This is a genomic window from Nocardiopsis mangrovi (assembly GCF_042653925.1).
Classification (GTDB): domain Bacteria; phylum Actinomycetota; class Actinomycetes; order Streptosporangiales; family Streptosporangiaceae; genus Nocardiopsis_B; species Nocardiopsis_B mangrovi.
The window spans coordinates 1-55,520 of sequence record NZ_JBHSFQ010000031.1; the positions used below are offsets into that span (position 1 = coordinate 1).

Annotated in this window: 52 protein-coding genes and 4 tRNA genes (1 of these 56 running past the window's edge); 19 read left to right on the forward strand and 37 right to left on the reverse strand. The window is 73.3% G+C overall.

The window, feature by feature from the left end:
• Positions 1-172: 172 nt before the first annotated feature.
• The 3 genes from ACFO4E_RS24165 (at position 173) to ACFO4E_RS24175 (ending at position 1,591) form a co-directional block, all read left to right on the forward strand.
• Entirely contained in the window at positions 173-448 is a 276-nt protein-coding gene (locus ACFO4E_RS24165) for an ATP-binding protein (RefSeq protein ID WP_378578553.1), read from the forward strand.
• A gap of 12 nt (positions 449-460) precedes the next feature.
• Positions 461-997 (forward strand): hypothetical protein, encoded by a 537-nt coding sequence (locus ACFO4E_RS24170; protein ID WP_378578554.1) that lies wholly within the window; start codon positions 461-463, stop codon positions 995-997.
• 228 nt (positions 998-1,225) lie between these two features.
• The gene (locus ACFO4E_RS24175) at positions 1,226-1,591 is read left to right on the forward strand and encodes a hypothetical protein (RefSeq protein WP_378578556.1); all 366 of its coding nucleotides are present in this window, start codon (positions 1,226-1,228) and stop codon (positions 1,589-1,591) included.
• A 114-nt stretch (positions 1,592-1,705) separates the two neighbouring features.
• On the opposite strand, the gene ACFO4E_RS24180 is transcribed toward ACFO4E_RS24175, so the two are convergent.
• On the reverse strand, positions 1,706-2,179 hold the full coding sequence (locus ACFO4E_RS24180) for an NUDIX hydrolase (RefSeq protein ID WP_378578557.1): 474 nt from the start codon (positions 2,177-2,179) through the stop codon (positions 1,706-1,708).
• Between the two features lie 312 nt (positions 2,180-2,491).
• Between ACFO4E_RS24180 and ACFO4E_RS24185 the strand changes: the two genes are divergently transcribed.
• Genes ACFO4E_RS24185 through ACFO4E_RS24195 form a run of 3 tightly spaced genes read left to right on the forward strand, consistent with a single transcriptional unit; the run spans position 2,492 to position 4,589 of the window.
• A complete protein-coding gene (locus ACFO4E_RS24185) occupies positions 2,492-4,024 on the forward strand; it encodes a polymorphic toxin-type HINT domain-containing protein (protein ID WP_378578560.1) in 1,533 nt (510 codons plus the stop codon).
• On the forward strand, positions 4,024-4,317 hold the full coding sequence (locus ACFO4E_RS24190; protein WP_378578562.1) for a hypothetical protein: 294 nt from the start codon (positions 4,024-4,026) through the stop codon (positions 4,315-4,317). Before ACFO4E_RS24185 ends, ACFO4E_RS24190 begins: the two co-directional genes overlap by 1 nt.
• The gene (locus ACFO4E_RS24195; RefSeq protein WP_378578563.1) at positions 4,314-4,589 is read left to right on the forward strand and encodes a hypothetical protein; all 276 of its coding nucleotides are present in this window, start codon (positions 4,314-4,316) and stop codon (positions 4,587-4,589) included. Before ACFO4E_RS24190 ends, ACFO4E_RS24195 begins: the two co-directional genes overlap by 4 nt.
• Positions 4,590-4,650: 61 nt before the next feature.
• Here the strand turns inward: ACFO4E_RS24195 and ACFO4E_RS24200 are convergent, their stop codons facing one another.
• Both ACFO4E_RS24200 and ACFO4E_RS24205 read right to left on the reverse strand, forming a co-directional pair.
• Complete coding sequence (locus ACFO4E_RS24200) at positions 4,651-5,913, reverse strand: YeiH family protein (protein WP_378578565.1); 1,263 nt, start codon at positions 5,911-5,913, stop codon at positions 4,651-4,653.
• A complete protein-coding gene (locus ACFO4E_RS24205; RefSeq protein ID WP_378578566.1) occupies positions 5,913-6,065 on the reverse strand; it encodes a hypothetical protein in 153 nt (50 codons plus the stop codon). Before ACFO4E_RS24205 ends, ACFO4E_RS24200 begins: the two co-directional genes overlap by 1 nt.
• 685 nt (positions 6,066-6,750) lie before the next feature.
• Here ACFO4E_RS24205 and ACFO4E_RS24210 point away from each other — a divergent pair.
• Entirely contained in the window at positions 6,751-8,361 is a 1,611-nt protein-coding gene (locus tag ACFO4E_RS24210; RefSeq protein WP_378578568.1) for an amino acid permease, read from the forward strand.
• A gap of 88 nt (positions 8,362-8,449) precedes the next feature.
• On the opposite strand, the gene ACFO4E_RS24215 is transcribed toward ACFO4E_RS24210, so the two are convergent.
• Positions 8,450-9,301 (reverse strand): metallophosphoesterase family protein, encoded by an 852-nt coding sequence (locus ACFO4E_RS24215; protein ID WP_378578569.1) that lies wholly within the window; start codon positions 9,299-9,301, stop codon positions 8,450-8,452.
• Between the two features lie 140 nt (positions 9,302-9,441).
• Between ACFO4E_RS24215 and ACFO4E_RS24220 the strand changes: the two genes are divergently transcribed.
• Complete coding sequence (locus ACFO4E_RS24220) at positions 9,442-10,164, forward strand: helix-turn-helix domain-containing protein (RefSeq protein WP_378578571.1); 723 nt, start codon at positions 9,442-9,444, stop codon at positions 10,162-10,164.
• Positions 10,165-10,261: 97 nt separating this feature from the next.
• Entirely contained in the window at positions 10,262-10,810 is a 549-nt protein-coding gene (locus tag ACFO4E_RS24225; RefSeq protein WP_378578572.1) for a TIGR03086 family metal-binding protein, read from the forward strand.
• A gap of 30 nt (positions 10,811-10,840) precedes the next feature.
• Here the strand turns inward: ACFO4E_RS24225 and ACFO4E_RS24230 are convergent, their stop codons facing one another.
• The 4 genes from ACFO4E_RS24230 to pgi all read right to left on the reverse strand — a co-directional run bounded on the left by ACFO4E_RS24230 (position 10,841) and on the right by pgi (position 14,900).
• Positions 10,841-11,314 carry a MarR family winged helix-turn-helix transcriptional regulator gene (locus ACFO4E_RS24230; RefSeq protein WP_378578573.1) on the reverse strand — a complete coding sequence of 158 codons (474 nt, stop codon included), beginning with the start codon at positions 11,312-11,314 and terminating at the stop codon, positions 10,841-10,843.
• 89 nt (positions 11,315-11,403) lie between these two features.
• The gene (locus ACFO4E_RS24235) at positions 11,404-12,078 is read right to left on the reverse strand and encodes an alpha/beta hydrolase (RefSeq protein ID WP_378578575.1); all 675 of its coding nucleotides are present in this window, start codon (positions 12,076-12,078) and stop codon (positions 11,404-11,406) included.
• The gene (locus ACFO4E_RS24240; RefSeq protein ID WP_378578576.1) at positions 12,075-13,043 is read right to left on the reverse strand and encodes a ring-cleaving dioxygenase; all 969 of its coding nucleotides are present in this window, start codon (positions 13,041-13,043) and stop codon (positions 12,075-12,077) included. The genes ACFO4E_RS24235 and ACFO4E_RS24240 overlap by 4 nt, the downstream gene beginning before the upstream one ends.
• Positions 13,044-13,238: 195 nt before the next feature.
• Complete coding sequence (gene pgi / locus ACFO4E_RS24245) at positions 13,239-14,900, reverse strand: glucose-6-phosphate isomerase (protein ID WP_378578578.1); 1,662 nt, start codon at positions 14,898-14,900, stop codon at positions 13,239-13,241.
• A 362-nt stretch (positions 14,901-15,262) separates the two neighbouring features.
• Here pgi and ACFO4E_RS24250 point away from each other — a divergent pair, with 362 nt between their 5' ends.
• On the forward strand, positions 15,263-16,252 hold the full coding sequence (locus tag ACFO4E_RS24250; protein WP_378578580.1) for a zinc-binding dehydrogenase: 990 nt from the start codon (positions 15,263-15,265) through the stop codon (positions 16,250-16,252).
• A gap of 217 nt (positions 16,253-16,469) precedes the next feature.
• On the forward strand, positions 16,470-17,822 hold the full coding sequence (locus tag ACFO4E_RS24255) for a dihydrolipoyl dehydrogenase family protein (RefSeq protein ID WP_378578581.1): 1,353 nt from the start codon (positions 16,470-16,472) through the stop codon (positions 17,820-17,822).
• A 112-nt stretch (positions 17,823-17,934) separates the two neighbouring features.
• Here ACFO4E_RS24255 and ACFO4E_RS24260 read toward each other — a convergent pair whose 3' ends face one another.
• The 12 genes from ACFO4E_RS24260 to ACFO4E_RS24315 form a co-directional block, all read right to left on the reverse strand.
• Entirely contained in the window at positions 17,935-18,237 is a 303-nt protein-coding gene (locus tag ACFO4E_RS24260; protein ID WP_378578583.1) for a DUF6221 family protein, read from the reverse strand.
• A 149-nt stretch (positions 18,238-18,386) separates the two neighbouring features.
• Complete coding sequence (locus ACFO4E_RS24265) at positions 18,387-19,208, reverse strand: glutamate ABC transporter substrate-binding protein (protein WP_378578584.1); 822 nt, start codon at positions 19,206-19,208, stop codon at positions 18,387-18,389.
• 150 nt (positions 19,209-19,358) lie between these two features.
• Positions 19,359-20,864, reverse strand: coding sequence for a hypothetical protein (locus ACFO4E_RS24270; protein ID WP_378578586.1), 1,506 nt, complete (start codon positions 20,862-20,864; stop codon positions 19,359-19,361).
• A gap of 6 nt (positions 20,865-20,870) precedes the next feature.
• A complete protein-coding gene (locus ACFO4E_RS24275; protein WP_378578588.1) occupies positions 20,871-21,656 on the reverse strand; it encodes an FHA domain-containing protein in 786 nt (261 codons plus the stop codon).
• Positions 21,657-21,678: 22 nt separating this feature from the next.
• Positions 21,679-23,013 carry a vWA domain-containing protein gene (locus ACFO4E_RS24280; RefSeq protein ID WP_378578590.1) on the reverse strand — a complete coding sequence of 445 codons (1,335 nt, stop codon included), beginning with the start codon at positions 23,011-23,013 and terminating at the stop codon, positions 21,679-21,681.
• A 435-nt stretch (positions 23,014-23,448) separates the two neighbouring features.
• Entirely contained in the window at positions 23,449-24,609 is a 1,161-nt protein-coding gene (locus tag ACFO4E_RS24285) for a PP2C family protein-serine/threonine phosphatase (RefSeq protein ID WP_378578591.1), read from the reverse strand.
• A 578-nt stretch (positions 24,610-25,187) separates the two neighbouring features.
• Complete coding sequence (locus ACFO4E_RS24290; RefSeq protein WP_378578592.1) at positions 25,188-27,695, reverse strand: serine/threonine-protein kinase; 2,508 nt, start codon at positions 27,693-27,695, stop codon at positions 25,188-25,190.
• 361 nt (positions 27,696-28,056) lie between these two features.
• Entirely contained in the window at positions 28,057-29,226 is a 1,170-nt protein-coding gene (locus ACFO4E_RS24295) for a sensor histidine kinase (RefSeq protein WP_378578594.1), read from the reverse strand.
• 71 nt (positions 29,227-29,297) lie between these two features.
• On the reverse strand, positions 29,298-29,846 hold the full coding sequence (locus tag ACFO4E_RS24300) for an HdeD family acid-resistance protein (protein ID WP_378578595.1): 549 nt from the start codon (positions 29,844-29,846) through the stop codon (positions 29,298-29,300).
• Between the two features lie 274 nt (positions 29,847-30,120).
• Positions 30,121-31,416 (reverse strand): citrate synthase, encoded by a 1,296-nt coding sequence (locus ACFO4E_RS24305; protein WP_378578597.1) that lies wholly within the window; start codon positions 31,414-31,416, stop codon positions 30,121-30,123.
• Between the two features lie 453 nt (positions 31,417-31,869).
• On the reverse strand, positions 31,870-33,498 hold the full coding sequence (locus ACFO4E_RS24310; protein WP_378578598.1) for a peptide chain release factor 3: 1,629 nt from the start codon (positions 33,496-33,498) through the stop codon (positions 31,870-31,872).
• Between the two features lie 232 nt (positions 33,499-33,730).
• Entirely contained in the window at positions 33,731-34,447 is a 717-nt protein-coding gene (locus ACFO4E_RS24315) for a TetR/AcrR family transcriptional regulator (RefSeq protein ID WP_378578599.1), read from the reverse strand.
• Positions 34,448-34,601: 154 nt separating this feature from the next.
• Between ACFO4E_RS24315 and ACFO4E_RS24320 the strand changes: the two genes are divergently transcribed.
• Complete coding sequence (locus tag ACFO4E_RS24320; RefSeq protein WP_378578601.1) at positions 34,602-35,756, forward strand: acyl-CoA dehydrogenase family protein; 1,155 nt, start codon at positions 34,602-34,604, stop codon at positions 35,754-35,756.
• A 154-nt stretch (positions 35,757-35,910) separates the two neighbouring features.
• On the opposite strand, the gene ACFO4E_RS24325 is transcribed toward ACFO4E_RS24320, so the two are convergent.
• Positions 35,911-36,597, reverse strand: a complete 687-nt coding sequence (locus tag ACFO4E_RS24325; protein WP_378578602.1) for a hypothetical protein — start codon at positions 36,595-36,597, stop codon at positions 35,911-35,913.
• Positions 36,598-37,031: 434 nt separating this feature from the next.
• Here ACFO4E_RS24325 and ACFO4E_RS24330 point away from each other — a divergent pair, with 434 nt between their 5' ends.
• Positions 37,032-37,667, forward strand: a complete 636-nt coding sequence (locus tag ACFO4E_RS24330) for a DUF1707 SHOCT-like domain-containing protein (RefSeq protein WP_378578603.1) — start codon at positions 37,032-37,034, stop codon at positions 37,665-37,667.
• Between the two features lie 194 nt (positions 37,668-37,861).
• Here the strand turns inward: ACFO4E_RS24330 and ACFO4E_RS24335 are convergent, their stop codons facing one another.
• Positions 37,862-39,535, reverse strand: a complete 1,674-nt coding sequence (locus ACFO4E_RS24335; protein ID WP_378578605.1) for a serine/threonine-protein kinase — start codon at positions 39,533-39,535, stop codon at positions 37,862-37,864.
• Between the two features lie 394 nt (positions 39,536-39,929).
• On the opposite strand from ACFO4E_RS24335, the gene ACFO4E_RS24340 reads away from it, so the two are divergent.
• Positions 39,930-40,256, forward strand: a complete 327-nt coding sequence (locus ACFO4E_RS24340) for a TFIIB-type zinc ribbon-containing protein (protein ID WP_378578606.1) — start codon at positions 39,930-39,932, stop codon at positions 40,254-40,256.
• A 15-nt stretch (positions 40,257-40,271) separates the two neighbouring features.
• Positions 40,272-40,940 carry an AAA family ATPase gene (locus tag ACFO4E_RS24345; protein WP_378578608.1) on the forward strand — a complete coding sequence of 223 codons (669 nt, stop codon included), beginning with the start codon at positions 40,272-40,274 and terminating at the stop codon, positions 40,938-40,940.
• Positions 40,941-41,113: 173 nt separating this feature from the next.
• Here the strand turns inward: ACFO4E_RS24345 and ACFO4E_RS24350 are convergent, their stop codons facing one another.
• The 3 genes from ACFO4E_RS24350 to ACFO4E_RS24360 form a co-directional block, all read right to left on the reverse strand.
• Complete coding sequence (locus tag ACFO4E_RS24350; RefSeq protein ID WP_378578609.1) at positions 41,114-42,211, reverse strand: cytochrome P450 family protein; 1,098 nt, start codon at positions 42,209-42,211, stop codon at positions 41,114-41,116.
• Entirely contained in the window at positions 42,208-43,548 is a 1,341-nt protein-coding gene (locus ACFO4E_RS24355) for a cytochrome P450 family protein (protein ID WP_378578610.1), read from the reverse strand. Before ACFO4E_RS24355 ends, ACFO4E_RS24350 begins: the two co-directional genes overlap by 4 nt.
• Before the next feature lie 474 nt (positions 43,549-44,022).
• Positions 44,023-44,238, reverse strand: a complete 216-nt coding sequence (locus ACFO4E_RS24360) for a heavy-metal-associated domain-containing protein (RefSeq protein ID WP_378578612.1) — start codon at positions 44,236-44,238, stop codon at positions 44,023-44,025.
• A gap of 500 nt (positions 44,239-44,738) precedes the next feature.
• Here ACFO4E_RS24360 and ACFO4E_RS24365 point away from each other — a divergent pair, with 500 nt between their 5' ends.
• A complete protein-coding gene (locus ACFO4E_RS24365) occupies positions 44,739-44,972 on the forward strand; it encodes a hypothetical protein (protein ID WP_378578613.1) in 234 nt (77 codons plus the stop codon).
• 168 nt (positions 44,973-45,140) lie between these two features.
• On the opposite strand, the gene ACFO4E_RS24370 is transcribed toward ACFO4E_RS24365, so the two are convergent.
• From ACFO4E_RS24370 to ACFO4E_RS24400, 7 genes are all read right to left on the reverse strand, one after another.
• A complete protein-coding gene (locus ACFO4E_RS24370; RefSeq protein ID WP_378578615.1) occupies positions 45,141-45,740 on the reverse strand; it encodes a GNAT family N-acetyltransferase in 600 nt (199 codons plus the stop codon).
• A gap of 133 nt (positions 45,741-45,873) precedes the next feature.
• The gene (locus ACFO4E_RS24375; protein ID WP_378578617.1) at positions 45,874-46,668 is read right to left on the reverse strand and encodes an ion transporter; all 795 of its coding nucleotides are present in this window, start codon (positions 46,666-46,668) and stop codon (positions 45,874-45,876) included.
• Positions 46,669-46,850: 182 nt separating this feature from the next.
• A complete protein-coding gene (locus tag ACFO4E_RS24380; RefSeq protein WP_378578620.1) occupies positions 46,851-47,156 on the reverse strand; it encodes a GNAT family N-acetyltransferase in 306 nt (101 codons plus the stop codon).
• A complete protein-coding gene (locus ACFO4E_RS24385; protein WP_378578621.1) occupies positions 47,147-48,094 on the reverse strand; it encodes a DUF5996 family protein in 948 nt (315 codons plus the stop codon). The genes ACFO4E_RS24380 and ACFO4E_RS24385 overlap by 10 nt, the downstream gene beginning before the upstream one ends.
• A 237-nt stretch (positions 48,095-48,331) precedes the next feature.
• Entirely contained in the window at positions 48,332-49,072 is a 741-nt protein-coding gene (locus ACFO4E_RS24390; protein WP_378578682.1) for an rRNA methyltransferase, read from the reverse strand.
• Between the two features lie 85 nt (positions 49,073-49,157).
• Positions 49,158-49,232: transfer RNA gene (locus tag ACFO4E_RS24395), tRNA-Asp, on the reverse strand.
• A 117-nt stretch (positions 49,233-49,349) separates the two neighbouring features.
• Complete coding sequence (locus ACFO4E_RS24400; protein WP_378578622.1) at positions 49,350-51,026, reverse strand: ABC-F family ATP-binding cassette domain-containing protein; 1,677 nt, start codon at positions 51,024-51,026, stop codon at positions 49,350-49,352.
• A gap of 155 nt (positions 51,027-51,181) precedes the next feature.
• On the opposite strand from ACFO4E_RS24400, the gene ACFO4E_RS24405 reads away from it, so the two are divergent.
• Positions 51,182-51,619: a DNA-binding protein gene (locus ACFO4E_RS24405; protein ID WP_378578624.1), complete on the forward strand. Its 438-nt coding sequence runs from the start codon at positions 51,182-51,184 to the stop codon at positions 51,617-51,619.
• Positions 51,620-51,667: 48 nt separating this feature from the next.
• On the opposite strand, the gene ACFO4E_RS24410 is transcribed toward ACFO4E_RS24405, so the two are convergent.
• Positions 51,668-52,504: an SDR family NAD(P)-dependent oxidoreductase gene (locus tag ACFO4E_RS24410; RefSeq protein WP_378578625.1), complete on the reverse strand. Its 837-nt coding sequence runs from the start codon at positions 52,502-52,504 to the stop codon at positions 51,668-51,670.
• Between the two features lie 77 nt (positions 52,505-52,581).
• Between ACFO4E_RS24410 and ACFO4E_RS24415 the strand changes: the two genes are divergently transcribed.
• Positions 52,582-52,989 carry a winged helix-turn-helix transcriptional regulator gene (locus tag ACFO4E_RS24415; protein ID WP_378578626.1) on the forward strand — a complete coding sequence of 136 codons (408 nt, stop codon included), beginning with the start codon at positions 52,582-52,584 and terminating at the stop codon, positions 52,987-52,989.
• Between the two features lie 122 nt (positions 52,990-53,111).
• On the opposite strand, the gene ACFO4E_RS24420 is transcribed toward ACFO4E_RS24415, so the two are convergent.
• The 4 genes from ACFO4E_RS24420 to ACFO4E_RS24435 all read right to left on the reverse strand — a co-directional run bounded on the left by ACFO4E_RS24420 (position 53,112) and on the right by ACFO4E_RS24435 (position 55,137).
• Positions 53,112-53,185, reverse strand: a tRNA-Phe gene (locus tag ACFO4E_RS24420).
• Between the two features lie 29 nt (positions 53,186-53,214).
• Positions 53,215-53,289 (reverse strand) — tRNA-Asp (locus ACFO4E_RS24425).
• A 110-nt stretch (positions 53,290-53,399) separates the two neighbouring features.
• Positions 53,400-53,472: transfer RNA gene (locus ACFO4E_RS24430), tRNA-Glu, on the reverse strand.
• A 120-nt stretch (positions 53,473-53,592) separates the two neighbouring features.
• Positions 53,593-55,137 carry a metallophosphoesterase family protein gene (locus ACFO4E_RS24435; protein ID WP_378578628.1) on the reverse strand — a complete coding sequence of 515 codons (1,545 nt, stop codon included), beginning with the start codon at positions 55,135-55,137 and terminating at the stop codon, positions 53,593-53,595.
• 169 nt (positions 55,138-55,306) lie between these two features.
• Between ACFO4E_RS24435 and ACFO4E_RS24440 the strand changes: the two genes are divergently transcribed.
• Positions 55,307-55,520 carry the 5' portion of a metallopeptidase family protein gene (locus ACFO4E_RS24440; RefSeq protein WP_378578630.1) on the forward strand. 131 nt of this gene lie beyond the right edge of the window, so only the first 214 of its 345 coding nucleotides appear in the window; the start codon lies at positions 55,307-55,309; the stop codon falls past the right edge of the window.

A 55,520-nucleotide genomic window follows, 5' to 3' on the forward strand; every position in this document is an offset into this window, starting at 1 on the left:
TGGATAGGTCATGCATTGATCACTAGAGAGCCCGTTGCATTGAAAGGTGCACGGCGGGTTCGGGTCGGGGGCCACTGGAAAAGGAGCGGCATATTGTTGCAACCTCGCCAGTGGCCTACCGACACTCGAGTACACCGCGTCGGGGCGCCCCGAGGGCGAAGTGGTCCGGGCGTTGCTGCTGCTCGCTCCCGACCGGCTCCGGCTGGAGGTCACCGACAGCGGGCTCACCGAGCGGCGGCCCGCCATGGCGTCGTCGGCCGCGCCCGACTGGTTCGAGAACGAACGCCACCGGGGCCTCTTCCTCGTATCCGCCTTGGCGCTGGCCTGGGGCCACCGGCCCGTACTCGACCATCCGGCGCTGAACCTGGGCCTGACCGTATGGGCCGACTTCACCCTCGATCCGGCGGCGATCCCCTCCGGCCTTCCACCCTTCGTCCATGCCGGCTAAGGAGCCCCAGCCATGACACGCACCGAGACCGCCGTCCCGGAAGGGCGGCACCGACGACCGCACCGCGAGGGGGCGGCATCGGAACGGGCCTCCTCCGGCGACATGGGCGAGCTCGCGACGCTCGTCCGGAGGCTGGCCGCCGTCCGGCCCGACATCCTCACGCCGGTGCCCGTCTCGCCGGTGTCCCCCACCGTGGCGCGCTCGCCCTCTTCTCCTTCTCCGCCTTCCCCTTCGTCCTCCCCGTCTCCCACCCGCGAGGTCGCCCCGCTCGCACGGGAGCGGCCCGCCCGCGACGACAGGGACACCCTCAACCGGATCGCCGAGTTGCGCGCCATCGCCGCCGGGCGGCATCGACCCGGGACGTACTGGCCCCTTCACGCCGACGATCGCTTCCGTGCCCGCATGCGCCGGCCGTCGCGACTCCGCCGCGCCGTACGAAGGCTTCCGCGCTTCGCGCATCACGCCTGTGCGGTGGCCGGGGCCTACGTGCTCGGGGACGGTGCCCTGACCGCGCTGATGCTGCTGTCGTCCGTCCCGCTTGGCCGATGACGGCCACCCGCGCCACCGGCAGGTGACCGTTTCCTCCCCTTACCTCCCTCGGACTGCCGCTTTCACGGAGGCGCGAGAATTCGGACACCGTGCGGCGGGAGTTAAGGATGTTGCGATATCCGTGGTCACGTGTATCTTGCCGCTCGTCACGTGCCTACAGGGGCGAGTGGCAGCGCGTCCAGCCGCGCCCCATCCGTGAGACCCACCCCACTGGGAGCAGAGAAGATCATGGCCGAATTCGCGAAGTTCCATCTCTCCGGCGACATCGAGGACGCCCGGACCGTGCTGCTGGACGTGCTCGGACAGCACGGCTACCGGTTCTCCTGGGAGACCCCCACCGCCGGCCTGGCCGAGAAGGGCAGCAAGGCCAAGGCCATGCTCCTCGGCGCCCTGTCCATGCACTACAAGTACAGCCTCGGCCTCCAGGCCAACCCGGACCAGAGCGTCACCGTGTCCATCGCGCTGGGCAACACCGGCGTCGCGGGCGGGGCCATCGGGTTCTCGAAGGTCCGCAGCGAGCTGGACACCCTGTTCACCGCCGTCCGGCAGGCGTACGAGATGAAGGGGCTCCTCCGCCACGTCGAAGCGGGCTGAGTCGCGCATCCGGGCCGGGCGGGTGGCGGGCGCTGATCCGGCGTCCGCCGCTCGGCGTGGCCTCGCCCCCCGCCCGCGATGGTGGACGGCCCGGGCAGGATGTCGGCCCCGGCCTCAGTGGCGGATCAGGCCGCCGACCGGGACGGGGGCGACGTGGCCGGTCGCCGGAAGGGTCTGCGCCAGGGCGAGGCCGATGTCGACCAGCGATGATCGGCGCAGGCCGGTGACGTCGGGGATCGGCGTCCAGACCGACCCTGCGGTGTCGCCGTTCGGCTCGGGCCGGAGCCGGCCGCCGGTGATGCGGGCCCGGTAGAAGACGCCCACGTTCTGGTGCTCCGGACCGCCCGGGACGGTGCGCTCGGCCGCGGGGATCACCCTTGAGTCCACGCCCAAGAGGCGTTCGACCACCGCGTCGCAGCCGGTCTCCTCGGCGACCTCCCGGATCACCGCGTCGAACGGGTCCTCCCCGTGCTCGACCCTGCCGCCCGGAAGAGTCCAGGTGCATCCACCCTCGGGGGAGACGCAACGGGTGAGCAGCACCCGCCCGTCCCCGATGCACACGGCGTAGGCCGCCAGCCGGAAACTCATGCCCGCACCTCCTCACCGGACGCTATCCCGACGTCCGGGATCCGCGCACCGCCACGGCTCTCCGGCCGATGCCGGGACGGGTTCGCGGTCCAGGACGGCCGCGGCCGCGCGGGCGCGCCAGCGGAGGGCCGCCCCGGCTCGGCCCGCCGGGCGGTCAAGGACAGCGGCCCCCACCGGCTCTACCGCCCGAGCCCGTGACACCCGATTGGGCCCGTGGGCCCTGTTCACCCGAGGGCGCCCCTCTCTACAGTCGAGAATTGCGACGGGCCTGTCCGGATGGCCCTCGCGCAGAGGGAGTCCAGGGAGTCGACGTTGCGGTGGGTATGGCGGGCGCAGTCCGACTCCGGCGCGTTCAAGGCCGAGTACGCGGCGCTGATCATGCTCATCGCGGTCGTCACGGCGGCCGTCGTCGCGATGGGGCTGCCCACCGAGGTCCGGTCGCTCTACGACACCGCGCTGTGCCGCGTCGAAGGTGACGACGACTGCGAGACGCTCGCCGACGGCGGCCAGGACACCGGCGACAGCGACGGCACCGGCGACAGCGGTGGCGACGGTTCCGGCGACGACCCCACCGCCGAGCCGTCCCCCGGAACGGACGGCGAAGGCGACGGCGAAGAGGGCGGTGAGGGCGAAACCGCGGACGACCCCGACGAGATCGAGCCCGTCTTCAACGACCCCCTCATCGATCCCGAGGTCGCGGACGCACAGGACGCCCTGGACGAGGCCGAGGCCGAGCACGCCGCCGCCCAGGAGGAGTACGACGGCATCGACGGCGAGCTGATGACCCTCCTCGGCGAGATCCTGGGCATCGAGGACGCCCGCAAGTGCATCACCGAGGGCGACATCATCGCCTGCATCTGGACCGTCATCGGATTCGCACCGTGGGGCAAGGGCGCCAAGCTCATCGCGAAGTCCCCCAAGATCCTGCGCCTGTGGAACCGCTGGCGCCGGGTCAGCGGGCGCCTCGACACCGCCGCCGACAACCTCGACACCGCGTCGTCCACGCGCAACCGGCTGCTGCGGGCCTGCGAGGCCAACAGCTTCTCCGCGGGGACCCTGGTCCTCATGGCCGACGGCACCCGCCTCGCGATCGAGGACGTCACCGAGGGCGATGCCGTCCTGGCGACCGACCCCGCCACCGGCACCACCGGCCCGCGCGCCGTGACCGGCCTCATCACCGGTTCCGGGAGCAAGGACCTCGTGGAGATCCGGGTCAACGCCGACGGCCGGGCCGCCGGAGCCGTCACCGCGACCGCCGAGCACCCCTTCTGGGAGGAATCGGACGGGACCTGGGTCACGGCCGCCGAACTGCGGACGGGCGACACCCTGCGCACCGCCGAGGGCGACGCCGTCTCGGTGGCCTCCACGTCGGCGTCGACCATACGCACGAGCGTCTACAACCTGACCGTGGACGACCTGCGCACCTACTACATCTCCCTTCCCGGTACCGCCGCCTCCGGCGCGGGCGCCGCGGGTCCCGCCGGCGGCTTCACCGACGTCCTCACGCACAACGCCGGGCCGGGCTGCGGCGACATCTGGATGGACCCCAACCGCATCGAGCACCACTTCAAGCACGCCGCGGACTTCGGAGTGACGGGCAAGTGGAACAAGCAGACACGGGTGCAGTACCTGGAGGCCCTGGGGCACTTCATGCGCAGCCCCAACAACCGGAAGATCACCGGGACCTACCGGGGGCAGCCGGCCCACCACTACGTCGACCCCGACACCGGGCAGCACGTCAGTGTCGCCGCCGACGGGCCGGAGGTTGGCAAGGTCATCGCCGCCTGGAAGACTGACCCGGGCGACCCCCAGCTCGAATACCTGCTGCGTGATGGAGTGCTCTGATGTCCGCCGCCGTCCGTGAGGCACTCGTACCGTTCCGGGTGTGCATATCCGCGTTCCTCGGCGATCGGCTGAAGGCGGCGGAGTTCAGCGCGGTCTTCTTCGACCTCGCGCGGACCTCCAACACCGGTCTCTCGCGCGATGCGTACATGCTGGTCAACGAGGCGATGCACGTCGCCGACAGCTACACCGACAAGCCGCACCTGCTCGGCGGCGACCTCATCGACGCGCCGACCATGCGGGAGCGCATCACCGACATCGACGCCCGTCTCGACGATCTGGTGGGGCCCGCATGATGCCGTCTCTGGGCGCGCTCGCGACCGCCTATGCCGAGGGCCGACTGCGTCGCGGCGAGTTCGCCGTGCTCTTCGGCACGCTCTACGAGGTCACCCTCCGCAGCTCCGCCACCTGGATCGACGACCCGGCGCAGGCGGAGGCGTTCGCCGAGGTCTACGCCCACCTCGGACGGCCCGCGGACCCCACCCGGGACGACACCGCCCCGGACGCCACCGCAGGGGACGACCCCCTGCGAGCGGCGGCCCGCCGCGCCGCACACGCCGCCGAATAGCCCTGCGCGCCCCCGGCCCCCAGGGGGTAGGGGCCGGGGCGGCGCAGGGCCGGGGCCGGGCTCACACGGTGAAATCGGCGAAGAGCAGGACCGCGAGGAGCAGCCCGAGCGTCAGGTTGATGACCGTCGCGATCGCGAAGACGCCGATGGGACGCCAGCCCGCCTCCTTCAGGGACCCCGCCCGGAACTCCAGGCCGATGCTGGTGAACGCGGCGATGAGGAACCAGTCGCGCAGCGCGCGGGCCGTCTCCAGGCCCGGTTCCCCCGCGGTGCCCGTCGTCGTCGCCCAGACGGTGGCGATGACCGACGCCGCGAGGAACCCGAGGACGAACTTCGGGAAGCGGTCCCACAGCGTGCGCAGGCCGGGGCGCTCGACCGCGGGGGACGGGCCCTCCGCACCCGCGGCGGCGGTGCCGGCCGATGCCGCGGCGGCCTGTTCGGCCGGGGCGACCCGGAAGGTGAAGTAGGCGGTGAGGGCAACGGCGACCACCCCCATCAGCACGTTCTGGGTGGACTTCACGATGGTGGCGATCTGGAGTGCGTCCTCGCCGACGATCGCGCCCGCCGCGGCGACCGCCGCCGTTGTGTCGATGTTGCCGCCGATCCAGGCCCCCGCCTGCGGGCCGGTGAGGCCCAGGACGCCGACCAGCCAGGGCAGCAGGAAGATCGACGGGACCGCGAAGAGGATCACCAGGCTGGCGGTGTAGGCCAGCTGCTCCTTCTTCGCCTGGACCGACCCCGCCGCCGCGATCGCCGCGCTCACGCCGCAGATGGACACGGCGGAGGCGATGAGGGCGCGCAGCCGGTCGTCGAGCCCGAACCGGCCGCCGATCCACCAGGTCGCCAGGAAGACGAGCGTCACCAGCGCGAGCGACTGGACGATGGAGGGGAGGGCCGCGCGGACGATGACGTCGAACAGCACGGTGGAGCCGAGGAGCACCAGGCCGGTCTTGATGAAGAACTCGGTGCGGAAGCCCCCGGCGAGCCGTTCCCGCAGGCCGCCGAAGGACAGCGCGAGGTTGCCGAGCAGGCCGAGGATGATCGCGTAGACGGGGTACTCGACGGCTTCGGCGAACCCGCCCACGGCGGTACCCGCCGTGGCCTCGGGGACCGCGGTCTCCAGGTAGCGGGTGACCGCGGCCAGGACGAGGACCACCAGAACGCCGGCCGCCGCCCACGGCCAGGCGGCCGCGGTTCCGGTGCCGGGCGACGGCGTTGCGCCGGGGGTGTCGGGAGCGGTCGCCCGGCCGGGCCCAGCGGCACCGGATGCGGAGGCGGAGCCGGGAGAGGGGGCGGGGTCCGGCGCGGTGGTGTCGTCGGGCATCAGGGCACCAGCCCTTCGGGGATGACGCCGACAAGTGAGACCAGGAGGAGGACGAGGCCGACAATGGTCGCCGCCCAGTCCTCGCCGATGCCGTAGGGCGCCGTCCTGCGCTTCTTCGGGGCGGCCTCGGGGCCGCTGCCGTCCGTGCTCATCGTGACCTCGCGTTCGGCGACGCCGTCGCCGCGGGTGGGGGAAGGGTCTGGAGGGTCCCGCCGGTACTCGTCGTCCGGGAATCCAGGACGAATAATATACTAAACCTACTTTTTTAGTATAGTTACGCACGGCATCGTCCCGGACACACGACACCGATACGGATGACGAGCCGTTCACGCCCCGGCCCCTGCATCCGCTCGGGACGCACGGCTCCTTCGCCCCGTCGAAACCGCCCGTTCAAGGGCTCAGGCGACGATAGGAACACACGGGCCCGCCGGAGCGCCGGCGAACACCCCCGAGTGGCAGGCGGGGCGTCGGCCCGAACCGCGCTCGACCCGGACCCGAGCCGTCGGCGCAAGGGTGATGGGACCCGGTCCCGGCGGCCATCCGATCCCACTCAAGGGCACGCGACGGTGCGGAGTCACCCCGCTGCGGGGCGTCGTCATTCGTCCGATCGGACAATGGCGTTCCCGAACTGTAGTGGAATGGAACAGCTCATCTCGACCTTCGCAGGCGTACGGTGCGGGAAAACAGTGACGGTCGGCACTTTTCGGTGAATCGGGCGCCGCGGGCGGTTCGTCCCCACGAGCAAGGCGAGCCACACGACCCCCGTGAGCATGCGGATCGTCCGTCCCCCGGGGAGCCGCCGCGCGCACCCTCGCAGATGTGACAGGTGGAATCCATATGGCATCCGGTCAGCAGAGTCTCAGCCCTGGAAGGGGTGTCTTCCGGCGCAAGCCGATCGACAGCGTCGAAGACCCGGCCGAGGGCGGCGGCCTCGCCAAAGCCCTCGGCCTGTGGCAGCTCACGGCGATCGGTGTCGGCGCCATCATCGGCGCCGGGGTGTTCTCCCTGGCCGGGGCGATCGCCAACGAGACCGCCGGCCCCGCGGTCCTGTTCTCCTTCCTGATCGCGGGCGTCGCCAGCGCCGCCGCCGCGTTCTCCTACGCCGAGTTCGCCGGGCTCATCCCGCGCGCCGGGTCCGCCTACACCTACGGCTACATCGTGCTGGGCGAGATCGTCGGCTGGTTCATCGGATGGGACCTGCTGCTGGAGTACATCGCGATCGTCTCCGTGGTGGCCATCGGGATCTCCGGCTACTTCGACTTCTTCCTGAACGGGATCGGCCTGTCACTCCCCCTGTGGATGTCGGGCGCCCCGGGCACCGAGCCCGCCGGGGTCCCCGACGGCAGCTACAAGGTGAACCTCTTCGCCGTGCTGCTGTGCCTGGGCATCGCGTTCCTGCTCACCCGCGGCGTGAAGAACGCCGCGCGGTTCGAGACCGCGTTCGTGATCCTCAAGGTCGCGATCGTCGGCGTGATCATCGTGGTCGGCGTGTTCTTCGTGGACACCGCGAACTACGACCCGTTCTTCCCCTTCGGCGTGGCCGGGACCCTCTCCGGCGCGGCACTCGTGTTCTTCGCGGTGTTCGGCTACGACGCCATGAGCACGGCGGCCGAGGAGTCCAAGGACGCGCAGCGGCACATGCCCAAGGCGATCATCTACTCGCTGGTGATCTCCATGGTCCTGTACGTCATGGCGTCGCTGGTGCTCACCGGCATGCAGAACTACACCGAGATCGACCCCACCGCCGGGTTCTCGGCGGCGTTCGCGTCCGTGGGCCTGGGCTGGCTGGCCAACCTCATCGCCATCGGCGCCGTGCTGAGCATCCTCACGGTGATGTTCACCTTCATGCTCGGCGCCACCCGCGTGTGGTTCGCGATGAGCCGCGACGGCCTGCTGCCGAAGTGGTTCGCCAAGACCGACCGCAAGTACCACGTGCCGGTCCGCGTCACCTGGATCGCCGGCGTCCTGTCGGCCCTCCTGGCCGGCTTCTTCCCCATCCTGGAGGTCGCGGAGCTGACCAACATCGGGATCCTGTCGGCGTTCGTCGTCGTCTGCATCGCGGTGATCGTGCTCCGCTACAAGCGCCCGGACCTGCCCCGCACGTTCCGCACCCCGGGCATGCCCGTGGTCCCGCTGATCGGCGTGGTGTTCTCGCTGTGGCTGATCAGCTTCCTGGGCTGGCACACCTGGTGGCGGTTCGGAATCTGGCTGCTGATCGGCCTGGTCGTGTACTTCGCCTACTCCTACCGCAACTCCAACATGAACCGGGTCGAGGCGACGTCGGGCGGCGGCGCGCCGCCCGCGGGAACGCCGGCCGGGCCGCCCTCGGGCGACGGCGGCAGCGGTGACGGCCGTGACGGCGCTGCCGACGGCACGGCTCCGGGAGGCGGCGACTCCGGGGGATCCGGCGGCGGCGCCGACTCCGGAGGGTCGGCGTCAGGATCCTGACCAGCCGTGTTCCGGCTCCGCGGCCGGCCGGGCGCAGTCGCGCCCGGCCGGCCGCGGCCGTTCTTGGCCGTTCGTGGCCCCTCCGGCGTCAGGACGCCGGCAGGACGGTGTGGATGCGGTGCTGCGGGATCGGCCGGCGGCGCCACTCGCGCGGATAGCCGAGCGACACCTCCTGGAACCGCACCCCGTCCTGGTAGGTGGTCCTCGGGATGTGCAGGTGGCCGTAGACGACGGCCACGGCGTCGTACTTGGTGTGCCAGTCGGCCGTGCGCACGGTCCCGCACCACTGGGCGAACTCGGGATAGCGCAGGATGTCGGTCGGGTGGCGCACGAGCGGGTAGTGGTCGACCAGCACCGTCGGCCCGCCCACCTCCGACAGCCGGCGCTCGCTGTAGTCGATCCGGGCCGCGCACCACGCCTCACGGGTCGGGTAGGGGTCGGGGTGCAGCAGGAACTCGTCGGTGCACACCACCCCCGTGCCGTGCGCGTAGGCGAGCCCGTCCTCCTTGTTGTCGGTCCCGGGCGGGTGGAACGAGTAGTCGTAGAGGGTGAAGAGCGGGGCGATGGTCACGGGCCCGCCGGCGCCCTCCCAGACCGGGAACGGGTCCTCCGGCGTGTGCACCCCGATCTCCCGGCACAGGGCCACGAGGTGGTCGTAGCGCTCGGCCCCGCGCAGCTGGACGTCGTCGTGGCGGACGGTCCACAGGTCGTGGTTGCCGGGGACCCACACCACCTCGGCGAAGCGCTCGCGCAGCAGGCGCAGCGCCCAGCCGATGTCGGCGACGGTCTCGGCGACGTCGCCGGCCACGATCAGCCAGTCCCCCGGTGTCCCCGGCTGTAGCGCCTCCACGATCTCCCGGTTCTCGGCGTGCGACACGTGCAGGTCGCTCAGTGCCAGCAGGCGCGGTCCTGCGGGGCCGGCGGTGTGCGGTTGGGCCATGTACGCTCCCGGTGCCTCTCAGGCGGTGACTGTGCGCATGGTCCAGTCTGGGCCACCGGCCCGTGCGTGACGACGCCGCACCCCCCGCACGGATTGCGGACGGCCTGCCCGCGCCCGGAGCAACGACCTAAAGTGGGCCCATGACCTGGTATTCGCCGTCGCCGGTCGCCCGCGACCTGGCGCCGGACCTGGTGACCGGCTGGACCGCGCGCATCGAGGGCACCCACCGCCTGGTCCCCGACGGCTGCGTCGACGTTCTGTGGATCGACAACGGCAGGATCGTGGTGTGCGGCCCCGAGACCGCCGCGTGGTCCTTCCGGCTGCCGCGCGGCACCGAGGCCGTCGGCGTCCGGTTCCGGCCCGGCCGGGCGGGGGCCGTCCTGGGGTTCGACACCGCCGACGTCCGCGATCGCCGGATCCCCTTGGAGGACGCGCTCGGCGGACGCGCGCAGCGCCTGCTGTCGGAACGCCTTGGCGACGCCGCGCCCGCGGCGCGCGCCGGGATCCTGGAGGAGCACGTGCGCCGGTGGCTGGCCGACGCCCCCGCCCAGGACGACGCCACCGCGGCGGTGGCGAGCATGCTGGCGCGCGACCCCGCCACGACGGTCGCCGGCCTGGCCGCCGCCACCGGGCTGAGCGAACGCCAGCTGCACCGCCGCTGCACGGCGGCCTTCGGGTACGGCCCGGCGACCCTGCGGCGGATCCTGCGCCTCCAGCGGTTCCTCGGGATCGCCCGCCATCCGGCCGCACCGGTGGACCTCGCGCGACTCGCCGCCGCCGCGGGCTACACCGACCAGCCGTACCTGTCGCGCGACTGCCGCGCCATCGCCGGATCGAGCCCGCGCGAGCTCATCGGCCGCTGAGCACGGATCCGAGGGCGGACATCCGCGGTCCACAGGCTGTGGAGAAGATGTCCGATCCGTACACGACTCCCGCCGCGGCATCGGTGACCATGAAGCCATGAGCGAGATCTCCGCGCGCTACCGCGCCCTTTCCGCAGAGTTCACCCGGCGCGTCCAAGCCGTGCCCGACGAGCGGTGGGAGGACCCGTCGCCGTGCGAGGGCTGGACCGCGCGCGACGTCCTGCGCCACATGCTGGACAACCACCTGAACATGCCCGGCCACGCCGGGGTGAAGCTGGAGCTGACCCGGTCGGCCGACGACGACCCCGAGGGCGCGTGGGCCGAGGCCCGCGACGCCATGCAGGCCGTCCTGGACGACCCCGCCCGCGCCGGCGCGGAATACGAGGGGTATTTCGGCCGGACGAACGTGGCCGACACCGTCGACCGATTCCTCGGCTTCGACCTGCTCGTACACGCCTGGGACATCGCCCGCGCCACCGGTCAGGACGAGACCCTGCCGGCCGACCAGGTGCACCGGTACTTCACCGAGATCCGGGGGCTGGGCGACGCGATGCGCTCGCCCAATGTCTGCGGACCGGAGGTGCCGGTGCCCGACGACGCCCCTGAACAGGACCGGTTCCTCGGCTTCATCGGCCGCACGCCCTGACGCTCCCGGCCGCGGCCACCGCGGGAGCGGTCAGGGGCGGGGTTCGAGCGCACCGGCCTCCAGGGCGCTCATGATCTCCCCGAGCACCGCGGCCTGCTCCGGGGTGAGGCGGTCGAAGAGCCGCGCGCGCACCTTGCTGACGTGCCCGGTGGCCGCCTCGTCGAGCAGGCGGGCGCCCTTGTCGGTGAGCACGGCCCAGGATCCGCGGCGGTCCTCCGCGCAGGTCTCGCGGCGGACGTGCCCGGCCTGCTCCAGCCGGGCGATCTGGTGCGACAGGCGGCTCTTGGAGACGATCACGCTGTCGGCGAGGCCGCGCATGCGCATCCGCCGCCCCTCGGCCTCGGACAGGCTGACCAGGATGCCGTATTCGACGAGGGTCAAGCCGTTGCGTTCCTGGAGGTCGCGGTCGAGCTCCTGCTCGATCTGCGAGTTCGCGCGGAGAAAGCTCCGCCAGGTCCGCTGTTCATCCGCATCGAGCCACCTGACCCCGTCCATGGTGGTCATCGTACTTCGTGGCGCCCGCCCGCTCCGCCGTGCGGCGGGCCGGTCCGGCGGCTCCGCGGCGGTGCGCGGAGCCGCTCCGGAGCCGCCGCTCACCGGGGGCCCGTGCCGCTCGGGCGGGCGGCGCCGTCGGCCGCGGCCAACGCGTCGAGCCAGGTCCGGGCGTCGGCGAGCACCGCGGGCGGCAGCGCGTGCCCTCCCGGGTGCTCGTGCAGCCGGACGTCGGCGCCGCGGTCCGACAACTGCCCGGCGAGCAGGCGCGCCTGGTCGATCGTCGTGATGGGGTCGGCGGTTCCGGCCCCCATGAAGACCCCGGTTCCGGACAGATCGACCCGGTCCGGATCCCGACCCTGGAGGGGCGCCGCAGCGGCGAACAGCGCTGCGCCGCGCAGCAGGCCGGGCCGGAGCAGCAGGGTCGCCGCCGCGATGTTGGCGCCGTTGGAGAAGCCGACCGCGACCAGCCGGCGCGGTTCCAGGCCGCGGTCGGCGACGGTGGCCGCGATGAACTCCGCGAGTTCGTGCGTGCGCGCGATGACGTCGTCGACGTCGAAGACGCCTTCGCGCAGCCGGCGGAACCAACGGTTGGCCCCGTTCTCGTCGACCCGGCCCCGGGGCGACAGCAGCGCCGCCCCGGGATCGAGCGCGCGGCCGAGCCCGATGAGGTCGTGCTCGTCGGCGCCGGTCCCGTGCAGCAGGACGAGGGTGGGCGCGCCCGGCCGCTCGGCGGGCCGGAAGACGTGGGGGAAGTCGGTGGCCACCGGGGTCACGCCCCGTCCTGGACGGCGCCGGAGACGGCGAGGCCCGGCAGGTGGGCCTCGATGCGCTCGCGGTCGGGCTCCAGCCACGGCGGGAGGCGCAGGCTGCGGCCGAGCTGGAGCAGCGGTTCGTCGTAGTCGAACCCGGGGCCGTCGGTGGCGATCTCCAGCAGCACGCCGCCGGGCTCGCGGAAGTAGATGGAGGTGAAGTAGGACCGGTCGCGGATCTCGGTCACGTCCACGCCGTCGGCGGCCAGGGAGCGGCGCCAGCCGTCCTGGGTGGTGCGGTCGGGGGCGCGGTAGGCGACGTGGTGGACGGTGCCGGCCGCCACCAGCCCGCGGGCGGCGCCGGGCGCGGCGACGACGTCGACGACGGTGCCCACGCCGGCCGCCGCGTCGCCGGTGTGGAAACGGAGGCGGTCGCCCTCCTCCGCGGCGAGCCGGAAGCCGAGGCGCCCGTTGAGCATGTCGGCGGTGCCGTCGGGGTCGTGCTCGGTGAGGGTCACGGCGCGGATGCCGCGGATGGCGTGCTCGACGGGCACCCGGCCGCCGTCCCACGGGTCGGTGTCATGGGTGTCGGCGGCGGCGACGAGTTCGAGGACGAGGCCGTCGGGGTCGCGCAGGGTGAGGACGTCCTCTTGGAGGCGTTCTGCGGGGCGGGTGGCCGCCACTCCGAGGGCGGCCAGGTGCCGCTGCCACCAGCCCAGCGAGCCCTCGGGCACGGAGAAGGACGTGGTGGTGGCCTGGCCGGCGCCGAGCCGGCCCTTGGGCGACCCGGGCCACGGGAAGAACGTCATGATGGTGCCGGGGTTGCCCGCCCGGTCGCCGTAGTAGAGGTGGTAGGTCTCGGGGGAGTCGAAGTTGACGGTCTTCTTGACCAGCCGCATCCCCAGGGCGTTCAGGTAGAAGTCGGCGTTGGCCTGGGGATCGCCCGCGATCGCCGTCACGTGGTGGATGCCTGAGGGACGCACGTCCATGTCGGTCTCCTGTTCATCCGGGTCCGTGCCTGCACCCTAGTGAACAGTTGAAATTTAAACAATATTTCCGGTCCGCCCGGCGACGAGGACTGTTTCCCCGGACCGGCACCGCCTTGAGGGCGCCCCGCAGGCTGAGCGGGGAGCACAGCGACCGCCGCCGTCCGGCGGCGGTCGCTCTGGTGTCGTCGGGCGCGGTCAGCGGTCCCGGAGGCTGCGGTAGAGGCGGACCAGTTCGGTGGTCGAGGCGTCCAGCCCCGGAACGGGGGCACCCGAACTGAGGGCCGGCTCGATCCGGGTGGCCAGCGCCTTGCCCAGTTCCACCCCCCACTGGTCGAAGGAGTCGATGTCCCACACCGCGCCCTGCACGAACACCTTGTGCTCGTAGAGCGCGATGAGCTGCCCCAGGACCGAGGGGGTCAGCTCCGGGGCGATGATGGTCGTCGTCGGCCGGTCGCCGCGGAACGTGCGGTGCGGCACCTGGTCCAGGGGCACCCCTTCGGCCTCGACCTCGGCGGCGGTCTTGCCGAACGCCAGCGCCTGCCCCTGGGCGAACAGGTTGGCCATGAGCAGGTCGTGCTGGGCGGCCAGGCCCGGTGCCAGCTCGGCACCGGGGCGGGCGAACCCGATGAGGTCGGCGGGCACCAGCTTGGTCCCCTGGTGGAGCAGCTGGAAGTAGGCGTGCTGCCCGTTGGTCCCCGGCGTGCCCCAGACGACCGGTCCGGTCTCCCAGGCCACCGGGCGTCCGTCGCGGTCGACCGACTTGCCGTTCGACTCCATGTCGAGTTGCTGGAGGTAGGCGGTGAAGCGCGAGAGGTAGTGGCTGTAGGGCAGGACCGCGTGCGACTGCGCGTCGTGGAACTCGCCGTACCAGATCCCCAGCAGGGCCAGCAGGACGGGCGCGTTGGCCTCCAGCGGGGCCGTGCGGAAGTGCTCGTCCACGAGACGGAAGCCGTCGAGCATCTCGCGGAACCGGGCCGGGCCGATGGCGATCATCAGGGACAGCCCGATGGCGGAGTCGTAGGAGTAGCGGCCGCCCACCCAGTCCCAGAACTCGAACATGTTCGCGGTGTCGATGCCGAACCGCGCGACCTTGTCCGCGTTGGTGGACACGGCGACGAAGTGTGCCGCCACCGCCGCGGGGTCCCCGCCGAGCCCGGACAGCAGCCACTCCCGTGCCGAGGTCGCGTTGGAGATGGTCTCGATCGTGCCGAAGGTCTTGGACGCGACGACGAACAGCGTCGTGGCGGGGTCGAGGTCGCGCAGGGCCTCGTGCAGGTCGGAGCCGTCGACGTTGGACACGAACCGCGTGGCGGGCCCGTCGCGGGTGAAGGAGCGCAGCGCCTCATAGGCCATCGCCGGGCCCAGGTCGGAGCCGCCGATGCCGATGTTGACCACGGTGGAGATCGGCTCGCCGGTGTACCCGCGCCACTCCCCCGACCGCACGCGGTCGGCGAATCCGGCCATCCGCTCCAGCACCGCGTGCACGTCGGGGACGACGTCGTGCCCGTCGACCTTCACGACCGCGTCCGCCGGGGCGCGCAGAGCGGTGTGCAGGACCGCGCGGCCCTCGGTGGTGTTGATCCGCTCGCCGCGGAACATGGCGTCGCGCAGGCCCGCGACATCGGTGGCGGCGGCCAGGTCGCGCAGCAGCCGCAGCGTCTCGTCGGTGACGAGGTGCTTGGAGTAGTCCAGGTGCAGGTCGCCGACCTGGACGGTGTAGCGGCGGGCCCGGTCGGGATCGGCCGAGAACAGGTCGCGCAGGTGGATGTCGCCGAGCCGGTCCCGATGTTCGGCGAGCGCCGACCACTCGGGGCGCCCGTCCAGGCGCTGGTGGTCCTCGGCGGTCGTGTCGGGCATGGGTTCGCTCCTCGTCGTCGCGGGCGCTTCTCAGGGTCGCCGTCCCCGCGGCCGCCGGGCGGGCGCGGGCGCCCGGCGCCGCGGGCCGGACGCCGGGGCTCCGGGCCGGGTGCGCCGGTGGCCGGGCCGGCGGCCGCATCCGCTGCCGCGCAAGGGACGACAGCGGCAGCGTAGCCGCCTCCGGCCCTCCGCGCCGGGCTCGGCGGCGCGGCGCGCGGGCCCGGTGTCGCGATTCCGCGGCTCTCGGAGACCGGCACCTTGACCTCAACATTGATCGAGGTTCTAGTGTCGGCGGCGACGGGCGACACCCGCGGACCGCCGCACACGGTGCGGAGGCCCGATCGACGACCAGGAGGCCAGCCGTGCACGCGATCCGGCTGTACGAATTCGGACCCGCGGAGAACCTGCTGTACGAGGAGGTCCCCGACCCCGTTCCCGGCGAGGGCCAGGTGCGGGTCGACGTCGCGGCGAGCGGCGTGCACGTCGTCGACACCCGGTTGCGCGAAGGACCCGTCGGCGGCCCCTTCCCCGCGCCCCGCCTGCCCACGGTCCCCGGACGGGAGGCCGCCGGAGTGGTCGGCGCGGTGGGGCCCGGGACCGACCCGGAGTGGGTGGGCCGCAGGGTCGTCGTGCACTTGGGGGCCGCGGGGACGGGCGGTTACGCCGAGCGGGTCGTGGCGGACGCCGCGTCGCTGCACGTGCTGCCCGACCACGTGGCGGCCGACACCGCCGTCGCGATGATCGGCACCGGGCGCACGACGATCGGCATGCTCGACCGGGCGGCCCTGAATCCCGACGACGTGGTGCTGGTGACCTCGGCGGCGGGCGGCATGGGCAGCCTTTCGGTACAGGCCGCCCATGCCATCGGGGCGACCGTGGTGGCGCTGGCGGGCGGGGCGGCCAAGACGGCGCTCGCGCGGCGGCTCGGCGCGGACATCGCGGTCGACTACCTCGACGGCGACTGGCCCGCGCGGGTGCGCGCCGAGCTCGGCGACCGCGAGGTGACGGTCGCGCTCGACGGGGTGGGCGGCGACACCGGTGCGGCCGTTCTGGGGCTGCTCGGGGGCGGCGGGCGGATCGTGCTGCACGGATACTCCGCCTCGGCCGGGGAGCCCACCCGGCTCACGACCGCCGACCTCGCCGAGCGCGGGCTCAGCGCCGTCTGGGCGGTCGGCCCGCACATCGTGCGCCTGGCGGGCGGCATGCGCGCGCTGGAGACCCGGGCGCTGGCCGAACTGGCGGCGGGCCGGCTCGTCCCGCCCGTCACCGCGTTCCCCTTGAAGGACGCGGCGCGGGCCCACACCGCCCTGGAGAACCGCGAGACGACCGGCAAGGTCGTCCTGACCTCCTGACGGAGCCGTCCGACCGCGGACCGACCGGGACGGAGGCGGTCGGGGGGCACCGCGACGGGCCGGCGGGCGGGACCCGCGGGCGGGCGTTCGGCGCGTCGGCGGTGTCCCCGGGGACGGTGTGGCGTAGCAAGGATCTGGCGCCTTGCCGGAGCCGCCCGTGCCGACGCCCGGGTGGCCCTCCGCCGGTGCCGCGCACCGTCGAGGAAAGGGGAGCCGCGTGGACGGGCACTACGACGCGATCGTGATCGGCATGGGGCCGGGGGGCGAGGTCGCGGCGTCGCGGCTGGCCGCGCAGGGCAAGCGGGTCGCCGTGGTCGAACGGGAACTGGTCGGCGGGGAATGCGCCTACTGGGCCTGCATCCCCTCCAAGACGCTGCTGCGCCCGCCCGAGGCCCGCGCCGGGGCGGCGGGGGTCGCGGGGCTCTCGGCACCGCAGCCCGACTGGCAGGCGATGCGCGCCTACCGCGACACCATGATCCGCCACCTCGACGATTCGGGGCAGGTCGACGGCTACCGGAACCAGGGCGTCGCGGTCGTCAAGGGCAGCGGCCGGATCACCGGGCGCGACCCGTGGCGGGTCGAGGCCGAGGACGCGGTGCTCACCGCCGACCACGTCATCGTGGCCACCGGCTCCGCCCCGATCCGGCCGCCGGTCCCGGGCCTGGACGAGGTCACCGTGTGGACCAACCGCGAGGCCACCACCCTGAACGAGATCCCCGGCCGGGCGGTGGTGATCGGCGGCAGCGCGGTCGGCGTGGAGCTGGGGCAGTTCCTCGCCCGCATGGGCACCCGGGTGACGCTGCTCCAACGGGGCCCCTTCCTGATGAACCGCGAGGACCCGCGCATCGGCGCGCTGACCACCGACCTGCTGGCCCGCGACGGTGTCGACGTCCGCACGGGCAGCGAGCCGCGCCGGTTCTACCGCGACGGCACCGACAGCGTGGTCGAGCTGGACGACGGCGCCCGGATCGCCGCCGACGTGGTGCTGCTGGCCACCGGCCGCCGGCCGCGCACCGAGGGCCTGGGGCTGGAGGAGGCGGGCATCGAGGTGGGCGCCCGCGGTCTGGCCGTCGACGAGCGGTGCCGGGTGGCCGAAGGGCTGTGGGCGGTCGGCGATGTCACGGGCGTCGCCCTGTTCACCCACGTCGCGAAGTACCAGGGGCGCGTGGCCGCGGACAACATCCTGGGCCGCGACCGGGTGGCCGACTACGCGGGCGTCCCGCGGGTGGTGTTCAGCGACCCTGAGATCGCCGTCGTGGGGCTCACCGAGGGCCAGGCGCGCGACCAGGGGCTCGACTTCGTCACCGCGGAGGTCGACCTGGCCGCGATGCTGGCCCGGCCCTGGACCTATGCCACCGAGCCCGAGGGCCGCATGGGCGTGCTCGCCGACCGCGAGCGGGGCGTGCTCATCGGCGCCTGGGCGGTCGCCCCCCTGGCCGGGGAGGTCATCCACACGGCCGCCCTGGCCGTACGCGAGGCCATCCCGGTCGGCCGCCTCGCCGACGGCATCGCCCAGTTCCCGACCTACAACGAGGGCTACCTCCTCGCGGTGGAGGCCCTCAACCTGTGACGGCGCGCGCCCGTTGCGGACCCGCCGCGGCGGGGCGGTCGGTGTGCCGTCACCGGCACCGGCGGCCCTTCGGCCCCGGCTGCGCGGCGGACCGGGCCCGCCCGCGAGGGGCTCAACCGCGCCAGGAGTCCTCGTAATCGGGGTGGGACTCGTAGACCACCGCCAGGTGCTCCAGGGCCCGGCGCCAGGCGTGGAGGGCCGCCCAGGAGTCGGCCGCGGGGAGGGCGGCGGCCGGGCCGTGCTCGCCCAGCCCGTTCATGCAGGTGTCATGGGCCGTCACGTAGCCGCGCACGATCCGCCGCTTGGCGTCGACGTCGGCGCGGGCCCGCGCGGGACCGCCGCTCGCAGATGACGCCGCGTGCGCCGCCCGCTCGTCCTCGTCCAAGCGCGCAAACAGGAACTCCACGATCGTCACCCGTGCGGTCTCCCTTCATCGGGGTGTCCCCCATCCGACGTTCGTATACCACCCTCGCGTTCCATGCGGCGACGCCGACCCGCCCGGACCGGCGCCGAAAGGGGCCGCGAGCCGAACGCACCGGCGTCCGGAGGGGGCGGCGGGGCGGCTCAGGAGCAGCCCTCGAACTGCGGGACGCTGGTGACGATGTCGAGCCCGGTGTCGCCGAACCAGGTGCGCAGCAGCCGCTCGGCCGTACCGTCCTGGTACATGTCGGTGATGGCGCGGTTGACGGCCTCGCAGCCCGACACGTCCTGCTCGGCGACGCCGATCCCGTACCTCTCATCGGTGAACGGCGCGTTGACCAGCTTGAAGGCGGACCGGTCCTGGAGCAGGAACCCGGCCAGGATGAGGTCGTCGGTGGACACCGCGTCGGCCTCCCCCTCGGCGAGCATGGACACGCACGCGCTGTAGCTCGGCGCCTCCACCAGGCGGGCGCCGATCCCCCGCTCCTCGATGATCCGGTCGGCGGAGTTGGACCCCTCACCCTGGCACAGCCGCCGCCCCTCCAGATCGCGCACGTCGCGGATCGACGTCTCCTCGGCGCGGACCAGGGTGTCCTGGTGGGCGACGTAGTAGGGGCCGGCGAAGGTGACCTCGGTCTTGCGGGCGGGGGTGATGGAGTACGTGGCGACGACCAGGTCCACCCTGCCCTCCCTCAGGTACTCCTCGCGCTGCGCGGAGGTCAGCGGGACGAAGTCGACGTCCTCGCGGTCGACTCCGAGCCGCTCGGCGACGTCGAGCGCGACGTCCACGTCGAACCCGGTGAAGGATCCGTCGGCCCCGCGCAGGCCAAGGCTCGGCTGGTCGGCCTTGACGCCGATCCGCAGGCTCCCGAGGGAGAGCAGCGACCGGGTATCGCTGAGCGCCCCCGCGCAGGAGCACACCGTCAGGACAGCGGCCAGGGGAAGTGCGAGATCACGCAACCGCATCGCCGTCTCCTCATCTTCGGGTCGTCGGTCGTGGGGTCGTGGGGGTCGGTCCGGTTCGCCGGGGGTCGTCGGGGAGGTCGGTCGTCGTCGGGGCCGGGTGGCATCTGGGATGTCGGGGGCGTTCGGTCCGGCCGGCGGGCGGGCGGCCGCTCACCGGTACTCGGCCAGCCGCGGGCGGACACCCGCGAGGATGAGCACGCCGAAGGCCAGCGTCGACGCGGGCAGCAGCGCCTCCCACCCGGCCACGCCGCGGTCGCCCGCGTTCACCGCGTCGTCGAAGGTCGCCCGGTGCAGGCTGGTGAGGTTGATCAGCGTCTCCTCATAGCGGTCGAACGCGTCCTGGACCGAGCCCGCACCGCCCATGTGCGCGTCGACCGCCTCGCGCCGCCGGCCGTCGGCGGCGATGGCGCGCATTTCGCGGTCGGCCCGCAGGAAGCCGTCGTAGGCGCGCAGCACCTCGTGCTGGGCCTCGACCTGGCCGTCGAGGCGGGTCTCGTCCAACTCGTCGCCGAGGAAGCCCAGGACGCGGCCCCGGTAGCCGGCCCGGTCGGCGACCAGCGAGCCCACCTCGGCGTCGTAGGCGTCCAGGTCGCCGGGGACCACGCCGCCCGGGCCCTCGACGTAGAGCACCGTCTGCGCGTCCTCGAAGTAGCTCTGGGCGTAGGTGTCGGCGCGCTCGGGGTCGAGCAGCCAGCGGCTCTGGTCGGCGTTCATCCCGGTGCTGATCGCCTGGGCGCGGGACAGGGCGATGACGGAGTCGAGGCCGTCCTCCTTCGCCGTGCGCAACTGCTCCGCCTGGTTCTGCAGCATCCCGGTGGCGAGCCCGACCAGGGCGAGCACGCCCGCCGTCGCCGCGGCCAGCGCCGGGTTGTAGCTGCGGCGGAACCGGGCGCGCAGGAACAGCTGGAGGGCGATCAGCGAAACGACGGCCAAGGTGCCCGAGACCGCCACCCACACCGGGCCCAGCCGGATGTCGGAGCGCCGCTCCTCATAGGCGCCGCGCACGGTCGCGCCGCTCTCCAGGGTCAGGTTGTACGCCTTGGGCAGCAGCTCCAGGCGCATCAGATCGGTCGCCTGGCGGTAGCGGTCGACGACGCTGGCCGCGGGTTCGCCCGGGCCCGTGCCCGCCTCGTCGTTGAGCAGCCGCGCCTCCGCGACGAGCTGCTCGTAGTCGCCCATGCCGTTGAGGACCTCCCGGACGGTCCGCTGCTCGGCCGCGTCGCCCTCGGCGAGCTGGGCCGCGTGCAGCAGGGCGGCGTTGGCGTCGTCGCGGCGCTGCTCGTAGCGGCGCACCGACGCCTCGCGCCCCGACCCGAGGGCGTGCTCGTCGCCCATCAGCAGGATGTTGGCGACCTGGGCGTCCATGTCGCTGAGGGCGAAGTACAGGTCGGCGGTCGCCGCCACCTTGGGCCCGGCTCCGTGCCCGATGACCTGGAAGCCCTCGCGCGCCTGGGAGATCGCGACGCTGGTGACCGAGAACAGCGCCCCGACCGACGCCAGGCACAGGCAGGTCAGCAGCCAGATCCGCACCCGGGTGCCGTACGGCCCGCGCAGCCGGCGCAGGATGCACCGGCGCCGCGGGGGGCGGTCGATGCTCCCCCCGGGGGGAGCGGGCCCTTCGGCGACGGCCGCGCCGCCGGTCGCTCCGGTGGTCATCGCGGGTCAGCCCTTCTGGAGAGTGATGACGGTCCACGCACCCAGGTAGATGCGGTCGCCGTCGTGCAGCGGCACCGCGACGTCGTGCGCGATCGGATCGCCGGTCCCATTGACGGTGGTCCCATTCGTCGAGCCCAGGTCGAGCAGTACCCAGCCGCCGTCGGGTGCGGCCAGCAGCATGGCGTGGAGGTGTGAGACAGCGGGGTCCTCCGGAGGGACCCCGAGGTCGATGTCGGGGACGATCGCGCGCGCGGCGCCGCGCCGCCCCACGTGGATGCGCCTCTTGTTGAGCGGAAGCCGCCGCAGCGCCGGGTGAGCGGGGAAGCGGATCGCGGCGGGGTCGAGCCTTCCGCGGTCGGCCAGGGCCTGATGATAAGCCGGATCGGCGCCGACCACCGCACGCCAGACGGCGGCCGGATCCGCGCGGCCCGCGCGATCGCCGCCGGCCGGATGCGGGGGCGGGCCGCCGCGTGCCCGGCCGGGCGGCGGTAGCGCCGCTCCGGCGTACCCGCTCACCTGCGCCGGCACGCGGGCCAGGCCGTGGGCGGGCGTGGCGAGTGGTGAGGCGACGGTCGTGTCCAGCTCGGTGAAGTCGAAGCCGCACTCCTCGCAGTAGCGGCCGTCGCGCCCGGTGCCGCACTCCGGGCAGGGCTGCTCGGAGCCCGCGCCCCGGGCGGACGGTACCCGCGCCCCGGGCGCGCGGAGCAGCGTCGCCGACGCGGGGATCCGCAGCGCGCAGACGGCGCAGAACCGATCGGTGGCCGAGTCGTGCCCGGCCGGGCAGGTCGGCATGGTGGGCTCCTCCCTCGACTGGCTAGCCCTCCGCGGGGTCGGCCGCGCGCATGCGCACGGTCCGGGTGGAGTCGGTGTCGAGCGTCATCTCGTCGACCTCGGCGACCGGGGACCGCAGCCGGACGGTCCCGGTCTCGGGGTCGACGACGTCGACGACCTTCCGCAGCAGCGCCGCCATGGCCTCGTTGCCGGAGGCGTGCGCCAGGGCGACCGCCCGGCCGAGCCGGGCGGTCGCGGTGTCGGTGTCGCCCTTCCTGCGGGCGACCAGCCCCTCCCGGACCGCGCGGGCGAGCCGGGCCTGGCCGGTGTAGTGCGCGACGCGCGCGTCGGTCCGGGCCGGGCGCTCGTCGTCGGACGTCCATTCGGCGAGGATGTCACCGGAGGCGAGGACCCGCTCCCCGGCGACCACGCGCACCCACCCGGCGCGCATCCGCCGCCCGGGGGGACCGGGCGGCACGACGACGCACACGTGGTAATCGCGCGCCTCGTCGCCCCAGGCACCGAGCGGGTAGTCGCCCACCTGGGTGCCCCGGCCGATGCGCCGCAGATCCCGCACCGTCGGCGCGACCTGGCGGATGAAACGGACCCGGGCCGCCTGCGGGATCCACAGCCGCAGTGCCACGTCGGCGACGGTCTTGCCCATGGCGGCCTCGGTCATGGCGCGCACGTCGGCCGCCATGTCGGCGGGGTCGGCGATGATGCCCATGCCGCCCATCAGGGCCGAGGAGATCCGGCGCAGCTCGTCGACGCTCCACGAGGTGCCCACCCCGCGGCAGTCGCAGACGAAGCGCCCCGCGACCTCTTTCAGCGCCTCATCGAGGCTGCCGGGGAGCTCGTTGTCGAGGCCGTCGGTGATCAGGATCGCGTGGCGCAGAGCGGGGGTGTCCGGCGCGGCGAACAGGTCGCCGGCCGCCCGCAGCCAGACGCCCATGCGGGTCCCGCCGCCGGCGGACAGGCCGCGGACCGCACGGACGGCGGCGGCGCGGGTGCCGGAGGTGGCCGCCACGAGGCGGCGTTCGGCCGGGTAGACCATGGCGGCGTCGCCGCTGCCGGCGATGATCGCGAAGAGCACGCCCTCGCGCAGCGCGGCCACCGCTGCGGCGGCGGCCCGCCGGGCCGCCGCGATCTTCTCGCCGCGCATGGACCCTGAGGTGTCGATGATGACGACCTCGGCGGCGTCCGGCGCGGTCGGCGCCCCCGTGAGCGCGTCCGGTCCGGTCACGCCGCGCTCGCCGCGAGCGGGCGGTCCGGAGGCCGCGATCTCGACGATGGCGTGCACGTCCGTCCCGCCGACCGGCAGAAACCGGTTCTGGTCGACCCGCACCGAGAACACCGGCGCCCCCGCGTCACCGCTCACGGCACCGCCCTCCTCCGGGCAGCGGCTCTGCCGGGAGCGACGGCCGGTGCGCGACCGCCGCGCGCGGACCGGGGAGACCGCGCTCCCCGCCTCCCCGCGGGCCGGCCCGGTCGGCTGCGGGCCGCCCCGCAGCGGCGCGATGCCCCGACGTGCGGCACCGGAGCACCGAAGGGCGGTCCCACCCGAGGAGGTGCCGCCGTATCCGCTCCGACGGGCGGCGGACCGGCACCGGGCTCCCGAGAGCGCCGCCCGCCGCTCCCCGAACCGTCCCGCGCCGGCCCGGACCCTCGCCCTCCGGCGGCACGGCGGAACCCGCAGGCGCACCGGAGCACCGAACCCCGTCCGGACCTGAGCCCGCCGCTCCCGGCCCGCGCGGCTCACCATCCGCGGCCGGAGAGCGGGCGCCGGGGCGGGCTGCCGTGCGTGGCGGTGGCATCACTGTGCCCCCTCGGAGCAGGCGCCATTGTGACCGGGCGGGGCGGGGACGGCGATCACCACGGCGGTGATGTTGTCCCCGCCGCCGCTGTCGAGGGCGAAGCGGACGAAGGTACGGGCCGCTTCCAAGGGGTCGTCGGCGGCGTCGGGGACCGCGGCGGCGAGGGCGTGCGCCCGGGGCAGGTAGTTCCACAGTCCGTCACTGCACAGCAGGAGCGTGCCCGGGCCCTGGAGGTCGACGGTCTCCAGGTGGCCGTCGACCGGGCCGAAATCGGCTCCCATCCAGGCGGTGAGCGCGTGGGAGTGGACCGACGCGCGCGCCTGCGCGGGGGTCATGACGTCCATGGCGACCATTGCCTCCCCCCAGGAGTCGTCGCGGGTCAGCAGCGTCGAAGGGGTGGCCGCCCCGGGGGCGGCCAGCCAGTAGGCCCGGCTGTCGCCGATCCAGCCGAGGGTGATCGGGCCGCCGTCGGCGGGGACCACCGCCGAGACGAACGTGCACGCCGGCGCCTCAGGACCGGAGTCGGCGAGCCCGGCCACGGCCGCCGCGGCGCCGCGCATCGCCTCCTCGGTCGAGTCCCGGGCGGAGCCGCCGGCGGCCAGGCCCGCCGCGAGGACGGCGGCGCCCGTATCGGCCGCGATCCGCGACGCCTCGTGCGGCCGGGGCAAGGTGGAGACGCCGTCGCACACCACCGCGACGACCGCCTGCGCATCGGTGCGGCGAGCCGGTGAGCGAACGGGGAAGAGGGCGTCGCCGCCCCGGCCGGGGGTCCCCTGTGCGGGGCCGGCCGGGCCGTGTGCCGCGGCAGGTGCGGGCGGCGGATCCGGTTCGGGGGCCGGCGCCGGGCCGGCCGGCGCCGAGGCGGGGTCGGCCGCGGCGTCGCCACCCGTCGACGGCCCCGCGGACGCCGGGACGGCCGGTCCCGGAGGGACGCGCGTCGTGGCGGCGGTCGCGGGGACGGCCGGTGCCGAGGAGGCGGGCGCGGGGGGCACGGGTACGGGGGCGACCGGTGCGACGGCGACGAGTGCGGGGGCGGTCACGCCGGGCGCGACGAGCACCATGGCGTCCTCATTGCGGCGGTGCCGCAGGCCGCGGTCGCTCACCCCCGCCGCGGTGCACGAGGCCACCTCGACGTGGTCGCGCTCCTCGGGACGGCGCAACCCGCAGCGGGGGCACCGGCCCGCGGCGACCGCGGCACCGCACCGCGGGCACTCGGGGACCTCCCCCGGCGCACCCGGGCACGAGCCCGCGCCGGGGGCTCCGCGGACCGGACCGTCCCCGTTCTCCCCCCGCCGGCCATGGGCCACGCCCGCACCGGCCCGGGCGTCGCCGCCCGCGCGATCGCGGGCGCCACCGTCCGCACCGTCTGGGCCGGGGAACGGGGCGTCGCCGTTCCCGCCCTTCAGGTCGCGGAGGGCTCCGCAGGCGGGGCCGTGGCCGTCCGGTACTCCGCAGTCCGCGCAGGGACGCACGCCATTCCTCCTCGCGCCGGAGACACCGGCGGCCCCGGGCCCGATCTCGGCGCGGCCGTCCGGCTCGCGGTCCGCCGGGGCGCGGTCGCCGTCCTTCCGCCGTGCCGCCGGCCCGGTCCGGCCGTCGGCCGGGCCGGGCGCCTGCCGCTGGACCGCGGCCGGTCCCGTGCCGGACCGGCGTGCGGCGGCCGGTCCGGCTCCGGTGGCGCGCGCCGCGGGCGGGCCGGGGATCAGGGGGGCTCCGCCGTCGTCGGCGTCGGACGCCGTCATGTCCACGTCCTCGGCCGCACGGCGTTGGCGAGGTCGACGAACCCGTGGCGGGCGCCGGCGTCGGCCGTCACCCGCGCCAGGGCCCGGTAGGTGCGTTCCAGGTTGCCCCGCAGCCCGGCCTCGGTCAGCCGGTCGCCCAGCAGGGTCGTGGCGAACGCCGGTGAGCGCCCGGCCAGCACCCAGCCCAGCGCCGCCCCGAGCACGCGGGTGGCCAGCAGGTCGCCGGACTCGCCCCGCAGGCCGAGCCGTTCCAGCCGGGCCCCGGCGTCGACGATGGCGTTCTCGTCGAGTCCGGCGGGGTCGGGCGCGGCCACCCGCGCCGCCACCGCGGCCATCTGCGCGGTCAGGTAGAGGCTGGAGCGGTCGGGGACGGTGTCGAGCACGTCGACCGCGCCGTCCCGGTCGTCCTGGGCCAGCCGGGTCCGCGCCAGCCCGAACGCGGCGCTCACGTAGGAGTGGTCGGTGTACCAGACGGCGCGGTAGTGGCGGGCTGCGGCGTCGAGCCTCCCGCGGCCTTCACAGGCGGCCGCCAGGCCCAGCCGGGGCGCGGCCTCGCCGGGCAGGTGGCCGAACAGTTCGTCGAACCTGTCGTACGCCTCCGCGTGGTCACCGATGCTCAGCGCCATCAGCGCCCGGTACCAGAAGATCCGCCAGTCGCCGGGGGCGTCGACGCCGTACGCCTCCAACGGGGCCGCGGCGGCCTCGGGGCGCCCCAGCGTGATGAGCGCCCGCGCCAGCATGAGCCGCGTCTCGGGGCTGGGGTCGGCCACGGCCTCCAGGGTCGCGACCAGCTCTTCGGGGTGCACCGAGGACAGCCCCGCCAGCAGTTGGGCCGCCTGGTCCTGGGGGTCGACGAGGGGCACGGGCAGGGCCGCGGCCACCACCGCGGGGTCGGGTCGCCGGAGCAGGCGGTCGGTGCCGTCGACCGGGCCGGTGGGGGTGATGACCCCGACGCGGAAGTGCTCGGGGCCGAACAGGCCCGACGCCGCCGGGTGCGGGCGGCCGTCGATGTCGGACAGGACTTCGCGCAGCACGCCGGTGAGCTGCTCGGCCATGTCGGCGGCGAGGTGGAAGCGCTGGTCGGCGAACGGGTGGGTCGCGCGGCGCAGCAGGCGGTGGTAGGACTCGTAGCGCCTGAGGACCGGCTCGTCGGTCTCCTCGGGAAGGCTGTAGGGGTGCTCGCGGATGAACGCGTGGCCGAGGCTGAGCACCGCCAGCGACCGCCCCACCGAGTACAGGTCGGAGCTGATGGACGGGCCGGGGCCGCGCAGTTCGCTTTCGGGCACCCGGTAGCCGGGGGTCGTGTAGACCGAGTTGACCATGTCGTCCATGCGGCGGACCGCGCCGAGGTCGATGAGCTTGATCTGCTCCTCGCTCTGGATCACGTTGTCGGGCTTGAAGTCGCAGTAGAGCAGCCCCCTGTGGTGGAGGTAGCCCAGCGCCCGCAGGATCTCCAGCCCGTAGGCGATCACCTGCTCGACCGGCAGCGCCTCGTCGCCGGAGCCCTGCTGGCGGCGCTCCACGATCAGGTCCCGCAGCGACTTCCCGCCCACGTACTCCATGACGATGTGCCCGGCGGGGATCCCGGTGCGCGGGTCGGGGTGCTGGACGAAGTTGTAGATCTTGACGATGTTGGGGTGCTCCACCTCCGCGAGGAACGCCCGCTCGGCGGTCGCGGTCTTGTGCGCCTCGGCGTCACCGCTGTTGAGCAGCCCTTTGAGCACCACCCACCGGTCGCTGACGTTGTGGTCGCGCGCCAGGTAGATCCAGCCGAGCCCGCCGTGCGCCAGGCAGCCGAGGACCTCGTACTGGCCGCCGACCAGGTCGCCCTTCTTCAGCTTGGGGGTGAAGGAGTACGGCGCCCGGCACGAGCGGCAGTACCCCTCGGTGCGGCCGGGCCGCCCGCCGCGCGAGCGGCCCACGCGTGCGTTGCACCGCCCGCAGAAGCGGTTCTTCTCCGCGACGACCGGGTCGGCCATGACCGCGGTCTCGGGGTCGCGGTAGGGCACGGGGGGCACCTGCACCATGCCCAGGCCCAGCATGCCGCGAGCGGAGGACGGCGAGCGGCGGCTCCGGTCCGACGGGCCGCTGGTGGTCCGCGGCCCCCCGGGGCCGCCGCGGGGGTCGCGGGCAGCCGGGTCCGCCCTGCCGCCGGGGTCCTCCGGAGCGTCCTGGAACAGGCGCGCCGCGGCGTCGTCGTCGATGATGCCGGAGATCCCCAGGCCGGTCAGGCCCGACACGTGGGAGAGGCCGGACGGCTCGGAAACGCCGTCCCACACCGAGGGCTCGGAGGCCCACTGGCCGCCGCGGGCGGAGGGCGCCGACCGGTCGGTGCGCGCGCTCCAGGCGTAGCGTCCCGCACCGCCCCATTCGGGGCCGGTGGGCGCGAAGCCGTGCGGGCCCATGGGGGCGACGCTCTCGGAACCCGCCGGGGCCATGCCGCACACATCGCAGTAGCCGTCGTCGACGGTGCCGGGGCAGCCGGGGCCGGTGCAGGGGTTCATCGGCGCACCCCGTCGTGCGGGGTGCGGGGCGGGCGGGCGGCGGTGCGACCGTGCCCGGCCCTCCGGCGGGCGGCGCGGCCGTCCCGCGGGCGCGCGGGCCGTCCACTCGCCGCAGCAGTGTTCCCCACTGGCCGCATCACCCCTCATGCGCAGCACCGGTCCCACGGGCGGATCGGAGTGCTCGCCCGGTCCCGCCACGGGAAAAGTCTCATACCACGCGGATGAGGTCACAAGGGGAGGGGCGGTCTTCGGCCGTGTCCGGCCATGGAGACCCTACGGCACAGGGTGTCCCGGACCCGGAACCGGCCTACGGGCGCCCCTCCCCCGCCGCGGCGGCCGCGCCGTGCGCGCCCGTCCCCGGTCATCCGGGGGCGGCGAGGGTGCCGTCGTCCGCGGGCGCCGGGAGCACGGCGCGGACGCGGAAGCCCCCGCCGGTGCGGGGGCCGGCCTGGAACTCGCCGCCGAGGGCCGCCGCGCGTTCGCGCATGCCCCGCAGGCCGTTGCCCTCGGAGACCGCCGCGGCGCCCGAGGCGCCGCGGCCGTCGTCGTCGACCTGGACGGACACACCGCCGGGGCCGTAGGCGACCGTCACCTCCGCCCGGGAGGCGCCGGCGTGCCGCAGCGCGTTGGTGAGCGCCTCCTGCACGATCCGGTAGGCGGCGAGGTCGACCGGCGTCGGCAGCGGGACGGCCGTGCCGTCCTCCCGCAGCCGGACGGGCAGTCCGGCGCCGGTGGTCCGCGCGGCGAGGTCGCCCACCCGGGCGAGCGTGGGCGACGGCGCCAGCGGGGTGGCGGCGTCGTCCGCCCGGCGCAGCACGCCGAGGGTGGCGCGCAGCTCGCGCAGCGTGTCCTTGCTCGCGCGCTTGATGGCGTCGAGCGCGGCGAACGCCTGGTCGGGGTCGCGGCCGTGGGCGGCGGCCCCGGCCTGCACGTTGATCAGCGAGATGTTGTGCGCGATGACGTCGTGGAGTTCGCGCGCGATGCGCAGCCGCTCCTCGGTCGCGCGGCGCAGGGCCTCCTCCTCGCGAGTGCGCTCGGCCTCGGCGGCCCGTTGCTCGACCTCGTGCAGGTAGGCGCCGCGGTTGCGGGCGACCTCGCCGGCGGCGAGCACGACGAGCACCCAGCCGACCGCGTAGAAGGCGCGCGCGGGCTCGAACTGGATCGTCTCGCCGATGGTGATGACCAGCAGCACCGTGACGGTGGCGGTGACGGCGGAGGCGCGGTGCCGGCCGGCCCCCAGCCGGACCACCCCGACGACGAACATCAGCCATGCCGCCCATCCGTCGGCCTGGCCGAAGATGTAGTAGAGCGGGGTGCACAGCCCCACGCCCAGCGCGGTGACCAGGGGCAGGCGGCGCAGGACCGCCAGCGACGCCGCCCCGATGGCCAGGAGCGCGAAGCCGGGCCCGGACAGCGGCGCGCCGCTGAACCAGGCGGCCGGGAACTCCGCCAGGAGCTGTACGGCGCCCACTCCCGCCGCGATGGCGATATCGGCGGCGGTGCCCGTGGGCCGGGCCGGCAGGCGCCCCATGGCTCCCCCTCCCCACGGTCCGGGCTTCGCGGCGACTCTACCGGCCGGGGCGGGCCTGGGCGCGGGGACGGTCAGGCGATGATGCCGCGGTTGCGCCCCTCGGTGCGGATACGCAGGCCCAGCGCGATCAGCACCGCGCCGAACAGGATGGCGTAGACCCCGATGAGCAGGGCGACGGCCGCCAGGCCCACGCCCGGGATGAACCAGATCACGATGCCGAAGGCGACGGACAGCACCCCGCTGACGATGTAGAGCCACTCGTGGTCGAGCTCCCTGCGCAGCCGCACCGCCGCGGCTATCTCGAAAACCCCCGTGACCACCGCCCATGCGCCGATGACCAGGGCCAGCGCCAGCACGGTGAACCCCGGCCAGACCAGCGCGACGATGCCGAAGAGCACACCGATCGCGGCCTCGATGATCAGCGGGGTGCGGTCGCCCGCACCGGCCCGGAACGCGGCCACCCCGGCCATGGCGCCGTCCACCAGGGCGTAGAGGCCGAACAGGACCGCGAGCACGACCAGCGTGACCGCCGGCCAGATGACGGCCAGCAGGCCGAACACGATGGCGATCGCCCCGCGCAGGATGAGGACCCACCAGTGGCGCACCAGGTAGTCGAGCATGTCTTCCCCGATCGTCGACGGATCACATACCCGCCCTGCCCCGAGACGGCGCCTCGATGATCGACCAGGTCAAAGCGTTACCCGGACCTGGGGCAATACAGACGGACGGCGGCCGGGGCGGAGGTCCGCCCCGGCCGCCGTCCGGGATGCCCGGTCACGCTCGCCTCCTCGCTCCGCTCCACCGGCCCCGCGGGGGGCCTGGGGCCAAAGGCAGCGCCACCTTCACTCGCTCGTCGGTTCGCCGTTCCGTGCCGGGTGTTCCGGGGCCGTGCGGTCAGACGCGGCCGGGGTAGGACCGCTGGGCGTGGCCGACGTAGAGCTGGCGCGGCCGGGCGATGCGCGCGGCGGGGTCGAGGCGCTGCTCACGCCAGTGCGCGATCCAGCCGGGGAGCCGGCCGATCGCGAAGAGCACGGTGAACATGTTCGTGGGAAAGCCCATGGCCCGGTAGATGACGCCGCTGTAGAAGTCGACGTTCGGGTAGAGCTTGCGGTCGGTGAAGTAGGAGTCGGCGAGCGCCTTGCCTTCGAGCTTGAGCGCGAGTTCGAACAGCTCGTCGGGGTTCTCCTGGCGGTCCAGGATCTCCGCGGCCAGGCCCTTGATCTCCTTGCTGCGCGGGTCGAAGTTCTTGTAGACGCGGTGGCCGAACCCCATGAGGCGGGTCTTGCTCTGCTTGTCCTTGACCTTGGCGAGGAAGGCGTCGACGTCGCCGCCGAGGCCGCGGATCTCCTCCAGCATCTCCAGGACGGCCTGGTTGGCGCCCCCGTGCAGCGGGCCGAACAGGGCGTTGATCCCGGCCGAGACGCTGCCGTACAGGCTCGCCTGGGAGGAGCCGACGACGCGGACGGTGGCCGTGGAGCAGTTCTGCTCGTGGTCGGCGTGCAGGATGAGCAGCAGGTCGAGGGCCTTGACGAACAGGGAGTCGAGTTCCGCCTCGCCGCTGAGTTCGCCGAAGGTCATGCGCAGGAAGTTCTCGACGTAGTCGAGGGATTCATCGGGGGCGACGGGGGCCTCGCCGATGGAGTTGCGGTAGATGTGCGCGGCGATGGTGGGCAGCTTCGCCAGCAGCAGCATCGTGGCGCGGTCGACCTGCTCGGCGTCGCCGGGGTCGGTGGAGTCGGCGTAGAAGGCGCCGAGCGTGTTGACCGCGCTGGCGAGCAGGGTCATGGGGTGGGCGTTGCGCGGGAAGGCGTCGAGCATGGCGCGCAGCTCGGGCGGCAGCGCGGCGTTGGCCTGGAGCTGCTCGGAGAATTCCTTCAGCTGCCCGGGTTCGGGGAGTTCGCCGTGGATGACGAGGTAGGCGACCTCCAGGAACGAGCTTCCGGCGGCGAGCTCCTGGATCGGGTATCCGCGATAGCGGAGAATGCCGGCCTCGCCGTCGATAAAGGTGATCTCCGACTGACAGGCGGCGGTGTTGGCGAACCCGGGATCCAGGGTGGTCATGCCGGCGGCGGCCAGCAGGGTCTTGACCTCGAAGGCGTGTTCGCCCTCGGTGCCGGTGAGCAGCGGCAGCGGTTGGGTCCCGCCCTCGTACCGCAGCTCTACCGTGCTCTGTTTGCCGTCGTCGCTCATGCCCGAGCCAACCTTTCCAGGCGGAGGTGCGGGGAATCAGGGAAAAGCCCGCGGGCTTTGTTCCGGCTTCCGGTGAACCAGTGAATCTGTTCAGATTCCATTAAACTCCAGTGAAGCAAAATCATACAATTGTCACGCATTCGCGAACAGGTGACATGCGACACACTAGGAAGTGCCTCTTCGTTTTAGCATGACATAAACTTTGGCGATTTTTCTCTGTGACGGGAGGTGTGGTCGTTCACAAAACGGACACATGCCCACGGTCTCGTCACCGCAGGTCACGACGCGACACACCGGGTCGACGGTGATCGGATGACGGGAAATTCGCCCAGGGCGAACACGAAGGGCCACGACCTCGGTAGAGAAGTCGCGGCCCATTAAGTCGCACGCGCCGGCGGGTCGGCTCCCGGTTCCGCGGCACGCCCGCCGGACGAACCCGGAAAAGCCGCGCGCCTATTCGGCGGCCTCCACACCGCCCGCCAGCAGGGGCTCCAGGACGAGGTCCGGGTGGTCGCGCTCGATGACGCGCAGGCGCCACTTGTTGTGCACGAGCATCAGCAGCTCGCCGTCGGAGCGGCGGGTGAGGACCTCGCCGCCCGACAGGCCGTGCAGGGCCGGGGCCGAGGCCGCGTCGGTGCGGCGGGCCAGCGAGTAGTCCAGGTGCGCCAGCTCGATGGGCGCCCGGAACTCGTGCTCCATCCGGTGCTTGACCACATCGAACTGGAGCGGCCCCACCGCCGCCAGCACCGGAGCCTGCTCCCCGCGCACATCGGACGACAGCACCTGCACCACACCCTCGCTGTCGAGCTGGGAGATGCCCCGCTGGAACTGCTTGTAGCGTCCCGCGTCCACCGCGCGCGCCACGGCGAAGTGCTCGGGGGCGAAGCTGGGGATCGGCGGGAACTCCACCCGGGGGCCGTCGTAGAGGGTGTCGCCCACGCTCAGCGCCTGCGCGTTGATGAGGGCGATCACGTCACCGGGGTAGGCGGTCTCGATCGTGCTCCGCTCACTGCCGAACACCGCCTGGGTGTACTTGGTGGCGAACGGGCGGCCGGTGGCCGCGTGGGTGAGGACCATGCCGCGGTCGAACCGGCCCGAGCCCACCCGGACGAACGCCATGCGGTCGCGGTGCGCCTTGTCCATGTTGGCCTGCATCTTGAAGACCTGGCCGGCGAACGGGGCGGTGATCGGGCGGGGGTCGCCCTTGGCGTCGGGCTGCGCGGCGGGCGCCGGCGCGAGCCGGACCAGGGTCTCCAGGAGCTGGGAGATCCCGAAGTTGGGCAGGGCCGCCCCGAACAGCACCGGGGAGGACTCCCCGGCGCGGAACGACGCCTCGTCGAAGTCGGCGCCGATCTCGCCGAGCAGCTCGATCTCCTCGCGCGCCTGCTCCCAGGCGGTGTCCTCGACCGCAGCGGCCTGCTCGTCGCTGAGCCGTTCCTCGACGGCCTTGGTCGCGCCGCCGGGGGTGCGGTGGAACTTGGTGTAGTGGTCGCCGTCGGCCCGGTCGATGAGGCCGCGGAAGTCCCCGGCGATCCCCACCGGCCAGTTCATCGGCGTGGGGCGCAGGCCGATGCGCTGCTCGATCTCGTCGAGCAGTTCGAGCGGTTCGCGGCCGGGGCGGTCCCACTTGTTGACGAAGGTGATCACCGGCATCCGGCGGGCCCGGCAGACGTCGAACAGCTTGAGGGTCTGCGGCTCCAGGCCCTTCGCGGAGTCGAGCAGCATGATCGCGCAGTCCACCGCCGAGAGCACGCGGTAGGTGTCCTCGGAGAAGTCCGCGTGGCCGGGGGTGTCGAGCAGGTTCAGCACGCGGTCGTCGTAGTCGATGCGCAGCGCGGCGGAGGTGATGGAGATACCGCGCGCCTGCTCCATCTCCATCCAGTCCGAGGTGACGCCCCGGCGGTCGCCCTTTCCGTGCACCGCGCCGGCGGAGGTGATCGCGGCGGCGTGCAGCGCGAGCGCCTCGGTCAGCGTGGACTTGCCGGCGTCGGGGTGGGAGATCACCGCGAACGTGCGCCGCCGCGCGGCCTCGGCGGCGACCTCCGGGGCCTTCTGGGTGGCGTTGTCCGCTGTCACACTCACGGCGTACCGTCTCCTCGCCCACCCGCGGGTGGGCCGTCGTCCTCATCGGGGTCGGCGCGCTGGGCGCGCGGCGGTGGCGGCTGGGGCGTCGGCGCGCATGCCGAAGGAGGCGCACCCGCGCCTTCCCCTCGAAATCTACCGCAGCCGGCCCGCCCCCGCGTCGTGTACCCGCTGGAACGGGGCGCGGGACCGGCCGGGGCCCCGGCGCCTCGGCCGGCGCGGCCGGCGCGGCTCAGTCCGCGCCCTCGCCCAGCGCCTCCCGTACGCGGCGCAGAACGTCGTCGCCGCCGAGCCCGGACGGGTAGACCGCGACCAGGACGGCGGCTTCGGGCGGTTCGGCGCCGGAACCGCTGAGTTCGGCGGCGAGCGACCGGGTGACGAGCTCCATCGCGCGGTCGAACCGCGCCCACGGCACCGGGCTCGCGGGCTCGCGCAGCCACGAGCGGAGGACGTGGTTGTGCGCCGCGATGACGGCCGCCGCGACCGCCTCGCCGACCAGTACGCGGTCGCCCTCGGTCTGCCCGCGGGTCAGGTAGTGGCTGAACGCGGCCTGGTAGCGCGAGGTCATGGCGATCTCCCGGTCGCGCAGCCGGGGCACGGTGCGCACCAGGTGGAAGCGCGCAACGGTCGTGTCCGGCGTCGACACGTACCCCTGGAAGACCATGCGCGCCGCGGCCCGCACGGTCGCCACGGGCTCGTCGCCGGGCGCCGCCTCCAGGTAGCGGACGATCGTCTCCAGCCGGGCGTCGTGCTCCGCGAAGAGCACGTCCTCCTTCGAGCCGAAGTGGCGGAAGAGGCTGCGCCGGCTCACGCCCGCGGCCGCCGCGATGTCGTCCATCGTGGTGGCCTCATACCCCTGTTCGGTGAACAGCCGCACCGCCGCCGCGACCACCGCACCGCGTGCGGGTATGGCCGCTCTGCCCCGCTCTGCCCTGACCGTCGGCCCCACGACCACCTCCGTGTCTCATCCGCCCCGCCAGTGGCGGAGGCCGGGGCACCGGGCCCCGTGCGCGATCCGCACCGACCATTTACCCTGACACTAGACGGTGACACGAGATGCCACACTTGGGCACGTAGTGCCGCAATCGGGAAGAAAGGGCGACATGAGCGACTTCGACTTGTTCACCACGAGCGACGACCACGAGGAGCTGCGCGCCGCGGTACGCGCCGTCGCCGACGACAAGGTCGCCCCCCACGCGGCCGCCGCCGATGCCGAGAGCGCGTTCCCCCAGGCCGCCTACGACGCCCTCCGGGCCACCGACTTCCACGCCGCGCACATCCCCGAGGAGTACGACGGCGTGGGCGCCGACGCGCTGGCCACCTGCATCATCATCGAGGAGGTCGCGCGGGTGTGCGCCTCGTCGTCGCTGATCCCGGCGGTCAACAAGCTCGGCACCATGCCGCTCATCCTCGCCGCCTCCGACGACGTCAAGCGCCGCTACCTGACCCCCGTCGCGCGCGGCGAGGCGATGTTCTCCTACGGGCTGTCCGAGCGCGAGGCCGGCTCCGACACCGCGAACATGCGCACCCAGGCCGTGGCCGACGGCGACGGCTGGATCCTCAACGGGCAGAAGTCGTGGATCACCAACGCCGGGATCAGCCGCTACTACACCGTCATGGCCGTCACCGACCCCGACGGCCCGCGCGGCGGCAACGTCACCGCGTTCGTGGTCCATGACGACGACGAGGGCTTCACCCTCGGCGAGCCCGAGCGCAAGCTCGGCATCAAGGGGTCGCCCACACGCGAGCTGTTCTTCGACGACGTGCGCATCCCCGGGGACCGCATCGTCGGCGAGGCCGGCCAGGGCCTCAAGATCGCGCTGCGCACGCTCGACCACACCCGCGTCACCATCGGCGCGCAGGCGGTCGGCATCGCCCAGGGCGCGCTCGACCACGCGCTCGCCTACGTCAAGGAGCGCAAGCAGTTCGGCAAGGCCATCGCCGAGTTCCAGGGCGTCCAGTTCATGCTGGCCGACATGGCGATGAAGCTGGAGACCGCCCGCCAGATGGTCTACGTCGCCGCCGCGAAGTCCGAGCGGGGCGACGACGACCTGTCCTTCTTCGGCGCCGCCGCGAAGTGCTACGCCTCCGACGCCGCCATGGAGATCACCACCGACGCCGTCCAGCTCCTCGGCGGCGCCGGCTACGTCAAGGACTTCCCCCTGGAGCGCATGATGCGCGACGCCAAGATCACCCAGATCTACGAGGGCACCAACCAGATCCAGCGCCTGGTGATGGCCCGCCAGCTGCTGAAATAGGGGCCCGGCGCGCCGCGCCGACCCCCCGCAGCCCGTCTGTTCCGTCCGTGGTCCGTCCGGTCCCGGTTCCGGGCGGAACAGACGCTCATCGATACCGAGCCTCTCCCGGCCTCAGCAGTGTCGGGGACCGGCGCGGTGGCCGGCGAGGGCTCCGCTACTGCACCTGGTCGTCCCATGACGTCCGATACCAACCCTTGAAGGACGCCAGCAGCGCCGCGAGCGCGGCGCCGACCCGGGGATCGAGGCCGGGGGCGTGGAGCAGGACCGCTTCCCACGGCGTGTGCTCCATGACCATCCGGCCGCCCGCACGCCATCTCACGCGCCGTGGCGCGCGGGGGAGGTCTCCGGCCTCGAACACGGCGGCGATGACGGCGAACGGGATCAGGGGCGACACCAGCCAGACGACGGCCCACCAGAACAGCCGTCCCTTGTAGCCCACGGCGTCGGGTCCGCCGGCCTGCGACACCGTCCATCGGACACGCAATCCGCCGCCCCTGAACGCGTTCCGCCGCGTAATGGTGCCGATGGTCCGCCCGTATGCGTCGAGCACCTGGTAGATCACACGGTGCCCTTCGGCGGACTGCGTGACCAGGCGGGCCAGCGGCTGCGTACGCCCCTCGTCGGCCCACAGGAGGAAGGAACGGACCCCCTTCTTGCGCGCGGCGCGGTACGCGGGAATGCCCCCGGCCGGGAGTTGGCGCTCCACGTGCGCGAAGATGCGGTCCTGCGCCCCCGGGCCGTCCGCGATGCGGACGGGATGCAGAGGCGGCACCGGGAGCCCGGTGTCCGGCGCGCTCTTCCACGGTCGCGGGGTGTCATACATGGTGAGGCTGACGGTCATGCGCCCTGCTTCCCATCGATGGCACAGCCGCGTGGAATCGGTGGCGTCCGGGCGGCGGCGCGCGGTGGTGCCCGGAAGCCACCGATCCGGACCGGGGCTCCGCTCAGCAGCCGTGTCGCGCCTGGAAGCCCAGCAGGAACTGTAATGCGTCCGCGAAGGGCGCCCCGCTGCGACCTCCCCTGCCGCCATGAGGCCCGCCACCCCCTCGGCCGCGGCGGCTTCGCCCGTCGCCGGCCTGGCCGAGCTCCTCGGCCCGCCGCGCGGCGCCGGTTCCGGATCGGTCCCCGCGGGCCGGCCGGTGGGGGCGGTGCGTGGGTGCCTCCCCGCCGACCGGGGGGCGGTGGCCGGAATCCCTGCCGCGATATAGCGTTGGTCCACCCGGTCGCGCCGGCAGCCCTCCGCGCGACGACGTTCGATGACGGCAGGACGGAACCATGCCGGGAGAGATCTCGCCCACCGGGGGACGCTCCGGTTCCCCCGCGCCGACCGGGCCGCGGGCCTCCCATGCGGACCGGGACCGCGTGGTGGACCTGCTGCGGGTCGCGGCGGGGGACGGCCGGCTGACGGCCGACGAGCTGGACGAGCGCCTGGAGGCCGCCCTGTCGGCGCGCACCGTGGGCGAACTGGCCGCGCTCACCACTGATCTGTCGCCCGGGTCGGCGGTGCCCGAGGCCAAGGACGTCGTCCGGATCCAGCAGAGGTTCAGCGCGGTCACGCGCGCGGGGCGCTGGGTGGTGCCGCGGCGGCTGGAGCTGGCGACGGAGTGGTGCGAGGTGACACTCGACTTCACCCAGGCCGTGATCACGCAGGGCACCCTGCGGATCGACATGGACATGGTCGGCAAGACCCTGACCCTTGTCACCAGGCCGGGCACCGTGATCGACACCGATGAGCTGACGCTGGAGTTCTGCGGGATCAAGATCCGCCAGGCCCCCGGCCCCGATACACCGGTCCCGCTGCGAGTTGAGCTGGCCGGCAAGAAGGCCCACGGCCGCATCGTGGTCCGCCACGAACGGCGCACGTTCCGCCAGTGGCTACTGCGCAGGCCCGCGTCCCCGCCCGCCGGCTGACCCCTCATCGACCGCCGACCGCCACCTGGCGGCGGCGGTGAACTCACGAGGCGAGGCCGCTCCGGGACACCCGAGCCGCGCTCACGGCGGCCGCCCGCCGCGTGGGCCGCTCGGCCGGGTTCGCGTTCTCCAGCGCGTTCCGCCGCGCGTACGGCGTGCCCCGGGCCGCTCCCGCCGCGCTCCGGCGGCGGGGCTCAGGCGGCGGGCTCGAAGGACTCCGTCATGGGGTCGAGGAGGGCGCGGTTGCGGTCCCAGTCGGCCTCCGGGGACACCAGGAAGAGGGCGTAGCCCTTCTCCTCGGTGTGGAAGGCGCGGTTGACCGCGTGCATGCGGCCGTCGGAGCCGTCGTAGGTGAACTCCCAGTCGGCGGCGCTGATGTAGCGGTCGAGGTAGTCCGCGTCGAGCTCGCTGATGCCCTCGAGGTCGTAGCCGCCGAAGTTGCCGGAGATCGCGCCCTCCTGGCGCTCCCAGTCGTCCTTGGCGTTGTCGCCGGGCTGGTCGGTCTGGTCGATCTGGAGGTAGCCGCCGCCGGGGATGTCGAAGAACACGCTGGTGCCCTGGCGCCGGTCCGGCTCCCAGCCCTCGGGGAGGTCGAGGGCGAACCCGGTCTCGTCCTCGTAGCGGTCGGCCGCGGGGGCGTCGTCCCCTCCGCCGTCCTCGGGTTCCGGCTCCGCGTCCGGCCCGTCCTGGGACGGGCTCGCGGAGGCGTCCGCGCCGGCCTCCGCCGTGCCCGGGACGTCCGGGGTCTCGGCCCCCGTCTGCTCGGCCTCGGTCCCGCCGCGCACGCCCAGCCAGAAGCCGGCGCCGATGGCCAGGGCCATCGCGAGTGCGGCGGCGATGACCAGCGGGGCGACGGACCTGCGCGACCGGCCGGAGCGGTCACGCGGCGCGGCGCCGGCGGGCGCGGCGGCGCCGGACGGGCGCGGCGGTGCGGGCGGTGCCGCGGCCGCGCGGGCGGATCCGGAGTCGCGCGCCGGAGCCGGCGCGACCGCCCGCGCCTTCTTCTCCCTCTTCTCCTTCTTCTTGGCCTTGGTGCCCGTCGCCGCCGACACCTCGTGCAGCATCCGCGCGGCCTCGTGGACGGTGGGCCGGTTCTCCGGCTCCTTGTCGAGCAGCCGCTCCAGCAGCGGGCGCAGCGGCCCGGCGGCGTCGGGCGGCGGGACGTCCTCGGTGACGATCGCGGTGAGCGTGGCGACCGGCGTGTCCCGGCCGAAGGGGGTCACCCCCTGCACCGCCTGGTAGAGGGTGACCCCCAGCGACCACATGTCGGTGGCCGGGGACGCCTTCTTGCCGTGCGCCTGCTCCGGCGCGAGGTAGCCGGGTGAACCCACGAGCAGGCCCGTGCGGGTGAGGTTGGTGGTGCCCTCGATGCGGGCGATCCCGAAGTCGGTGAGCACGGCGCGGTCGTTGCCCGCGATCAGGACGTTGCCCGGCTTGATGTCGCGGTGCACGATCCCGCGGTCGTGGGCCACGGCGAGGGCGGCCGCCACCTGGAGCCCGATCTTGGCGGTGCGCTCGGGCGGCATCGTTCCGTCGCGCTTGAGGAGGTCGCCCAATGAGGGCCCGCGCACCAGCTCCATGACGATCCAGGGCCGGTCGTCGGTCTCGACCACGTCGTAGACCGTGATGATGCTGGGGTGGCTGAGCTGTGCGGCACTGTGCGCCTCGCGCAGCATCCGGGTGCGCAGCACGTCGATCTCGTGCTGCGGCAGGTGCGGCGGGATGCTGAGCTCCTTGATGGCGACCGGGCGGTCCAACAGCTCGTCGACGCCCTGCCAGACCCGTCCCATGCCGCCCTCGCCGATCGGCTCGGTCAGCCGGTAGCGCCGGGCGAGCAGCCGTCCGGGATCAGATTGCTCAGTGCTCATGCGTGAGTGTTCCTCAGATGGGGTGGGGGCGGCACCCGCGGAGTCCGGGCCACCTACGCGAGTTTATGAGCACCGGGCCGACGGCAGGCTCCGGAACCGGTCGTCCGGCGGCCCCGCCCGGCCTCACCGGTCCCATGCGGCCCACGCTGATCTGCACCGACACTGAAACATGTGCTTTTACCCCGGTTTGCGGGAAACATTCCGCGCCCGACTGGCCGTATGCGGCCGCGTGCCGCGCGCAACGGCCCGGAGCCGCCGGGCACCCAGCGGCCATCCACCCGCACCGCCGTCCACGGCGCCCCCCGTACGGCCGGCGATCGCACCGTTTTTACCCGGAGCACAGCCCGATGCCGCATACGATGACGCCGTGATGTGCCCAAAGTGCCAAGGCCAGATGACGACCTACGACCGCATGGGGATCCACCTGGAGCAGTGCGACCGCTGCCGCGGGATCTTCCTCGACCATGGTGAGCTTGAGCAGATCCTCCGCGCGGAGCAGCGCCACTACGGTCCCACCACCACCGCCGCCCCGCCCTCCTACGGCGGAGGCCGGCCCTACGCCGACTCCCCCCGCGGCTTCCACGGGCACGGCGACTCCCCAGGGCCGTTCCACGGCGGCGGCCACCGCGACTCCCCCCGCCCCTACGGCGGCGGATACTCCGACTCCCCTCGCCCCTACGGGCGCCGCAAGAAGAGCTTCCTGGAGAACCTCTTCGACTGATCCCGATGGATCCGTGTGAACCTGTTGATCTGCGCGCGTTGCGGGACGCGCACCGATGAACCCGTCGTGGAGCCCGCAGTGCCGGTGGTCCGCTGCACCGAGTGCGGCCACCGGCGCACCTTCCGACGGCTTCCCCTGTACTGCGTCACCGGCCCCAGCGGCACCGGCAAGTCCACCGTGGCGCACCTGCTCCTCGAACGGCTCGCCGACCGCTTCGTCGTGCTGGAGCAGGACCTGCTGTGGACCGCCGGCCTGCGCGACGACCACGACGGCGAGCACCGGCTGTTCCGCTCGACGTGGCTGCGCATGGCGTCGATGGTCCAGCAGAACGGCCGCCCGGTCGTGCTCTGCGGGACCGTGGTGCCGCCGGAGTTCGAGCGCCTGCCCGAGCGCTCGTTCTTCTCCGACATCCGCTACCTGGCGCTGATGTGCGACCCGGAGGTGCTCGCCGCCCGGTTGCGCGCGCGCCCCGCCTGGCGGCAGTGGGACGAGCCCCGCATCACGGAGATGCTCGACTACACCGCCTGGATCCGGGAGACCGCGCACGAGATGGCGCCCCCCATGACCCTGATCGACACCACCGACGCCCCCGTCACCGCAACCGCCGACCAGGTCGTCGACTGGATCGAGGGCCTGCATCGGGCGGACGCCGGCGGCGGCACGGCCGAGCCCGTTTCGGCCTAGCCGGCCGCCGCCGGGTGGCGGCCCCCGGTCCGTCCCCGGGGGCCGCCTTTCCCCGTTCTTGCGGCCCCGTCCGCGCGACCCGGCCGCAATCCCGTCCCGGGCATGTGGGAGGGCCCCGCGAACGGTGCGTTCACGGGGCCCTCCCACATGCCGCGGAGCGGTGCCGCGGCGGTTCAGCCCTTGAGGAGGACCGGGAGTTCGGTGAGGCCCTTGGAGACGATGGAGGGGATCTCCTCCATCGCGCCGGGGGCGAGGGCGAGGCCGGGGAAGCGCTCCCAGAGCTTGGGCAGGGCGACCGCGAGCTGCATCCGGGCCAGGTTCGCCCCGAGGCAGTAGTGGGCGCCGTGCGAGAACGCGACGTGGGTCTTGTCCTCGCGCGTGATGTCGAACTCGTGCGCGGTGTCCCCGTGCCGGCCGGGGTCGCGCCCGGCCGCCCCGTAGGACACCAGGATGGCGTCGCCCTCCTTGATGACCGTCCCCTGGATGTCGACGTCCTCGGCCGCGTAGCGGAGCGGGATGTTGTGGATGGAGGTGTCCCAGCGCAGGGTCTCCTCGATGACGTCGCTCCACGTGTGCGTGCCGTCCAGCACCAGGCGGAGCTGGTCGGGGTGGGTGAGCAGCGCCCGCACCGCGTTGACGATCAGGTTCATCGTGGTCTCGAACCCGGCGCCGATGATGAGGATCAGCGTCCACACCAGCTCGGATTCGCTGAGCCGGTCCTGCTCGTCGCGCGCCTGGATGAGGGCGGTGGTCATGTCGCCGCCGGGTTCGACGCGCTTGCGCGCCACGAGTTCGCCGAGGAACCGCTGCATCTCCAGGTGGGTGGCGAGCGCGACCTCGGGGGTGATGCTCTGGTCGAAGACGTTGAAGATGAGCCGCTGGAGGTCGGCACGCCGTTCGTCGCCCTCGACCCCGAACAGGTCGCCGGTGACGGTCAGCGGGAGCGGCAGCGCCAGCGCCTCCTTCAGCCCGATCGCGCCGCCGGATCCGGAGGCTGCGGCTTCGGACGCGTCGTCGAGCAGGCCGTCGACGATCTCCTCGATCCGCGTGCGCATCGTCTCGACCCGGCGCGGGGTGAACGCCTTGGAGACGAGCTTGCGCAGCCGTGTGTGGTCCTCATCGTCGCGGGCGAGCATGTTGTCGTTGGCCACCCACGAGATGAGCTGCCAGTCCGGCCGGATCTCGCCGTCGCGCCACGCCCGCCAGTGCTTGGGGTTCTTCTTCACCGCGGGATGCGTGAGCACCTCCATGACCGCCTCGTGGTGGGTCACCGCCCACGCATCAACCTGGCCAGGAAGTTCGACAGGGACGACCGGCCCGAGGGCGCGGAGGCGTCCGGACTGGCGGTGGAGGTCTCCGGGGACGAGTGCGACTGTTTCCAAGGCGTTCCTTCGGCTGAGGGCGGTTGGGGGTCGAAGGTGATGGGCAGCCGGGTGAGCGAGCGGGCGAAGATCGACACCCGCCACTCCAGTTCTTCGGGCGGCACCCCGAGCCGCAGTCCGGGCAGGCGGCGCAGGAGGGTGCGCAGGCCCGTGTTGGCGATCATGATCGCGGTGTCCTGAGCGGGGCAGCGGTGCGGCCCCACGCCGAACGCGAGGTGCGCGCGGTTGGGCGCCGAGCCCATGCTCTCGGCGTACTCCTGGGCCACGTTCCTGTTGGCGGCGGCGTAGCCGAGCATGACCGGCTCGCCCTCCTTGATCTCCTGCCCGTTCGCGAGGGGGATGTCGGAGGTGGGGTACATGACCGGGTAGTTGGTCAAGGGGGAGTCGCTCCACAGCACCCGGTCGACCGCGTCCTCGATACTCGTGCGCGAGCCGGCGACGTCGTCGCCGAGGTCGCGGTCGGTCAGCAGGATGCGCATGGCGTTGGCGATGAGATTGGCCGTCGGCTCGTTGCCCGCGCCGACGATCAGCACGAGGTGCTGGAGGATCTCTTCGTCGGCCAGCTCCGCGCGGTGCTCCAGCAGGCCCGTGGTGACGTCCTTGCCCGGCTGCCGGCGCTTGCGGGTGATCTCGGCGGAGGCCACGCGCTCCAGTTCGGCGTTGGCGCGTTCGGCGTGGATCCCGTCGAACAGGTCGCGCATCGCGACCGCGAACCTGCGGGCGTTCTCCTCCTCGAACCCGAAGAGGTGGTTGATCACCAGGAAGGGGAGCAGCCGCGCGTACTCCTCCAAGAGCTCGGCCTCCCCCCGCTCGCAGAAGGCGTCGATCAACTGGTTCGCCGATGCCCGGGCGACCTCGGTCAGCGCCTGGGGGTCCGTCGCGGCGAGGCTGTCGGTGACGGCGCGGCGCAGCCGCTGGTGCTCGGCGCCGTCGGCGAAGAGCACGTTGGGGCGGTGCATCATCATGCCGAGCGTCCCGGAGTCGTCGGCGAGCCGGCCCTCGCGCCAGTCGCGCCAGCGGCGGGAGTCGCGGCTGAACGTGCGGGTATCGCGGCACCAGGAGATCAGCGTGGCGTAGTCGATCACCGACCAGCCGCGCACCCCCGGCTCCAGCTCAACGGGGATGACCGGGCCGTACTCCTTGCGCAACCGCTCATTGACGGTTTGCGGGTCGGCATGGAATTCGGGCTCGTACAGTGCGGCGTACGGGCAAGGAGGGGAGGTCACTCGGATCGTTCCTCGCTCATCATCGGCGGTCGAAGGCGGGAAGTGGGCATCGGAATCGGTCATTCGGACGGCCGGGCCGGGCCGGCGCCACCGCCCGGTCCGGGATCACCGAAACCTTGCGGGACGGGCGGTTCGGGTCGAAACCCTAGCGCTTTCGCCCGCACCGTGAAAGGCGTGGCGAAACCGGACGGCCACGCAGCGTCCCTACACGCCGCGCGCCGCCGCGGGTCCGCCGGTGCGTGGCCGGCGCCGTCCGCCCTGGGGTTTCGGCCCGCGATCGGCGGCCGCACCCGCCGTCCATTGCCGGGACACCTGGGGACGCGTACATAGAGGGCAGGGGTATCCGCGGCGGGGTGTCCGCCCCGGGATCGGCGCCGGTCGATCGGCGGGCCGCTGGACGCCCTCCGCCCCAGGCCCGCCCGAGCGCCCCCGCGCGCCTCTCGCCGGAGTGCGGCCGCACGGGGGCGCCCACGGTCAGCTCTTGACCGTGTAACCGGCCTCGTCGACCGCCGCGCGGACCAGCGCGGCGTCCACGGGGCCGTCGCCGGCCACGGTGACCCGGCCGGCGGCGACATCGACGTCGACGCCGGTCACCCCGGGGACCGCTCCGACCTCACGGCCGACCGACTCGGCGCAGTGTGCGCAGGTCATGCCCTCGACTTCGTAGACCGTGCTCGTACCGACGGACATGTCCGCCTCCTCGTGTGCTCGTTCGCGACGGCGCTGTGTACGCCCGGCGCCGCCCGGCGCGGACCTGCCCCGCCCGGCGGCGACATCAGGATTGCATACCCCTAGGGGGTATGCAATCCCGGTGCGGACACCTCCACACCCGGGCCCGCCACCCCCGGGCCGGCCTCGCTGGAAAACACGCCCGCGACCGAATTCGGCCGGGATTGGAAATCACCTATTCAGCCGCCTGAAAAAGGCGCGAAATCCCTATACAGCAAGCAGAACAGAAGCCATTTTGTCCCCAGATATTGCACCAGTCGGGAGCGCCTTTCGCCCCTATTCCACCGAATCAGACCCTGGGTGACCTGGATCACTTCCGGGTTCGCGGTTGGGGGCGCCCGCTGGTGGCGAGATCTCCCACCGTGCAGGGCCCGCACAGGCTTCACCTCGTCAGAAGTGATCGCACCGGAGCGAGAAGCAGCAGCGAAAATTCCCTCGCATCACAAGCGCAAAGGATCGAAATGCAGAACATGAAGCGCGTCCTCCTCGGTTCCGCAATCGTCGTCCCCGCTCTGATCGGCATGGCGGGCACCGCGTCCGCCGACGTCGACGCCGCCGCCTTCCAGGGCAAGGCGGGCTACCACTCCAGCGATGCCTTCAACGTGCTCTACGAGCCCCACGGGTTCGCCCTGTCCGACGTCGAAACCGAGACCGGTTACGCCGAGCTTGAGGGCGGGGCCGTCTCCACCCGCTGACCCACCGGGTCCTCATAACGGGGGGACGCCCCCGTCGGCCGGCTCGTATCCGGCCGACGGGGGCGTCCTGCGTCACGGCGGTACCCGCGCCGGTCCCGCCGCACGGGCGGACCGGGCGGGCGGACCGGGCGGGCCGGCCCGCCGGAGACGCGCCGGGCCGCGCCGGCGCTAGTCGGCCTTGAGGGCCAGCCGGGCGATGGGCCGGCCGCTGACCGGGTGCGCGGAGCAGGCGAAGCCCGCCTTCTGGAACATGCGCACGGTCCCGGTGTAGACCTCGGCGCTGGGGGCGCGCCCGCCCGCGGTGTCGACGGGATAGGCCTCCAGCACCCGGCCGCCGCCGTCGCGCGCGTATTCCACGGCGGCGTCGAGGAGCTGGGCGCCCAGCCCTTTGCGGCGGCGGCGCGGCGGGAGCCAGAAGCACACGACCGACCACACGCCGGGCTCGTCGGGATCGGCGGGGCGCAGCGACCGCGAACGGGACAGGCGGATGAAGTCGTCGCGCGGGGCGACGGAGACCCACCCGCACGGCAGGCCGTCCTCGTAGGCGAGCAGTCCGGGGATCCTGCCGTCCAGCGTCAGCCGGCGCAGCTCCTCGCGGTTGCCGGCGCCCCGCTCCGCGGGGGCACAGGACACGCTGGCGGTGAAGTCCTTCGCCCTGCGGCGGTAGTACGCGCACCAGCAATGGCCATAGGCTCCGGTCCGCCCGAACAGGCGCTCCAGGTCGTCCCACCGATCCGGGGTGGCGGGCTCGATCGAGACGATGGTCATCTGACCCCCTCGGACACGGGACTCGGTTGTGACATAGCACACTAGCGACTCACCGCGCGCTACGGCACCCTTCGCACGGGTCTCTTGCGGCCATCCGTCCCGATATGGGGTCTCTGCCGGACGTATCCGGACCCTAGACGCCGTCGCGCGTCCTTTCCGCGTCCCGCCGCAGCTCGGCGATCTCCGACCGCAGGGCGCGCAGCTCCACCAGCACCGGATCATCGCCGGCCGCCGCCGCCTTCTCCTCGTCGTTCTCGTGCTCCAGCGCCTCGACCGCCACCGCGATGAACAGGTTCAGCGCGACGAACGTCGAGGCGAGGATGAAGGCCACGAAGAACACCCACGCGGCCGGCTGCTCGGCCATCACGGTCTGGGCGATCTCGCCCCAACTGTCGCCGGTCATGATCTGGAACAGGGTGAACAACGCGGTCAGGATGTCGCCGAAGTACTGGGGCGCGCTGCCCCCGAAGAGGTTGGTGGCCATCACGGCGGCCACGTAGAGCAGCAGCCCGACCAGCAGGGAGATCGACGCCATCCCCGGGAGCGCCTTGAAGAGCCCGGTCACCACGTGCCGCAGCGTCGGGATGACCGACAGCAGGCGCAGCACCCGCAGCACGCGCAGGACCCGCAGCACCGAGAAGGGGCCCGAGGTCGGCAGCAGCGCGATACCGATGATCACCAGGTCGAACCAGCTCCAGGGATCGCGGAAGAAGGCGGACCGGTGGGCGAAGATGCGCAGGCCCAGCTCCACCACGAACACCGCGAGCACGAAGAGGTCGATGCGGTGCAGCGTCTCCCCGTACCGGGCCATGATCGCGGGGGAGGTCTCCAGCCCGAGGATCAGGCCGTTGACGAGGATGAGGGAGATGATGGCCGTCTGGAACCAGCGCGCTTCGACCACGCCCCGGACACGTTCTCGCAGGGTCACCGAACAGGCTCCATCCATTCCACGCATACGGGGGCGGCGTCGGCAGAGCCTACCCGCAGGCGATCACCGGAGATCGCCGCGGCGGCGCGCCTCCCGGGAAGCCGGTGACGAAAGACCCGAACCGGACACACGCCGCGAATCGGCCGCACCGGCGGCCGGGCCACCCCCGGGGAGCGGGCGGCTCAGTCGGTCACACGGCTCCCAGGCGCCGAATACACCAGGTCCGCGTAGTCGGGGTGGCGCTGGATCCAGCCCTTGACGAACGGGCACAGCGGGAGCACGGCCAGCCCTCGCGCCCGCACATCGTCCAGCGCGCCGCGCACCAGCGTGCCGCCGACCCCCTTGCCCTCGTACGACGCGGGAACCTCGGTGTGGGTGAAGACGATCATCTCGTCCGTGGGGATGTAGACGGCGAACCCGGCCAGGGAGTCGCCGTCGCGGACCTCGAAGCGCTTGGCCGACGGGACATCGGTGACGGTCAGGTCCATGGGCCCCCCTCCCGGCGGTACGGATCGGTCACGCCGTGGGGGCAGGCGAGCGCGTCGACGGGCCAGCCGGCCGGCTCCGCCCCCGCCCGGTAGGCCGCCTCGTAGAAGGCGAGGACGGCGCCGGCGCGATCGGCCTCCTCGCGCACCCTGTCGTAGCGGAGCAGCGCGAGGTGGCCGCTGCCGCCGGTGGCCCATTCGGCGCCTTTGGGCAGCGGCCGGTCGGTGATGCCGTCCGGTTCGGGAGCGGCGTAGGAGTAGAACGCCGGCTCGGGGACGGTGTCGTCGCCGAACCAGAACCCGAAGCTGATCGCCTCGCGCGAGTACGCCTCGCGGATCAGCGGGCCGGCCTCGCGCGGCTGGTCGACCGGGCGGTCGAGGAACCGGGTGACCGCGATGTCGAGGGTGTGCCAGAAGTGGTGCACCGGGCTGGTCTTGCCCGAGAAGCGCGCCGCGAACTCCTCCAACACCAGGTTCACCTGCGACAGCACCTGCCAGTAGCGCGTGGCGGCGGCGGTGTCGTAGGCGGCGTGCTCGGTGTCCTCGACGAATGGGCGGCCGGAGTCGGCGAGGTCGTAGGGGCGCGCGATGTGGATACGGGCATGCACCCCGATGCTTTCGAGGGTGCCCAGAAGCTCGCGATAGAACGAGGAGACGCTGTGGCCCCGCATGGGGAAGGACGCGCCGCGGCCGTCGACCGTGCTCGCCACCAGGCGGTGGCCGACCAGGTCGAGGTCGATGGTGAAGATCGGGTTGCCGTCGATCCGGCCCATCGGCCGGGTGGTCAGGCCGGTGCCGGTGAGGTGGAAGGGCACGTGCCACCAGTGGTTGCGGCGCGGGCTCGCCGCCAGGCGGATCTTGCCGACGATCTGCAGGAAGCGGTGCAGGGTCTGCTTGGTGTCGCGCCACTCCGCCAACGGCATCGCGGGGAACAGCTCCACGCGGCTCCTCCTCTCGGCGGGCCCCGCCATCACCGGCACCGCCCGGCCGCCGCACCGGGACCGGCCGGGCCCGCGGGGCGGACCACCTCAGCACACCTCACGGACGTCACATTACCGTCAGTGACCGTCGCATCACCGGACCCGGCGCGCCGGGCGACGGCGCGTGTCCGGCACCGGCCGTCCCGGCGCGGCACGTCACGGCGACAGCGACGACGGCCGCGCGGCGCAGGCGGACCGTCAGGTCCGTCCGGGTCCGCCGCGCAGGTCGCCCGCCCGCACCAGGACCGCGGCCCGGTTGCCCGCGCGCATCCTCTCCAGAGCGGCGGTCCCCTCGGGGAGGGCAACCTTGCGGGTACGCGCCGCGACGGCGATGACCGCGCCGCCGGGCAGGACCGCGGCCAGCGCCCGCAGCAGCGCGGGAACGGGGTCGCCCTCGGGGAGCCGGCCCGACCAGTGGCTGAGGTCGCCGTAGGGCACGTCGGTGAGCACGACGTCCACCGGGCCGGGCGGCTCCGGTGCGAAAGCGTCACCGGTGCGCACGGCGCGGGGCAGGTCGCCGCCCATCGCCGCCAGGCGGCCGGAGAGGCGGCGGGCCGCCGCGGCCCGGTCCAGGAACGACGGTTTGCCGAACCGGTCGGCGTCGGCGCGCAGCTCCCGCTCGCGTGCCGCCAGGCCCTCCGCGGTCAGCAGCTCCAGGTTGCGGGCCGCCAGGCCCGCGGCCGCGTCGTCGGCATCGGTGGCGAGCACCCGGGACAGCCGGTCGCGGTGCAGCAGGCCCACCGCGGTCGCCAGGTGCCCGCTGCCGCAGCACGGGTCCCACAGGGCGATGGGGCGGTCGCCCGCGTAGGCCGCCGCGCGCTGGAACAGCTCGTCGGCCAGGCGCACGGGGAAGCCGGGGTACCCGGGGGCCGAGCGGAACACGCGGCCGCTCGCGAGGTCGGAGTGGTCGGCCCGCTCGGTGGCGTAGCGGTAGGCCACGGCGCTCACCTCCTTGGCCGGCGGATTCCGCGGGCCGGACATGAAGAAGCCCGGGGCCATGGGCTCCGGGCGGTGGTGTGAGGGGCGGTCCTGACGGGATTTGAACCCGCGGCCTCCACCTTGACAGGGTGGCGAGCACTCCTAGCTGCTCCACAGGACCTCGGTGCGGACGGGATCGCCGTCCACACGTCCAACTGTAGCGGCTCCGCCGAGCGCTCCGTCCCATCGGGACGCCCGGGGCCGCCGCCGGGCGGGTTCCGGCCCGCTCCGCCCCGGGTCAGGCCCGATCGCGGCGGACCCGGCCCTCGTCCCACACCGGGGATTGCGAGACGTAGACGTCCCCCTCCGCGCCGAACACCAGGAAGCGGTCGAACGAGCGGGCGAACCAGCGGTCGTGGGTGACGGCGAGGACCGTGCCCTCGAAGGAGTCGAGCGCCGTCTCCAGGGCGTCGGCGGAGTCGACGTCGAGGTTGTCGGTGGGCTCGTCGAGCAGCAGCATCGTGGCGCCCGACAGCTCCAGCAGCACGATCTGGAAGCGCGCCTGCTGCCCGCCGGACAGGGTCTCGAACCGCTGGTCGCGCTGGTGCACGAGTTCATAGCGCTGGAGAACGGGCGCCGACCGCTCCAGGGGCAGGGCGTACTCCTCGGCGAGGATCGCGGTCAGCGTCCGCCCCGTCCACTCGGGGTGGTGGTGGGTCTGGGCGAAGTGGCCGGGGACCACGCGCGCGCCGAGCTTGGCCTGACCGCCGTGGGCGACCGAGGAGGGGTCGGCCAGCAGCCGCAGGAAGTGCGACTTTCCCGACCCATTGGATCCCAGGACTCCGATCCGCTCGCCGTAGAACACCTCGGCGGCGAAGGGGCGCATGAGCCCGGTCAGCTCCAGGTCGCGGCAGGTGAGGGCGCGGACGCCGGTGCGCCCGCCGCGCAGCCTCATGGTGATCGCCTGCGCCCGCGGCGGCTCCGGCGGCGGCCCGGCCTCCTCGAACCTGCGCAGGCGGGTGAGAGCCGCCTGGTAGCGGCTGGCCATGCCGTCGTTGTACTCGGCCTTCTGGCGCAGGCCGCGCACGAGTTCGCGCAGGCTCTTGTGGCGCTCGTCCCAGCGGCGGCGCAGCTCGGCGAACCTGGCGTGGCGGTCCTCCCGGGCGGCGTGGTAGCCGGCGTAGCCCCCGCCGTGGACCCACGCCGAGTTCCCGGCGCCGGCCCCGCCCTCCAGGGTGATGAGGTGGGTGGCGGTCGCCGCGATGAGCTCCCGGTCGTGGCTGATGAACAGCACCGTCTTGGCGGTGGCGCGCAGCTGCTCCTCCAGCCACTGCTTGCCGGGGACGTCCAGGTAGTTGTCGGGCTCGTCCAGCAGGAGCACGTCATCGGGGCCGCGCAGCAGGGCCTCCAGTGCGAGCCGCTTCTGCTCCCCGCCGGAAAGCGTGCCCAGCTCGCGGTACTGCGCGGCGGTGAACGGCATGCCGAGCGCGGCGACGGCGCACACGTCCCACAGCACCTCGGCGTCGTAGCCGCCGGCATCGGCCCAGTCCGACAGCGCCTGGGCGTAGCGGAGCTGCGCGGCCTCGTCGTCGCGCTCCATCATCACGAGTTCGGCGGCGTCGAGCTCGCGCGCGGCGTCGCGCACCCGGGGGCCGGACACCGAGACGAGCAGGTCGCGCACCGAGGAGTCGGCCGAGAGGGGCGCGGAGACGCCGTCGGCCCCACCCGCGGCGGAGGACGCCGCGTGCGAGCCGATGAACTGGCGCATGACGCCGAGCCGTCCGCTGCGGGTCACGGCGCCCTCGAACGGCGGTTCATCGCCGGAGACCACGCGCAGGAGGGTGGTCTTGCCGCTGCCGTTGGCGCCGACCAGCACCGCCTTCATCCCCTCCCCTACACGGAAGGAGACGTCGTCGAGCAGCATGCGGCCGTCGGGGAGCCGATAGCCCACCCCGGCAACGTTGATATGGCCCATGTGACGCCACTATGCCCGCCGCCGGAGCACGCACGCGAACGAATTCTCCGTGGTCCGGTCCCCGGAGGCGAGCCCGACGCCCGGAGCGACGGGGAACAACAACACGTTCACATCAATGAGTTGACAACATTATGTTCATATCGCATCATCGGGGCATGCCCGAGAACGAGCGGAACGACCCCTTCACCCGGCCCGACCCGCAGGACGCGCGCCGCCTGCGCAGCTATGAAGCGCTCATGCGCATCACCGAGCGGCACGCCGCCGGCGACCACCGCGTCCGCTGGGACGAGCGCCGGATGCCCATGGAACCCTTCGACGCGGTCCGCCGTGTCGCCGACCTCGCAGCGGGGAGCGCGCTCCCCGAACCGGACGAGCCCCCGGTCGACCAGAGCGACCTCACCGCCGCCCTCACCCTGGTGCCGTGGGCGCGCGGCGAGTTCGACCAGATGGAGGCCGGCCTCCTGCAGATGGCCAAGGGCCGCGGCATGACCTGGAACGAGATCGCCTTCGGCCTCGGCCTCGGCACCGCCCAGGCCGCCCGCCAGCGCCACGAGCGCCTCACCCGCCGCGCCACCCCTGACGACGACGCCTGACCCCGTGCGCGCCGGGTCCGCGGCCCGCGGGTCCCCGCCCGCGCCGCCCTAGTATCCGCGGGCGCGCAGCAGGTCCCGCGTGTAGGCGTCGAGGCGGGCGGCGTCGCCGGGATCCAGGGTCCGCAGGGACGGGTCGACGGGCCTGCCCCGGTCGACAGCGGTCAGCGCGTCCGCGGGCGGCCGGTCGATCCAGTCGACGACCGGCCGGACCGCGTCGGCCACGGGACGGGCGAACCCCTTCGCGAGCAGTCCGATCGCCGTCCGGACGAACGGGCTCGGGTGCGCGTCGGCCCCGCTGCGGGTGAATCCGGGATGGTAGAGGACGTAACGGACCTTGCTCTCGGCCTGGCCGGCGAAGGCGACACCGAGGAGGTCGTTCGCCCGGCCGGCCTGGAGCTGGGCGCGCACCTGCCCGTACCGGCGCGTCGACTGCGGGTCGTCCCAGAGGATCCCTCCCGCGGTGTTGCCGACACCGGCCACGTTGACGATCACGGGGTCGGGGGCCGCGTCGAGCAGGGGGCGCAGCCGGTGGCCGAGCAGATAGCGGCTCAGGTAGTACAGGGCGAAGGTGGACTCCAGCCCGTCGGGGGTCTCCTGGCGTCGCGGGCTGACGCGGTTGGCGAACAGCGCCAGCGCGTCGACGGCGCCGTGCCGCTCGGAGACGTCGGCGACGACCCGCTCGACCTCGGCGATCGAGGACAGGTCGGCCCGCAGGAACCGGAGGTTCGGCCCGGCGGCCTCGTCGAGCAGGGCGCGCCCCCTCGCCTCGCTGCTGCCGATCACGGTCACGTGGTCTCCCCTGGCCAGGCGCTCCAGGGCGACCGCCCGGCCCATGCCGGAGGTCCCACCGCTGATGATGACGGTCTTGGGCAGGTGGTCCGGCACGGTGGGGCTCCTTAGGCTGGAGGGGCGGCACGTCCGATCATGGACCGCCCTGCCCGACCGCGAAAGAAGGCAGTTTCATGTCCGGTACGCACACCGGTGTTCCCTCGGTGCTGGCCCACGACCTGCCCCGCCCGGTGCCCGCCGACGAGTTGGCCGCGTGCCCGGTCGGGGGCGTGTTCCGGCGGCTGGGTGACAAATGGAGCATGCTGGTGGTGATCCTGCTCGGGGGCCGGCCGCACCGGTACAACGAACTCCACCGCGCCATCGGCGGCATCAGCCAGCGCATGCTGACCCACACCCTGCGCGGCCTGGAGGCCGACGGGCTGGTCCGACGCGAGGTGCACGCGACCGTGCCGCCCTCCGTCGAATACGACCTGACCCCGCTCGGCCGCACACTGCTCGAACCGCTATCGGCGCTGGCCGACTGGGCGGTCGCCCACGAGACGGAGATCCACGAGGCGCGATCCCGGCACGCGGGCGAATAGCGGCGCCCATCGACGCGGGCGGGCCGCTCCAGGGGGGCGCACAGCGGCGGCGGTCGCGCCGCCCGGGCACCAAAAAAGCCCGGGCCGCAATGGCTCCGGGCTTCTTCGCTGATCAGACTGGGTGGCCAGGGGCGGGGTCGAACCGCCGACCTTCCGCTTTTCAGGCGGACGCTCGTACCGACTGAGCTACCTGGCCCCGAGCACACCCGAGGGTGTGGTGAGGGGCGGTCCTGACGGGATTTGAACCCGCGGCCTCCACCTTGACAGGGTGGCGAGCACTCCTAGCTGCTCCACAGGACCATGATTCTGTTGTGGGAGAACGCGGGGCCCCCGATGGTGGCGGGTGATCCGTGTTCCGTTCTCCGGTTCCTCATTCTGCCAGATGGCCGACAGTACTCGGACCGGAGCCGTACCCCCAACCGGATTCGAACCGGCGTTACCGCCTTGAAAGGGCGGCGTCCTAGGCCACTAGACGATGGGGGCCTCGACGACGAACGAGTCGCCATTTCCCGCTTCGTCATGCCGTCGGGGACGGCACAAGCATAGGGGAGATTTCCCCACAGTGCCAAAGCGGTTTCGATCTCCGCGTCGGCCGGGGGTAGGTCACGGCGGCGAGGAGGCGTCGGACGGGGTGCCCGGGCTCGTCGTGCCGGGCGCGCCCGGCGTTCCCGGCGGGGCGGTCGGCGGTGTGACATCGCGGTCGGGATCCGGTTCGATGTGCCGCTCTATCTGGGCAGATGTCAGTCCGAGGCCGCCCAGGGTGATGTCGTCCCACGCCTGCAGCCGCTTGGTCTCGGCGTCGAAGTAGAGCACCGACGCCTCGTAGGGCGTCGGCCCGCCGGTGTCCTCCTCCAGACCCCGCAGGCCCGCGCCCCCCGTGGAGCCCTGCACGATGAAGCGCGTCCCGGAGCCGTCGATCTCCGTGCTGCGCTCGTGGCCGTGCCCGGTGAGCACCAAGGGGGTGTGCCCGCCGAACGCGCCGGCCTGGACGGAGTCGTGCAGGACCGCGACGTCGACGGGCGGATCCGCACCCTCGATCGAGGCGGCCTGCCCGGCGCCGAGGGCGGCCACCTCGGCGGCGCCCGGGTCGTCGCGGGTCTTGTCGGGGGTGAAGCGGGGGTCGCCCGCCCCGTAGAAGGTGATGCCCCCGACCTCGGCGACCTCATCGTCGAGGACGATCGCGTTGGGCTGCGCCTCGACGGCGCGCTGCGTCCCCATGGAGTCGTGGTTGCCGCGCACCCAGACGTAGGGGACGTCGAGGCGCGCGATGTCGTCGGCGAACACGTCCTCGGCGGCGCTGCCGCGGTCGGTCAGGTCGCCGGAGTCGACGATCAGGTCCACCTGGAACTGCTCTCGGAGCGAGCGGATGACGTTCCAGGACGCCGGGTTGAGGTGGATGTCGGAGACGTGCAGCACGCGGATGGTCGAGCCGTCGTCGTCGTAGACCGGGAGGTCGGACGTCGCCTCGTAGATCTGTGAGACGTTGCCCACGAGGCCGGCCAGTTGCTCGCGGTACTCGGAGAAGCGGCTGATCACGCCTTCGGCGCTGCCGACGACCTGAGGCGCTCCGGCCAGCAGTCCCGAGTAGCGGGGCTCGGAGATCGCCCCCGGGTTGAACGTCGCCACCGTGACGCCGCCGGCGGCGGCGAGGGTGAGCAGGGCGGTCAGCGCACTCCAGCCGGCGCGCCGCCAGCTCCGGAACACCACCAGCGCGACCAGGGCCGCCCCGAGCACGGCGGCGACGGCGGCCTGCGCGAAGAGGCGGATGACCCCGGACCGGACCTCCGCTCCGATCCGCTCGGCCATCAGGTCGATGGCCTCGGGGTTCTCGAACATCTCCTCGGCCGCCGACAGCCGGATCTCCGATATCGCCGCCTCGAAGCGCAGCGGGGCGCTGTGCGTGTCGAACGCGAGGCGGCCCAGCGGGGACACGTCCAAGACGGTCTCACCGTGCAGGGTCGGGCTCACGCTGAGTCTGACGTCCGCCGGCCCGATGGGGGTCAGCACCTGGCCGCCCAGCGCCAGCCCGAGCCAGCCGCCCAGCAGCGCGGCGGCGACCACCGCCGTGACCCGCCAGGCGCGGCCCGCGCGCACGCGCGCGAACCGGGCCGCCAGGAGGCGGGGGTCGAAGGTCAGTGCGGATCTCATCCGAGACAACACGCCTCCATCATGCCCGGGCGCCCCGCGCTCCCAACGTGCCGGATGGAGGACATCGGAGGCGTGGCCGGGATGCCGCGGCGCACGTGGGACGGGTCGCGGAACTCCCGGACGCGGGGCGGCCTCCCGGCCGGCGCGCGGATGACGGAGAATACGAGGCGTGGTCGAACTCTCGCGCTGGCGCTTCGAGGAACTGGTCGGCGATGCGCTCGACTCCATCCCCGCCGACCTCACCGGGCTCATGGACAACGTGGTCATCACCGTGGCCGAGGACCCTCCCGAGCCTGGGCTGCTCGGCCTGTACGAGGGCATCCCCCTGACCGAGCGGGGCGACGGCTACGCGGGCGTCCTGCCGGACCAGATCTTCATCTACT

Bases quoted from the DNA above. Each gene is read 5' to 3' on its own strand.
- ACFO4E_RS24170 (WP_378578554.1), top strand. From the start codon at position 461: ATGACACGCACCGAGACCGCCGTCCCGGAAGGGCGGCACCGACGACCG.
- ACFO4E_RS24175 (WP_378578556.1), top strand. From the start codon at position 1,226: ATGGCCGAATTCGCGAAGTTCCATCTCTCCGGCGACATCGAGGACGCC.
- ACFO4E_RS24180 (WP_378578557.1), bottom strand. From the start codon at position 2,179: ATGAGTTTCCGGCTGGCGGCCTACGCCGTGTGCATCGGGGACGGGCGG.
- ACFO4E_RS24190 (WP_378578562.1), top strand. From the start codon at position 4,024: ATGTCCGCCGCCGTCCGTGAGGCACTCGTACCGTTCCGGGTGTGCATA.
- ACFO4E_RS24195 (WP_378578563.1), top strand. From the start codon at position 4,314: ATGATGCCGTCTCTGGGCGCGCTCGCGACCGCCTATGCCGAGGGCCGA.
- ACFO4E_RS24200 (WP_378578565.1), bottom strand. From the start codon at position 5,913: ATGCCCGACGACACCACCGCGCCGGACCCCGCCCCCTCTCCCGGCTCC.
- ACFO4E_RS24205 (WP_378578566.1), bottom strand. From the start codon at position 6,065: ATGAGCACGGACGGCAGCGGCCCCGAGGCCGCCCCGAAGAAGCGCAGG.
- ACFO4E_RS24210 (WP_378578568.1), top strand. From the start codon at position 6,751: ATGGCATCCGGTCAGCAGAGTCTCAGCCCTGGAAGGGGTGTCTTCCGG.
- ACFO4E_RS24215 (WP_378578569.1), bottom strand. From the start codon at position 9,301: ATGGCCCAACCGCACACCGCCGGCCCCGCAGGACCGCGCCTGCTGGCA.
- ACFO4E_RS24220 (WP_378578571.1), top strand. From the start codon at position 9,442: ATGACCTGGTATTCGCCGTCGCCGGTCGCCCGCGACCTGGCGCCGGAC.
- ACFO4E_RS24225 (WP_378578572.1), top strand. From the start codon at position 10,262: ATGAGCGAGATCTCCGCGCGCTACCGCGCCCTTTCCGCAGAGTTCACC.
- ACFO4E_RS24230 (WP_378578573.1), bottom strand. From the start codon at position 11,314: ATGACCACCATGGACGGGGTCAGGTGGCTCGATGCGGATGAACAGCGG.
- ACFO4E_RS24240 (WP_378578576.1), bottom strand. From the start codon at position 13,043: ATGGACGTGCGTCCCTCAGGCATCCACCACGTGACGGCGATCGCGGGC.
- pgi (WP_378578578.1), bottom strand. From the start codon at position 14,900: ATGCCCGACACGACCGCCGAGGACCACCAGCGCCTGGACGGGCGCCCC.
- ACFO4E_RS24265 (WP_378578584.1), bottom strand. From the start codon at position 19,208: ATGCGGTTGCGTGATCTCGCACTTCCCCTGGCCGCTGTCCTGACGGTG.
- ACFO4E_RS24270 (WP_378578586.1), bottom strand. From the start codon at position 20,864: ATGACCACCGGAGCGACCGGCGGCGCGGCCGTCGCCGAAGGGCCCGCT.
- ACFO4E_RS24275 (WP_378578588.1), bottom strand. From the start codon at position 21,656: ATGCCGACCTGCCCGGCCGGGCACGACTCGGCCACCGATCGGTTCTGC.
- ACFO4E_RS24290 (WP_378578592.1), bottom strand. From the start codon at position 27,695: ATGAACCCCTGCACCGGCCCCGGCTGCCCCGGCACCGTCGACGACGGC.
- ACFO4E_RS24295 (WP_378578594.1), bottom strand. From the start codon at position 29,226: ATGGGGCGCCTGCCGGCCCGGCCCACGGGCACCGCCGCCGATATCGCC.
- ACFO4E_RS24300 (WP_378578595.1), bottom strand. From the start codon at position 29,846: ATGCTCGACTACCTGGTGCGCCACTGGTGGGTCCTCATCCTGCGCGGG.
- ACFO4E_RS24305 (WP_378578597.1), bottom strand. From the start codon at position 31,416: ATGAGCGACGACGGCAAACAGAGCACGGTAGAGCTGCGGTACGAGGGC.
- ACFO4E_RS24320 (WP_378578601.1), top strand. From the start codon at position 34,602: ATGAGCGACTTCGACTTGTTCACCACGAGCGACGACCACGAGGAGCTG.
- ACFO4E_RS24325 (WP_378578602.1), bottom strand. From the start codon at position 36,597: ATGACCGTCAGCCTCACCATGTATGACACCCCGCGACCGTGGAAGAGC.
- ACFO4E_RS24330 (WP_378578603.1), top strand. From the start codon at position 37,032: ATGCCGGGAGAGATCTCGCCCACCGGGGGACGCTCCGGTTCCCCCGCG.
- ACFO4E_RS24335 (WP_378578605.1), bottom strand. From the start codon at position 39,535: ATGAGCACTGAGCAATCTGATCCCGGACGGCTGCTCGCCCGGCGCTAC.
- ACFO4E_RS24340 (WP_378578606.1), top strand. From the start codon at position 39,930: ATGACGACCTACGACCGCATGGGGATCCACCTGGAGCAGTGCGACCGC.
- ACFO4E_RS24360 (WP_378578612.1), bottom strand. From the start codon at position 44,238: ATGTCCGTCGGTACGAGCACGGTCTACGAAGTCGAGGGCATGACCTGC.
- ACFO4E_RS24365 (WP_378578613.1), top strand. From the start codon at position 44,739: ATGCAGAACATGAAGCGCGTCCTCCTCGGTTCCGCAATCGTCGTCCCC.
- ACFO4E_RS24370 (WP_378578615.1), bottom strand. From the start codon at position 45,740: ATGACCATCGTCTCGATCGAGCCCGCCACCCCGGATCGGTGGGACGAC.
- ACFO4E_RS24380 (WP_378578620.1), bottom strand. From the start codon at position 47,156: ATGGACCTGACCGTCACCGATGTCCCGTCGGCCAAGCGCTTCGAGGTC.
- ACFO4E_RS24400 (WP_378578622.1), bottom strand. From the start codon at position 51,026: ATGGGCCATATCAACGTTGCCGGGGTGGGCTATCGGCTCCCCGACGGC.
- ACFO4E_RS24405 (WP_378578624.1), top strand. From the start codon at position 51,182: ATGCCCGAGAACGAGCGGAACGACCCCTTCACCCGGCCCGACCCGCAG.
- ACFO4E_RS24415 (WP_378578626.1), top strand. From the start codon at position 52,582: ATGTCCGGTACGCACACCGGTGTTCCCTCGGTGCTGGCCCACGACCTG.
- ACFO4E_RS24435 (WP_378578628.1), bottom strand. From the start codon at position 55,137: ATGAGATCCGCACTGACCTTCGACCCCCGCCTCCTGGCGGCCCGGTTC.